51 protein-coding genes and 1 tRNA gene (2 of these 52 only partly in view) are annotated in these 57,671 nt (G+C 64.5%); 21 read left to right on the forward strand and 31 right to left on the reverse strand.

All coding sequences use genetic code 11. The annotated features are described in order from the left end of the window. The 6 genes in view from Lysil_RS00650 to Lysil_RS00675 are tightly spaced (at most 51 nt apart) and all read right to left on the reverse strand, a layout consistent with a single transcriptional unit that may run on beyond the window. Positions 1–1,273, reverse strand: partial view of an O-antigen ligase family protein gene (locus tag Lysil_RS00650; RefSeq protein ID WP_103073667.1) — the 5' portion only. Its footprint begins 41 nt before the window's first position; only the first 1,273 of its 1,314 coding nucleotides appear in the window; its start codon is at positions 1,271–1,273; its stop codon lies beyond the left edge, outside the window. Continuing rightward, positions 1,242–2,366: a glycosyltransferase gene (locus Lysil_RS00655; RefSeq protein ID WP_103073668.1), complete on the reverse strand. Its 1,125-nt coding sequence runs from the start codon at positions 2,364–2,366 to the stop codon at positions 1,242–1,244. Before Lysil_RS00655 ends, Lysil_RS00650 begins: the two co-directional genes overlap by 32 nt. Before the next feature lie 4 nt (positions 2,367–2,370). After that, entirely contained in the window at positions 2,371–2,571 is a 201-nt protein-coding gene (locus Lysil_RS00660) for a zinc-finger domain-containing protein (protein WP_103073669.1), read from the reverse strand. Positions 2,572–2,622: 51 nt separating this feature from the next. Beyond that, a complete protein-coding gene (locus tag Lysil_RS00665; RefSeq protein ID WP_103073670.1) occupies positions 2,623–3,321 on the reverse strand; it encodes a pirin family protein in 699 nt (232 codons plus the stop codon). A 10-nt stretch (positions 3,322–3,331) separates the two neighbouring features. Continuing rightward, complete coding sequence (locus Lysil_RS00670; RefSeq protein WP_103073671.1) at positions 3,332–3,898, reverse strand: YceI family protein; 567 nt, start codon at positions 3,896–3,898, stop codon at positions 3,332–3,334. Positions 3,899–3,924: 26 nt separating this feature from the next. After that, positions 3,925–4,521 (reverse strand): malonic semialdehyde reductase, encoded by a 597-nt coding sequence (locus Lysil_RS00675; protein WP_103073672.1) that lies wholly within the window; start codon positions 4,519–4,521, stop codon positions 3,925–3,927. A gap of 63 nt (positions 4,522–4,584) precedes the next feature. Here Lysil_RS00675 and Lysil_RS00680 point away from each other — a divergent pair, with 63 nt between their 5' ends. Continuing rightward, positions 4,585–5,529 carry a mitochondrial fission ELM1 family protein gene (locus tag Lysil_RS00680; RefSeq protein ID WP_103073673.1) on the forward strand — a complete coding sequence of 315 codons (945 nt, stop codon included), beginning with the start codon at positions 4,585–4,587 and terminating at the stop codon, positions 5,527–5,529. Here Lysil_RS00680 and glnE read toward each other — a convergent pair. The 3 genes from glnE to Lysil_RS00695 form a co-directional block, all read right to left on the reverse strand. Beyond that, entirely contained in the window at positions 5,501–8,290 is a 2,790-nt protein-coding gene (glnE, locus tag Lysil_RS00685; protein ID WP_103073674.1) for a bifunctional [glutamate--ammonia ligase]-adenylyl-L-tyrosine phosphorylase/[glutamate--ammonia-ligase] adenylyltransferase, read from the reverse strand. The two genes, Lysil_RS00680 and glnE, sit on opposite strands and share 29 nt — an antisense overlap. A 413-nt stretch (positions 8,291–8,703) precedes the next feature. Beyond that, on the reverse strand, positions 8,704–9,333 hold the full coding sequence (locus Lysil_RS00690) for an NADPH-dependent F420 reductase (protein ID WP_103073675.1): 630 nt from the start codon (positions 9,331–9,333) through the stop codon (positions 8,704–8,706). 25 nt (positions 9,334–9,358) lie between these two features. Next, positions 9,359–9,961, reverse strand: a complete 603-nt coding sequence (locus Lysil_RS00695; protein ID WP_103073676.1) for an FMN-dependent NADH-azoreductase — start codon at positions 9,959–9,961, stop codon at positions 9,359–9,361. Between the two features lie 126 nt (positions 9,962–10,087). Here Lysil_RS00695 and Lysil_RS00700 point away from each other — a divergent pair, with 126 nt between their 5' ends. Continuing rightward, positions 10,088–11,005: a LysR family transcriptional regulator gene (locus tag Lysil_RS00700; RefSeq protein WP_103073677.1), complete on the forward strand. Its 918-nt coding sequence runs from the start codon at positions 10,088–10,090 to the stop codon at positions 11,003–11,005. 256 nt (positions 11,006–11,261) lie between these two features. Here Lysil_RS00700 and Lysil_RS00705 read toward each other — a convergent pair whose 3' ends face one another. Continuing rightward, positions 11,262–11,894, reverse strand: a complete 633-nt coding sequence (locus tag Lysil_RS00705; protein ID WP_103073678.1) for a class I SAM-dependent methyltransferase — start codon at positions 11,892–11,894, stop codon at positions 11,262–11,264. Between the two features lie 72 nt (positions 11,895–11,966). Continuing rightward, on the reverse strand, positions 11,967–12,719 hold the full coding sequence (locus Lysil_RS00710; protein WP_103073679.1) for an SDR family NAD(P)-dependent oxidoreductase: 753 nt from the start codon (positions 12,717–12,719) through the stop codon (positions 11,967–11,969). Between the two features lie 157 nt (positions 12,720–12,876). On the opposite strand from Lysil_RS00710, the gene Lysil_RS00715 reads away from it, so the two are divergent. Continuing rightward, positions 12,877–13,467, forward strand: a complete 591-nt coding sequence (locus tag Lysil_RS00715; RefSeq protein WP_103073680.1) for a TetR/AcrR family transcriptional regulator — start codon at positions 12,877–12,879, stop codon at positions 13,465–13,467. 76 nt (positions 13,468–13,543) lie between these two features. On the opposite strand, the gene Lysil_RS00720 is transcribed toward Lysil_RS00715, so the two are convergent. The 5 genes from Lysil_RS00720 to dtd form a co-directional block, all read right to left on the reverse strand. Continuing rightward, complete coding sequence (locus Lysil_RS00720; protein ID WP_103073681.1) at positions 13,544–14,035, reverse strand: NmrA family NAD(P)-binding protein; 492 nt, start codon at positions 14,033–14,035, stop codon at positions 13,544–13,546. Between the two features lie 39 nt (positions 14,036–14,074). After that, positions 14,075–14,150 (reverse strand) — tRNA-Ile (locus tag Lysil_RS00725). A 28-nt stretch (positions 14,151–14,178) separates the two neighbouring features. Further along, positions 14,179–15,075 (reverse strand): ribokinase, encoded by an 897-nt coding sequence (locus Lysil_RS00730; RefSeq protein WP_240600249.1) that lies wholly within the window; start codon positions 15,073–15,075, stop codon positions 14,179–14,181. A 117-nt stretch (positions 15,076–15,192) separates the two neighbouring features. Then, positions 15,193–17,043 (reverse strand): RNA polymerase sigma factor RpoD, encoded by a 1,851-nt coding sequence (gene rpoD, locus Lysil_RS00735; protein ID WP_103073683.1) that lies wholly within the window; start codon positions 17,041–17,043, stop codon positions 15,193–15,195. 68 nt (positions 17,044–17,111) lie between these two features. Then, positions 17,112–17,552, reverse strand: coding sequence for a D-aminoacyl-tRNA deacylase (dtd, locus tag Lysil_RS00740; RefSeq protein ID WP_103073684.1), 441 nt, complete (start codon positions 17,550–17,552; stop codon positions 17,112–17,114). Between the two features lie 41 nt (positions 17,553–17,593). Here dtd and Lysil_RS00745 point away from each other — a divergent pair, with 41 nt between their 5' ends. Beyond that, the gene (locus Lysil_RS00745; protein ID WP_103073685.1) at positions 17,594–18,529 is read left to right on the forward strand and encodes a lauroyl acyltransferase; all 936 of its coding nucleotides are present in this window, start codon (positions 17,594–17,596) and stop codon (positions 18,527–18,529) included. Next, positions 18,526–19,299: a glycosyltransferase family 2 protein gene (locus Lysil_RS00750; RefSeq protein WP_103073686.1), complete on the forward strand. Its 774-nt coding sequence runs from the start codon at positions 18,526–18,528 to the stop codon at positions 19,297–19,299. The genes Lysil_RS00745 and Lysil_RS00750 overlap by 4 nt, the downstream gene beginning before the upstream one ends. 227 nt (positions 19,300–19,526) lie before the next feature. On the opposite strand, the gene Lysil_RS00755 is transcribed toward Lysil_RS00750, so the two are convergent. Genes Lysil_RS00755 through def form a run of 4 tightly spaced genes read right to left on the reverse strand, consistent with a single transcriptional unit; the run spans position 19,527 to position 23,977 of the window. Continuing rightward, the gene (locus Lysil_RS00755; protein WP_103073687.1) at positions 19,527–21,194 is read right to left on the reverse strand and encodes an ArnT family glycosyltransferase; all 1,668 of its coding nucleotides are present in this window, start codon (positions 21,192–21,194) and stop codon (positions 19,527–19,529) included. Between the two features lie 41 nt (positions 21,195–21,235). Then, positions 21,236–22,549, reverse strand: coding sequence for a 16S rRNA (cytosine(967)-C(5))-methyltransferase RsmB (gene rsmB / locus Lysil_RS00760; protein ID WP_103074895.1), 1,314 nt, complete (start codon positions 22,547–22,549; stop codon positions 21,236–21,238). Next, entirely contained in the window at positions 22,539–23,453 is a 915-nt protein-coding gene (fmt, locus tag Lysil_RS00765; protein WP_103073688.1) for a methionyl-tRNA formyltransferase, read from the reverse strand. Before fmt ends, rsmB begins: the two co-directional genes overlap by 11 nt. 5 nt (positions 23,454–23,458) lie before the next feature. Then, positions 23,459–23,977, reverse strand: a complete 519-nt coding sequence (def, locus tag Lysil_RS00770) for a peptide deformylase (RefSeq protein ID WP_103073689.1) — start codon at positions 23,975–23,977, stop codon at positions 23,459–23,461. A 216-nt stretch (positions 23,978–24,193) separates the two neighbouring features. Here def and Lysil_RS00775 point away from each other — a divergent pair, with 216 nt between their 5' ends. From Lysil_RS00775 to Lysil_RS00835, 13 genes are all read left to right on the forward strand, one after another. After that, complete coding sequence (locus Lysil_RS00775) at positions 24,194–25,357, forward strand: LysM peptidoglycan-binding domain-containing protein (protein ID WP_103073690.1); 1,164 nt, start codon at positions 24,194–24,196, stop codon at positions 25,355–25,357. A gap of 88 nt (positions 25,358–25,445) precedes the next feature. After that, complete coding sequence (dprA, locus tag Lysil_RS00780) at positions 25,446–26,576, forward strand: DNA-processing protein DprA (RefSeq protein ID WP_103073691.1); 1,131 nt, start codon at positions 25,446–25,448, stop codon at positions 26,574–26,576. 48 nt (positions 26,577–26,624) lie between these two features. After that, a complete protein-coding gene (locus tag Lysil_RS00785) occupies positions 26,625–27,098 on the forward strand; it encodes a DUF494 family protein (protein ID WP_103073692.1) in 474 nt (157 codons plus the stop codon). Further along, entirely contained in the window at positions 27,098–27,592 is a 495-nt protein-coding gene (locus Lysil_RS00790) for a pilin (protein WP_165782329.1), read from the forward strand. The genes Lysil_RS00785 and Lysil_RS00790 overlap by 1 nt, the downstream gene beginning before the upstream one ends. A 48-nt stretch (positions 27,593–27,640) precedes the next feature. Then, entirely contained in the window at positions 27,641–28,606 is a 966-nt protein-coding gene (locus tag Lysil_RS00795) for an RDD family protein (protein WP_103073694.1), read from the forward strand. Between the two features lie 139 nt (positions 28,607–28,745). Next, a complete protein-coding gene (locus Lysil_RS00800) occupies positions 28,746–31,274 on the forward strand; it encodes a DNA topoisomerase I (protein ID WP_103073695.1) in 2,529 nt (842 codons plus the stop codon). A gap of 81 nt (positions 31,275–31,355) precedes the next feature. Beyond that, a complete protein-coding gene (locus Lysil_RS00805) occupies positions 31,356–31,775 on the forward strand; it encodes an organic hydroperoxide resistance protein (protein WP_103074896.1) in 420 nt (139 codons plus the stop codon). Between the two features lie 23 nt (positions 31,776–31,798). Continuing rightward, the gene (gene tsaC / locus Lysil_RS00810) at positions 31,799–32,359 is read left to right on the forward strand and encodes an L-threonylcarbamoyladenylate synthase type 1 TsaC (RefSeq protein WP_103073696.1); all 561 of its coding nucleotides are present in this window, start codon (positions 31,799–31,801) and stop codon (positions 32,357–32,359) included. 125 nt (positions 32,360–32,484) lie between these two features. Further along, on the forward strand, positions 32,485–36,951 hold the full coding sequence (gltB, locus tag Lysil_RS00815) for a glutamate synthase large subunit (RefSeq protein ID WP_103073697.1): 4,467 nt from the start codon (positions 32,485–32,487) through the stop codon (positions 36,949–36,951). Then, entirely contained in the window at positions 36,948–38,399 is a 1,452-nt protein-coding gene (locus Lysil_RS00820) for an FAD-dependent oxidoreductase (protein WP_103073698.1), read from the forward strand. Before gltB ends, Lysil_RS00820 begins: the two co-directional genes overlap by 4 nt. A 57-nt stretch (positions 38,400–38,456) precedes the next feature. After that, the gene (locus Lysil_RS00825; protein WP_103073699.1) at positions 38,457–39,134 is read left to right on the forward strand and encodes a DUF4124 domain-containing protein; all 678 of its coding nucleotides are present in this window, start codon (positions 38,457–38,459) and stop codon (positions 39,132–39,134) included. Continuing rightward, on the forward strand, positions 39,134–39,817 hold the full coding sequence (locus Lysil_RS00830) for a hypothetical protein (protein WP_129588325.1): 684 nt from the start codon (positions 39,134–39,136) through the stop codon (positions 39,815–39,817). The genes Lysil_RS00825 and Lysil_RS00830 overlap by 1 nt, the downstream gene beginning before the upstream one ends. A 57-nt stretch (positions 39,818–39,874) precedes the next feature. After that, positions 39,875–40,690, forward strand: a complete 816-nt coding sequence (locus Lysil_RS00835; protein WP_103073701.1) for an XVIPCD domain-containing protein — start codon at positions 39,875–39,877, stop codon at positions 40,688–40,690. Positions 40,691–40,741: 51 nt separating this feature from the next. Here Lysil_RS00835 and Lysil_RS00840 read toward each other — a convergent pair whose 3' ends face one another. The 3 genes from Lysil_RS00840 to Lysil_RS00850 all read right to left on the reverse strand — a co-directional run bounded on the left by Lysil_RS00840 (position 40,742) and on the right by Lysil_RS00850 (position 44,897). After that, positions 40,742–41,515, reverse strand: a complete 774-nt coding sequence (locus tag Lysil_RS00840) for an SDR family oxidoreductase (protein WP_103073702.1) — start codon at positions 41,513–41,515, stop codon at positions 40,742–40,744. A gap of 17 nt (positions 41,516–41,532) precedes the next feature. Beyond that, a complete protein-coding gene (gene sppA, locus Lysil_RS00845; protein WP_103073703.1) occupies positions 41,533–43,443 on the reverse strand; it encodes a signal peptide peptidase SppA in 1,911 nt (636 codons plus the stop codon). Positions 43,444–43,586: 143 nt separating this feature from the next. Next, complete coding sequence (locus Lysil_RS00850) at positions 43,587–44,897, reverse strand: MATE family efflux transporter (RefSeq protein ID WP_103073704.1); 1,311 nt, start codon at positions 44,895–44,897, stop codon at positions 43,587–43,589. A gap of 103 nt (positions 44,898–45,000) precedes the next feature. Here Lysil_RS00850 and Lysil_RS13610 point away from each other — a divergent pair, with 103 nt between their 5' ends. Continuing rightward, on the forward strand, positions 45,001–46,173 hold the full coding sequence (locus Lysil_RS13610; protein ID WP_103073705.1) for a DUF3667 domain-containing protein: 1,173 nt from the start codon (positions 45,001–45,003) through the stop codon (positions 46,171–46,173). Between the two features lie 8 nt (positions 46,174–46,181). Here the strand turns inward: Lysil_RS13610 and Lysil_RS00860 are convergent, their stop codons facing one another. The 8 genes from Lysil_RS00860 to Lysil_RS00895 all read right to left on the reverse strand — a co-directional run bounded on the left by Lysil_RS00860 (position 46,182) and on the right by Lysil_RS00895 (position 56,191). After that, positions 46,182–46,724 (reverse strand): hypothetical protein, encoded by a 543-nt coding sequence (locus Lysil_RS00860; RefSeq protein ID WP_103073706.1) that lies wholly within the window; start codon positions 46,722–46,724, stop codon positions 46,182–46,184. A gap of 70 nt (positions 46,725–46,794) precedes the next feature. Further along, positions 46,795–48,072: a serine hydrolase domain-containing protein gene (locus Lysil_RS00865; protein ID WP_165782330.1), complete on the reverse strand. Its 1,278-nt coding sequence runs from the start codon at positions 48,070–48,072 to the stop codon at positions 46,795–46,797. Between the two features lie 100 nt (positions 48,073–48,172). Continuing rightward, on the reverse strand, positions 48,173–51,193 hold the full coding sequence (locus Lysil_RS00870) for a TonB-dependent receptor (RefSeq protein ID WP_129588326.1): 3,021 nt from the start codon (positions 51,191–51,193) through the stop codon (positions 48,173–48,175). 228 nt (positions 51,194–51,421) lie between these two features. Then, positions 51,422–52,042 carry a 2-dehydro-3-deoxy-6-phosphogalactonate aldolase gene (locus Lysil_RS00875; RefSeq protein ID WP_240599989.1) on the reverse strand — a complete coding sequence of 207 codons (621 nt, stop codon included), beginning with the start codon at positions 52,040–52,042 and terminating at the stop codon, positions 51,422–51,424. A gap of 11 nt (positions 52,043–52,053) precedes the next feature. Beyond that, positions 52,054–52,956: a 2-dehydro-3-deoxygalactonokinase gene (locus Lysil_RS00880; protein WP_103073709.1), complete on the reverse strand. Its 903-nt coding sequence runs from the start codon at positions 52,954–52,956 to the stop codon at positions 52,054–52,056. Continuing rightward, a complete protein-coding gene (locus tag Lysil_RS00885) occupies positions 52,953–53,687 on the reverse strand; it encodes a FadR/GntR family transcriptional regulator (RefSeq protein WP_103073710.1) in 735 nt (244 codons plus the stop codon). The genes Lysil_RS00880 and Lysil_RS00885 overlap by 4 nt, the downstream gene beginning before the upstream one ends. Continuing rightward, on the reverse strand, positions 53,684–54,595 hold the full coding sequence (locus tag Lysil_RS00890; protein ID WP_103073711.1) for an SMP-30/gluconolactonase/LRE family protein: 912 nt from the start codon (positions 54,593–54,595) through the stop codon (positions 53,684–53,686). Before Lysil_RS00890 ends, Lysil_RS00885 begins: the two co-directional genes overlap by 4 nt. 3 nt (positions 54,596–54,598) lie before the next feature. Beyond that, positions 54,599–56,191 (reverse strand): sodium/sugar symporter, encoded by a 1,593-nt coding sequence (locus Lysil_RS00895; protein ID WP_103073712.1) that lies wholly within the window; start codon positions 56,189–56,191, stop codon positions 54,599–54,601. Positions 56,192–56,326: 135 nt separating this feature from the next. Between Lysil_RS00895 and dgoD the strand changes: the two genes are divergently transcribed. Beyond that, on the forward strand, positions 56,327–57,472 hold the full coding sequence (gene dgoD / locus Lysil_RS00900) for a galactonate dehydratase (RefSeq protein WP_103073713.1): 1,146 nt from the start codon (positions 56,327–56,329) through the stop codon (positions 57,470–57,472). Beyond that, positions 57,469–57,671, forward strand: partial view of an SDR family NAD(P)-dependent oxidoreductase gene (locus Lysil_RS00905; RefSeq protein ID WP_205756837.1) — the 5' portion only. 547 nt of this gene lie beyond the right edge of the window; 203 of the gene's 750 nt are visible here — the first part of the coding sequence; it begins with the start codon at positions 57,469–57,471; the stop codon falls past the right edge of the window. The genes dgoD and Lysil_RS00905 overlap by 4 nt, the downstream gene beginning before the upstream one ends.

Here is a 57,671-nt window from a genome sequence, read left to right on the forward strand (position 1 = left end):
GCGCGGCCAGCAGCAAGGTGATGCCGCCCCAGAACGCGGAATACACCGCGAGATGCGTATTGAGTGGAAACAGGGTGACGACCAGCGCCAACATCGCCGGCCGCGCGCGGGCGCGATCATCGGGCGAGGCGAAGCGCCAGGCGCGCCAGCCCAATGCCGCACCGGCGATCCACAGCAGCAGGCCGATCAGACCGGTTTCGCTGAGGATTTCCAGGATCAACTGGTGCGCGTGCAGCGCCGGGCCATCGCCCCAGGCCGCGCGCACGCCGGGCTGCGGATCGCAGGCCGGGAACGATTCGCGGAAATCGCGGGTGCCGACGCCGTTGATCGGATGCTGGCGGATCATGCACACCGCTGCGCCCCAGATGCGCAGGCGTCCGGCCGAAGCTTCGTCGACATCATTGTGGTCGCCGGCCATCGCCATGCGCGTGCGTTCGATGCGTTCATGCACCTGTGGCACGGTGAAGGTGGCGACGATCAACACCAGGGCGCCGGTCGCGAACACGCCAAGCAGGCGCTTCCATCCCAGCACCGTCCATCCCGACACCAGCAGCACAAGGGCGTAGCTGATCCACGACGCGCGCGATCCCGCCAGCACGATCACCACGCCCACCAGCAATGCGATCGCCAACCAGCCGATCTGTCCCCACAAACGTTTAGCACCATAGAGCGCGAACGGCGACAGGCTGGCGAGGACGATGCCGAGCTTGGGATTGCATGGACCCAGCGGCCCGGTCAGGCGATCGGCACTGGCGACCGGACACATCGGGCGATGCTGGATCGCCTGCTTGATTCCATCCAGCGCCGCGAACCACGGGCTATGCCCGGTCAGCGCCTGGATCAAGGCATCGATGCTCCACAACCCGACGATCACGCCGAGACCGCCGAAGGTGATGCGACGCGAACGCGCCGTGGCGACCGCGATCGCGGCCAGCCACAGGAATGGCAGATAACGCAGGCCGAACAGGCTCTTCTCGATCGCCTGCGCCGGATTGACCGCATCGATGCTGGAGATGAGCTCCGGCAACCAGTAGGCGAAGAACAGCGCGGTGGTGAGCGCCCACGCCGGCGAACTGAGCAGGCGCGAGGTGCCGCGGAACCGCGCCCACGCCAGCAGGCCGATCGTGGTCAGCGCGCCCAGCGACAGGATCGCTTCGGCGATGCCGGTGGCCGGCAGCATCACGACATAGGCCAGCACCCATGCCGGCGCCCAGCGCCAGCCCGTAGGCTCGGCGTGATGTTCAGCGTGATCGTGCGAGTTCGTCGTAGACATCGAGGGTCGCGTCTTGCATGGCCGACAGAGTGTACGGAATCCATTGCGGCGGTGCGGGCGGATGATGGAGAAACACCTGCGCACGTTCGGCCAATGCGGCGCGATCCGCCAATGCCACGCGGCCTTCGGGCTGCAATGCCGCCAGCACTTCGCCGACGCCGCCATGGTCCCAGCCGATCACCGGCACGCCGACGGCCAGCGCCTCGACCACGGTGCGTCCGAACGATTCCGGCTTGCGCGACAGTTGCAGCACCAGATCACTGGCGCGATAAGCCTCGACCATGGCGTGGGTCGGTTCGCTGATGGCGAGTGCATCGAATATGCCGAGCGCCCGCGCTTCGTCTTCCAGTTCGGCGATGTAGCGTGCGCGATCCGGCACCCGCGCACCTGGCATCCACAGTCGCGCATCGATCCCGCCGCTGCGCAGGTCGGCGAGCAGGCGCAGGGCATCGACGTGGCCTTTCAGGCGCGTGCCGCGGCCCGGCAGCAGCAGCAACGGGCCATCGCCAGCCAACGCCGGCCATGCCGCCGCGAGTCGCGCGCGCGCAGCACGATCGACGCCATCGCGGCGCGGATATGCCTGCGGGTCGATGCCGCGCGGAATCACCCGCAAACGCGCCGGATCGGTGCGCGGATAGTGTTGCAGCACATAATCGCGCACGGTCTCCGATACGCAGATCACCCGTTCGCCGCGCGTCATGATCGCGCTGTAACGCGACGGCGAATTCAAGCCATGCACGGTGGTGACGAAACGCGGCGCCGCATCCTTGTCCATTCCGCGCAATGCCAGCCACGCGATCCACGCCGGCAAGCGCGAACGGGCGTGGACGATGTCGACGCGTTCCTCGCGCAACAGTCGTCGCAATGCGCGCGCATGGCGCAACGTCAGCAACGATTTGCGGCCGATATCGAGCGTGACGTGGCGCGCGCCCGCCGCTTCCAGCGCGGGCTGCAGGCGCCCGCCGGCAGACACCACCAGCGCGCGATCACCAGCGCGCACCAATGCCTCGGCGATTTCCAGCGTGGAACGCTCGACGCCGCCGGCATCCAGCGCCGGCAGCAGTTGCAACACGGTCAGCGGCCTTGCGGCCATGCGGTCAATCGACCAGGACGTAGATTTCGCCGCAGTAGGGGCACTCGGCGCGGCCACCTTCGGCTTCGATCGCCAGGTACACGCGCGGATGCGAATTCCACAGGCTCATCGACGGCAGCGGGCACGACAACGGCAGATCGGCGCGGCGAACCTCATGGACACGCGGTTCGCGCGGCACGAAAGCGGATTGGGCGGCGTCGTTCATGGCAGGCATCGCAGCGGAAGATGGACAGTTTACCGCGAGACGCGGCCGCGCCTACATCGGCACGTCGAAGCCCAGGACTTCACAGGCGCCGACTGCCTGCAACGAGGCATCGGCGAGCGGCCCCACCAGACCAATGCCATCGCCCGCCGCGAGTTCATGGCCGGCGATGCGCACCGCACCATCCAGCACCTGCAGCCACAGGCCACGCCCGGCGGCCACCTCCAGCGGCTGCGACGCGCCCTCTTGCAAGCGGATCGCGCGGATGCGCGCGTCCTGGCGGATCGCGATGCCATCGCCGCCGACCAGGTCCTGCCAGCGTCCTTCCCGCAGGGCGGGATCGAAAGCTTCCTGCGCGTAGGCCGGTGCGGCGTTCACCTGATCGGGCTGGATCCACACCTGCAGGAAATGCACCGGCGCATCGGGCGAGGCGTTGAACTCGCTGTGCTCGATGCCGTGGCCGGCGCTCATCCACTGCACGTCGCCCGCGCGGATCACGCCTTGCGTCCCCGTGCTGTCGCGATGCGCCAGCGCACCTTCCAGCACGATGCTGATGATTTCCATGTTGGCGTGGCGATGCGGCGGGAATCCGGCGCCCGCCGCAACGCGATCGTCGTTGATCACGCGCAGCGCGCCGAATCCCATCCACGCCGGATCGTGGTGCTGACCGAACGAGAACGTGTGGCGACTGTCGAGCCAGTCGATCCGGGTGCGCGGACGCTGGTCGGCGCGACGCAACAGGACCGCGCTCATCGGATCAAGCTCACTTGTCGCCGTGCGCCTCGGTGGTGATGCGCAGTTCGATCTCGTCGCTGATCATCGGCACGTACTTGGAAATACCGAAGGCCGAACGCGAAATCGTGGTGCTGGCATCGAAGCCGATCGCCGGCACCTTCATCATTTCCTGGATGCCGACCTTGTTGAGCTTGGCCTTCAGCGTGACCGGCTTGGTGACGCCATGCAGGGTGAGATTGCCCATCACCTTCAGGTGGCCGTCCTTCAACATCACCTTGGTGCTCTTGAAGGTGGCGGTCGGGTACTTCTGGGCATCGAAGAAATCGGCGCTCTTCAGGTGATCGTTGAGTTCGGGCACGAAGCTCTGCACCTGATCGATCGGGATGATCACTTCGACAGAAGCCTTCTCCGGCGATTTTTCGTCATAACGGATGGTGCCGGTGGCGCCGGTGAAATTGGCGGTCGGGTTGGAATAACCGGCATGGTTCCAGCTCGCCAGCACCATGGTGTGGCCGGGATCGATCTTGTAATCGGCGGCGTTGACGGAACCGGCGGCAGCCAGCAGGGACAGCAATGCGATCGGGAGCAGTTTCATGCGGTGATCTCCGGGGGAAAGTGGGTTCATTCGATGCGGCAGGCTTCGTCGAACGACAGCCGTGGCGAGCGCGGGAAGATGGAAGACGGATCGCCCTTGCCGAGGTTGACCAGGAAGTTGGATTTCCATTGCGTGCCGGCGAAGAATTCGGCATCGACCTTGGCGTTGTCGAAGCCCGACATCGGCCCGCAATCCAGCCCGAGCGAGCGCGCCGCCAGCATCAGGTAGGCACCCTGCAGCGAACTGTTGCGCATGGCGGGGATGAAGCGCTTTTCCATCACCGGGCCTTCGAACCACGCGCGGGCATCGACATGCGGGAACAGCAGCGGCAGCTTGTGGTGGAAGTCGAGATCGTAGGCGACGATCACCGTCACCGGCGCGGCGATGGTCTTGTCGCGGTTGCCGGCGTCGAGCGTGGGTGCGAGCCGCGCCTTGGCCTCGGCGCTGCGCACGAAGACGAAACGCGCGGGCGTGCTGTTGGCGGCGGTCGGCCCGAGCTTGAGCAGATCGTAGAGACGATGCAGGGTGTCGTCGTCGACTTCACCGCTGAAACTGTTGTAGGTCCGTGCCTGCACGAACAGCTGGTCGAGGGCGGCGGCATCCAGCGAGTGGAACTGCGACATGGGTCGATCCCGGCGAAACGAGCAGTGTATTGTCTGGGCGATGAATGCGCAGTATTCCCCATCATGACCGTGCTGGCCATGTCCGATGGCCGCGCCGGCAATGTCCGCCAGGCGCAGGCACTGGCCGATGCCCTGAATGGGCAGGAAGCGCCTCATCTGCGCCTCGATCCCGCGACACCCTGGCGCTGGCTGGCACCGCGGCGACTGCCGGCTGCCGGCCATGGCCTGGGAGATGGCTTCGCGGCCCTGCTGCGTAATCCGCCAGCCATCGCGGTCGGTTGCGGGCGGCAGGCGGCGCTGGCGACACGCGTGTTGCGCGATGTCGGGACACGGACGGTGCAGATCCTCGATCCGCGCATCGATCCGCGTCATTGGGATCTGCTGGTGGTGCCGGAACACGATGCCCTGCGCGGACCCAACGTACTGACCTTGCTCGGCAGCCTCAACCCGATCGATGACGCCTGGCTGGCCGAGGTGCGCGCGAACCAGCCGCGCCCGCCGGCATGGGGTGGCGGCGCGTTGACTGCGGTGATGATCGGCGGCCCGACGTCGGCCGTGGCGATGGACACCCCCGATGTTGCGGCATTCGTGCGGGAGTTGGTGGATGAAGCTTCCGCCGCCGGCAACGGACTGGTCATCACCACGTCGGGGCGTACCCCGCGCGATTGGCTGCCGGCTTTGCGCGATGCCGTGGCGCGATCATCGGCAACGCTGTGGAGCGGCGATGGCGATGGCCCCAACCCCCATGCCGCGATGCTGGCGTACGCGGATCGCATCGTCTGTACGCCGGATTCGGTGAACATGCTCTCGGAAGCCTGCGCCACCGGCGCCAGCGTCGAATGGCTGCCGTTCGCGGTACGTGGACGCATCGCGGCATTCCTCGCGGCATTGGCAGCGCGTCGTCGCGCGCGACCACTGGGCGCTGCGATGGTGCTGGACACCACGCCCTTGCGCGAAACCGCGCGCATCGCCGGCGAGGTCAGGCGTCGCTTGCGGGAGCTGCGCTGAAGTCCAAGCCGTGTGCGCGGCAGGCATCGCGGATCGTTGATCGCGCGGCATCAACCACGGCATCGAACTGCACCCGGCGCGGACGACGATCGAGCGTGCATGCCAGCCCCAGCGACGACAACGTGGCGTGCGCATGCAACAAGGCCGCGGCCGGTCCCGACGCGAGTATCCCTGCCCCCGCCAATGCCGCGATCAGATCGACGCTGCGGCGCGGCACGCACAACCGTGGATGCGCATCGGCATGGCGCAGCACCAGCGCCTGCAACAAAAATTCGAGATCGACCAGCCCGCCCTCGCCCTGCTTGAGGTCGAACCAGCGTGCATCGCCGCGATCGAGTTCGCGACGCATGCGTTGGCGCATGGCGATCACATCAGCAGCCAATGTCGTGGCATCGCGTGATTGCTCCAGCACCTCCGCGCGCACGGCGTCGAAGTCGTTCGCCAGTCGCCCTTCGGGATCGGCCATCACGCAACGCGCGCGCACCAGCGCCTGATGCTCCCACGTCCAGGCGCGATGCCGCTGGTAATCCGCATAGGCCGCCAGCGACGTCACCAGCAGGCCGCTGGCGCCATCGGGACGCAGGCGCATGTCGACGTCGTACAGGCGCCCGGCGCGCGTCGGCGTCTGCAACAGCGAGACGATTTTCTGCGCCAGCCGCGCGAACCAACGTGTCGCATCCAGCGGGCGTGCGCCATCGGACTGCGCCGTGTCGTCGCCATCGTGGAGGAACACCAGGTCGAGATCGGAACCGAAGCCGAGTTCCTCGCCACCAACGCTGCCATAGCCAAGCACGGCGAAGCGCGCATCGGCCACGCGACCGTGTGCACGCACCAGATCGGTCCACGCCAGTCGCACCACCGACGCTACCACCGCATCGGCCAGCCACGCCAATTGTTGCGTGCTCGCGCTTGCCGGCTGCTGGCCATCCAGCGCCGCCAGCGCGATGCGAAAGCTCAACGCTTGCCGCGTTTCATTCAACAGCACCAGCGATTGTTCGACATCGCCATCGCCGTGCTCGAGTGCGCGCGCGCAGGCCTCGCCCATGGTCGCGGCATCGGGCAAGTCACCGGCGGCGCGGCGATCGAGCAGCTCATCGAGCAACACTGGATGCGCCGCCACGCGTTCGCCCAACAACGCGCTGCGCGACAGCGCATCGATCAATCGTTCCAACGCCTGCGGTTGTTCGTCGAGCAAGGCCAGGTAATTACTGCGGCGCAGGACGTTCTGTACCAGCGACAACGCACGCGACAGCGCGAGATCGGGTTGCGCCGCGCGCCCGCTGGTCGCCAGCAACGCGGGCATCAAGCGATCGAGTCGCGCACGCGCGACATCCGACATCACCGCAGGCGACAAGCCGCGCACGAACTGGCGCAACTGCTGATCCGCCGATTCGACATCCGCAAATCCCGTTCCGGCCAGCAGCGATGCCTCGCCGCCGTCGGGCAGACTGCGCCAGTAGCCGGACAATCCGTCTTTTTCATCGCTGTCACGGCGGCTGCCGAGCAATGCGGAAAATTCGTTGGCGACGCGCACACGATGTACGTCGAGATCGGCCAGCAAGCCATCCCAATCGGCATGCCCCAATGTGGTGGCGATGCGTTCACGATCCCCTGGTGATTCCGGAAAGGCGTAGGTCTGCGCATCGCGCAACATCTGCAGGCGATTTTCCAGCCGGCGCAGGAAACGATAGTCATCGCGCAGTGCAGCGCCCACGGCTGCGTCCATCTGCCCGGCCGTCACCAAAGCATCCAGCGCGGCCAGCAGTCCGCGTTGCTGCAACGCCGGTTCACGCCCGCCACGGATCAGCTGCAACGCCTGTGCGAGGAATTCGATCTCGCGGATGCCACCGGGGCCGCGCTTGATGTCATCCTGCATCTCGCGGCGCGCGACTTCGGCGGCGATCAACGCCTTCATCTCGCGCAGGCCTTCCAGCGCACCGAAATCGAGATAGCGCCGATACACGAACGGCCGCAACATGCGCAGGAACAGTTCACCCGCATCGATATCCCCCGCTACCGGCCGCGCCTTCTGCCAGGCGTAACGCTCCCAGTCGCGTCCTTCGCGCTGGAAATACTGTTCGAGCGCGGAGAACGACCACGCCATCCGCCCGGCATTGCCGTAGGGGCGCAAGCGCAGATCAACGCGATGGCTGAATCCTTCGGCCGTGACTTCATCCAGCAATTTCGCCAGCTGCTGTCCAAGTCGCGCGAAATATTGCTCGGCATCGAGTGGGCGCGCTCCGTCGCTGGCACCGTCCTCAGGATAGGCGAAGACGATGTCGATGTCGGAGGAGAAATTGAGTTCGCCGCCGCCGAGTTTGCCCAGCGCGAACACCACCAGCCGTTGCACGCCGCCATCCGCTGCGCGCACCACGCCATGACGCTCGGCGAAGTCACGTTCGAGCGCCGTCAATGCGAGCGCAAGACACTGCTCCGCGAGCCGGCTGCTGCCACGCAGTGTTTCCTCGACGCTGTCGAGCCCGAGCACGTCGCGCCATACCAGCCGCGTCGATTCCGCCTGGCGATAACGCCGCAACAACGACGGCCACGCGTCGCGCCGATCCGGTGCGAGTTCGGGTCGCGGGAATGGCCGGGTGCCATCGTCGTGCAACAACGCACGCAGCACGTCGGGTTGCCGCCGCAAGGTTTCGATGGCGAAATCGCTGGAGGTGGCGACTGTGCGCAATCGCGACAATGCCGCATCGTCGGTTGCGGACGGCTTCAGATCGAGTGTGGCGATGGCGGCGGCGGGATCGAACATCGCAACATCATGCCTGAGTGGATTTGGTGGTGGAGGCAGTCACTCGCTAACCGGTCTCTGCCCCGCTTTTCCCAGTTTCAGGGAAATTTTCAGCGAATCCTGGGTCCTGGCCGCAGCCATAGCTGAGCACTGTCCAGGATCTGCAGGCCTATCAGAGCGGGCGCAACCAAAATTTCCCTTCAAATAACAGGGAAGGCATCAGGGAACCAGATCAACTCCACGCGCCTATATTTCACTCAAAGAGCTGGCGCTGCGCCCAATGTTGCTAGCGGACTAACACGAGCGCAAACGGACTCGGTATGCACCATGCGCGCTACTTCCCGAACAAACATCGGTTTAGGTGTGCTCATCCCTAATTCCTCTGATACGGCAACTAATTCGCGGACTCACAATGCTCGCGGCACGAGTTTTTCTTAGCGAACAATCCTGCGGACGAAGTGCAATTCAACAGCGGATAGCGGGCCGCCGAGCTGTTGCATCGCACCGCCGTCGGCGAGAGAGCCGAGGTCGAGCGCGACCAAGCCAGTCGAATCGATAAGTTCGACCACGAGCGCCTTGGCATCGCGATCGTCTCCTGACACGAACAGTACGGTCTTCGGCTTCTGTGGCGAGAAATCCTGTATCCAAGCCATCGGCATATTGCTGATCGACTTCACCAGCCTGGCGCCGGGCGCCATTGCGGCGACAATCTCGCTCGACGTGCGGTTCTCCAACGCAGCAACCGATCTCGCTACGCCGCCAGCGCTGACGTCCGGTTTCTCGCCCATGTGGGCGTTCGTCCCGTCGACGAGTATGCGGCCGCTCCAGTCGATTCCCTTGAGCGCCTCCGGCGCATCCGCCCAATTCGTGGCGAGGATCACCACATCGCATTCCGCAGCTTGCTGCTTGGATCCTGCGCTGGCGGCCGGGCCCAGATCGGCGACGAGCCCCGCCAACGCCTCCGGCCCTCGCGAACTGGACAGGACGACCTCGTGGCCCGCACCGATCAAATGACGGCCGATGGTCGTAGCCATGCGACCAGCGCCGATGAATCCGATTTTCATAGGGATCTCCTTTGGAGATCGAGCTCTAAGCCGCGGCAGCAAGACTGACCGCTTCGCCGAACTGTTCGACTGCGGTCTCTCCCGCGTCGCCGGCGCGCGCGCGGTCGGCCAGGAGGATGTCCAGATCCGTCAATCCGATAAAGCCCAACACCTGGCGGAGATAGCCGCTCGCCTGGTTATAGACTTCAAAGGGCGAGCCGGGTCTAAAGTCACCACCGCTGGCCAGGATGATTGTGGTCTTCTTGCCGGTCAGTTGTCCGACGTTGTCGACTACGGTGACGCCGACTCGGACGATGTGGTCGATGTAGGCCTTCAGCGCCGCCGGGATGGTGAAGTTGTACATCGGTGTGCCGATGATGATGCGATCGGCTGCCTGCAGCTCGGCGACCAAATCGTTGGATATCTTGATGGCGGCAGCGCTCTCCGGCGAATGTTGTTCCGGGGGCGTAAACGCGCCGCCAATCCATGGCAGATCGACAAACGGCAGATTGGTCTTCATCAGATCGCGTTCAATGACTTTGCCGCCGGGGTGTGCGGCCAGCCATTTCTCAACGAACACCGCCGAGAGCTTGCGGGAGGTCGAGTATTCGTGGCGAGGGCTTGCCTGTATCGCAAGAAGTGTCGGCATTTCGATCTGTTCCTTTCAGCGTTGAAGCGTTGCCCCAGTGGGCTTGCGTGAGATGGAAGATAGGGGCCTTGACTCATCTTGAAAACTGACAAAATATCGCTTCTATCCATCTAAGGAATAGATGACGTGCTCGACACCGTCTCAATCAACCAACTTCGCACCTTCGTCGCGGTATGTGAGGAGATGAGCTTCACGGGCGCGGCCCGCCGGCTTCGGCGAGCCCAATCCGCCGTTAGCCACGCGATCTCCGCATTGGAAACCGCGCTAGGCCTAGAACTCTTTCAGCGAGATGCTCGGAAGGCCGAACTCACCGCTGCAGGGCGGAGCCTTCTTCCTGACGCGCGAGCCGTGATTGCGCGTATGGAAGAGATGAAGAACCGAGCGAAGTCGATTTCGGCGGAAGGCGTGCCGAGCCTCTCAATCGCCGTCGATACGTATTTCCCAAGGGCGCGCCTGATCGACTGCCTGCATGCACTCGAACGCGAATCGCCAACGGCCGCCATTAGCCTGCGCATGATCACCATGCAGGGTGGCGAGGCGCTGGTACTGGCAGGCAGCTGCTCGCTCGCGGTTACCGTTTCAGACGTGCCCGAGATCAAGAAAGGCGCGATCGAGAGGCACTGGCTTTGCGAAGTAGGGATGGTCACCGTGTGTGCGCCGACCCATCCGTTAGCGAATATCGAGCAGCCAATCTCCCTCGAACAATTTGGTCAGCATGTGCAATTGGTGGTGACAGACAACCAGCCGGGTGCAGAGAAGACCCAGATGGGCGTAGCAGGAGAGCGCCAGTGGCTCGTCAACGACCTAGGCGCGAAACGTGACCTTCTGATTTCGGGGCTCAGTTGGGGCCACATGCCTGTGAACTTGGTCGCTGAAGACTTGGCTGCCGGTCGTCTGGTCGAGCTTCGTCGCCGAGCATGGCACCTCCGTCCTCTTGTGTTTGTCCTCTCGCGCATGCGCGGCAGCGAGCTTTCGCCGTTTGAAGAGCGTGCCGTGCAGCTTCTGGCGGATCGGGCGGTATCAGACTCTTCGCAATATCCTTGAGATCGGGCATTCAGTCCCGCGCGCGGCCAAATTCGGCTTGAGCGCGTTTGAGTTCAGGGCCATAGGTCAGCGCCCGATCGAGGAGAGCAGCGTTCCGGCAAGCGCATGCATGGCCAGGCGCCCGAGAGGCGCAGCTTGAGATAGCCGTACCGATTGCCGTTGGCCGTTGCTCGTTCATTTGTCAGCAGGGTCCACCCTATCGATGAACCGCTCCAGTTGTTCCGACGGCTCGACATGAAGTTGGCGCCGGTACCTGTCAGGGCTTTACGAACCGATAGGCGAAGCGATCGGTCTCGCCCTTGATCGAGGGATCGAACGCCTTGATCGAGTGCGGATCGTCCTTGTTCGCGAGCATGGTGCTTTCCGCGTCCAGTACGAAGCCGGCCGCCTCCACCTCTTCGCGCACGGATGCCGGCTCAATCCGATGCAGCGACTGGGCGTCGCTCGTGCCCGTTCCGACCGCGGCGGCGTGGTCCACGATGACGTAGAACCCGCCGGGCTTTAGCCGCTCGTAGACGGCTCGATTGAATTCGGCCGCCGTCGCGCCCTTGGCCTGGATCAGCGCGGTGTGGAGATCATGGTAGAACAGGTGCAGCCAAACGACATCTGCCGGTTGCGTCGCCTCCGGCATCGCCACGAGATCCGCCGAAACGGCTTCGACATTCTCTCGACCCGGCTCCTTCGCAAGCGTTCGCATGCGGCCGACCGGATCATTCTTGAAGTGGGCGACTTCGGCCGGCACGAAGCTGTAGACCCGTCCTTCGGGTCCCACGACGTCGGAGAAGAAGCGGGTCCAGTCGCCGTCACCTGGATAAATGTCGATGACGGTGGAACCCGCATCGACTCGTGCGAACCGGATCAATTCGGATAATTTGGATTGGTCGTACATTGGGACCTCCGTTGTGTCAGGGTATTCGACGAGACTGCGGCGTGTGGGGCCCGCCACGGGAGCGCGCCGGGGTCAGACCTGCGCCATGCCTCCATCGACGGCGAGATCCACACCGGTGATGTAAGAACTTTCATCGGAGGCGAGGAACGCGACTGCTGCCGCGATTTCCTCGGGCATGCCCCTGCCGCCCATTGGAATCTGCGTGGTGAACTGTGCGACTGCTTGCTCGGCCTGTTCAGCGGTAAGGCCCGTCGTCGTCGCCAAGGCCGGGGTGTCGATTGCTCCGGGACTCATTGAATTCACGCGGATCTTGCGGTCTTTCAATTCCATAGTCCAGCCGCGCGCGAAGTTGCGTACAGCCGCCTTGCTCGCGGCGTAAGCAGTAAACCCTGGAAGCCCGAGGACGTTTGAGACCGAAGAGTTCAGGATAATTGAACCGCCATCTTTGAAGAGGGGAAGGGCCTTCTGTACCGTAAAGAACATTCCCTTCACGTTCACGTCGAAGGTCTGGTCAAAATGGGCCTCAGTAGCTACCGCGAGCGGTGCGATTGTTCCTGCGCCCGCGTTCGCGAAGAGAACGTCGATGTGACCATGTTCCTCTTTCACGACGGCATAGAGACGGTCCAAGTCTTCCAAGCGCGACACATCGCCCACGACCACCGTAACGTTTCTCCCGATGGCGGCGGCGGCCTCCTCCAGCTCTTTCTCTCGTCGCCCAGTGATCACGACGTGCGCACCCTCTTCCACGAAACGCTTAGCCGTGGCCAAGCCAATCCCGCTGCTTCCGCCCGTGATCACTGCAACCTTACCCTCTAGTTTTTTCACAATCTTTCACCTTTCGTTTGTGGTGCAAGGCAGCGCCGCTGTTCCCTTGGGTACAAAGGCGCAGTATGATTTGGACCACCGATCCAGATCCTGAGCCGCGGCATCTGGACCAGTGGTCCAAATATATGGATCAGTGATCCGATTGTCAAGAGGCCTCATGCGAGCCGACGCCAAAAAAAATTACAGCCGCCTACTTGCAGTCGCGCACGACGTCGTCGCCAAGCATGGTGTCGACGCGTCCATGCGAGATATCGCCCGCCGTGCTGACGTCGGGTTGGCTACGCTGCTGCGTCATTTCCCGACGCGAGAAGCCTTGTTTGAAGCGTTGTTGTGTACGCATCTGGACAAACTGACGCAGAAGGCAAACGAACTCGAAACGTCGAATTCACCTGACGAAGCGCTCGTGTCTTGGTTTCGCGAATGGATGGCATTCACCCAAAGCCATAGAGGCGTCGTCGCCTTGATGGCATCCGCCCACGCGAACGCGGACTCAGCTCTTTATGCTTCATGCGCAGCGGTGCACTCGGCGAGCGCGCGACTACTGCTCCGTGCTCAGGCCGAAGGTACGGCGCGCACCGATATGAATGGGGACGACCTGTTCGGCCTGATGGCGGCGCTCGGCTGGCTCGTCGACCTACCGTCATTCGCGCCACGGGCCGATCATCTCGTTCACATTATCGCTGACGCCATCCTCCCAAATCGGTCGAGCAACGATATCGAGAAGCAACGTGCCGAATCAGAACGGTGAGGACGATGTTGTCGCGAAGCGACTGGTCAAGCTCGGGCGTGTAACCCTGTCCCCGTAAGGCGCGGTCGAGTACGGGCTATCCAAATTGCAAGGACTCTGGTGAAGCGTCATAACGCGTTAATTCACCCCGCCACTCGCTTTTTTGAAGGAACTGCTTCCAGGTCAGGGCGTTAGGGTCGATCTTTCGACTCCACTCCAAATCGCGCTGAGGGGCGTAGTAGCCATACTCGACCGCGTATTCCACCATCCCTACCAGCTCGCGCACGAGATATTCATTGGCGCCGAATGCGGGAAAGTGCCGCAGCAGTTCGTCGCGCGTGTAGGCCGAGGCGTAATGCGCCTTCTGTCCTGTCACGCGAACGAATGTGTCCACCATCTGCCGGGCCGTCAATATCTCTCCAATCACAGACACGGTCATGCCGGTGTATTTCTCCGGATGGTCGAATATCTCCAGCACCGCGGGGCCAGCTGCGGTGAGCGGATCCACGAATGGCATAGGCACCACGTCCGGCGACAAGTAGATGGCGAAGGCAACCGGATTCCATAAAGTCCGATGCAACAAAATCACCCGCTATTGGACTGGGCCGGATGCCATGAAGCCCCTATTTGGTGGGCCCACCAGGACTCGAACCTGGAACCAAAGGATTATGAGTCCTCTGCTCTAACCATTGAGCTATAGGCCCGGACACACCGGATGCATATTGTGCCCGATCAGTCCCGGCGGTCGGCGAGGAACCTTTCCAACTCCACCCGCGTCGGCGTGCCTGATTGCGCGCCCAGCTTGGTGCAAGCTAGCGCCGACGCTGCCGTCGCGTAGCGCATCGCCTGTTCGAACGCTGCACCCTGCGCCAGCAGCGCGGTGAGCGTCCCACAGAACACGTCGCCAGCACCGGTGGTGTCGACCACGTCCACCGCGAACGCCGGTTGTTCGATCAGCGCTTGATCGCGCCGCCACAACCAGGCACCGCATGCACCCAGGGTGACGACGATGCAGGGGATGCCGATCGCCGCACACTGCCCGGACACATCGGCTTGCGTAGTGCTTCCCGCCAACGCCGCCAGTTCGCCTTCGTTGACGATCAGCACGTCGACGCAGTCCAGCAACGCACGCGGCAATGCCTGCGCCGGCGCCGCGTTCAACACCACCTTGACGTTTGCCGCGCGTGCGGCCTGCGCATAGGCCTGCACGCTCGCGATAGGGACTTCCAGCTGCATCAGCACATGGCTGAAGCCCTGCAGCGCCGGCAAGTGTTCCGGCGCCAGATGCAGGTTCGCGCCCGGCGCAACGGTGATCGAATTCTCGCCATCATCGGCGATGCAGATGAAGGCCGAACCGGATGCAGTGCCGGCAACGCGCACGATATGCGCATCGACACCGGCGTCGCGCAGCGGCGCTTCCAGTTGCGCGACGAAGGCATCGTCGCCCAAGGCCAGCAACATCGAGACATGGGCGTCACCAGCGCGCGCGGCGGCCACTGCCTGGTTGGCGCCCTTGCCGCCCGGGAAGAGTTGCAGCTCGCGACCGAGCACGGTTTCCCCGGGCGCCGGCACATGCGCGGCACGCACCACGAAATCGAGATTGGCCGATCCGGCGACCAGTACCTTCATCCCCACTCCCATCTCCCTGTCGCGCGCCTTGATTCAGCGCGAACGTATCACGCAACCATTCGCCCAACAAAAAGCCCCGCTCGCGCGGGGCCTTTCGCAACTGCATGCCTGCAACACTTATTCCATATCAAGGAAGCTGCGCAGCGTTTCCGAACGCGTGGGATGGCGCAGCTTGCGCAACGCCTTGGCCTCGATCTGGCGGATGCGCTCGCGGGTGACGTCGAACTGCTTGCCGACTTCTTCCAGCGTGTGATCCGTGTTCATGTCAATGCCGAAGCGCATGCGTAACACCTTGGCCTCGCGCGGGGTCAGGCCGGCCAGCACGTCGCGCACGGTTTCCACCAGGCTGATGTTGGTGGTCGCCTCGATCGGGGATTCCACGTTGGAATCCTCGATGAAATCGCCGAGGTGGGAATCCTCGTCGTCGCCGATCGGCGTCTCCATCGAGATCGGTTCCTTGGCGATCTTCATGACCTTGCGGATCTTGTCCTCGGGCATGTCCATTTCCTTGGCCAGCTCCTCCGGCGTCGGCTCGCGGCCGTACTGCTGGAGCATCTGGCGGGAAATGCGGTTGAGCTTGTTGATCGTCTCGATCATGTGCACCGGGATGCGGATGGTGCGCGCCTGGTCGGCGATCGAGCGGGTGATCGCCTGGCGGATCCACCACGTCGCGTAGGTCGAGAACTTGAAGCCGCGACGATGTTCGAACTTGTCGACCGCCTTCATCAGGCCGATGTTGCCTTCCTGGATCAGGTCGAGGAATTGCAGGCCGCGGTTGGTGTACTTCTTGGCGATGGATATGACCAGGCGCAGGTTGGCCTCGACCATTTCCTTCTTGGCCTTGCGCGCCTTGGCCTCGCCGATGGCGAGCATGCGGCCGATCTCCTTGAGATCGTGCAGCGTCACCATCATGCGTTGTTCGAGTTCGATCGCCGATTCCTGCTGGGCGATGATCTGCTCGCGCACGTCGCGCAGGCCCGAGCCCCACTTCTGCTTGCGCTTGAGCATCTCGTCCACCCAATCGAGGTTGGTGAGGTTGCCCTCCCAGCCGCGGATGAATTCCTTGCGCGGCATGCCGGCGCGCTTGGTCGACAGCTCGAGGATGCGGCGTTCGCGTTCGCGCATTTCGGCCATCGCCTTGCGCAGGCGCGACACCAGCGACTCCAGCATCGGCAGCGGCAGGCGGAACCCCGCGAACACCTCGGCCATCTCGCCACGCAGCTTCAGCACCGTCTTGTGCGACGGGCCGTGCTTGACGTAGGCCTTTTCGAACTTGCCGTAGAGATCGGCGAGCGCGGTCATGCGCTCCTTGACCAACACCGGATTGGGGCCGGTCGGCGCGGCTTCGGTGGCCTCGCCATCCTCGGCTTCCTCATCCTCGGCGGCTTCCGCCTCGGCCGCCATGGCCAACTCTTCCGCCAGGATCGCTTCGTCGTTGTGGTCGTCGGCGAACCCGGCAATGATTTCCGCCATGCGCTTCTTGCCGCCTTGCACCAGCGCGTAATCGTCGATCAGTTGCTTGTTCGACCACGGGAACGAAGCCAGCGCGCCCAGCATCTGCTGCAGGCCTTCCTCGATGCGCTTGGCGATGGCGATTTCGCCTTCGCGGGTCAGCAGTTCCACCGTGCCCATCTCGCGCATGTACATGCGCACGGGATCGGTGGTGCGACCGGTCTCGGTATCGAGCGCGGACAGCGCGGCGGCGGCTTCCTCGGCAGCGGTGTCGTCGACTTCGCGACCACCACTGGCCTGGCCGGCCAGCAACAGCGTCTCGGCATCCGGTGCAACTTCGTGCACCTCGATGCCCATGCCGTTGATGAGACCGATGATGTCTTCGATCTGCTCGGCATCGACGACGTCGTCCGGCAAGTGGTCGTTGACTTCGGCAAAGGTCAGATAGCCCTGCTCCAGCCCCTTGCTGATCAGTAGCTTGATATCGGATTGCTGGACCTGACGCTCGTTGGCCATGCGGCTCTCACCATAAACGTGAAACGGGAGTGAACCTGCAATTTTACCACGCGGACCGGCCGTTTGGCTCAGATCCGCAGCAGGAAGGTGACCGGGCCGTCGTTGACCAGGCTGACTGTCATATGGGCACGGAAGCGCCCGGTTTCCACCCTTCCGGGCGAAATTCGCCGACATTCGGCCAGCAATCGTTCGAAAATCGGTTCGGCTTCAGCCGGTGGCGCGGCGGAACTGAAGCTCGGGCGCAGGCCTGAATTGGTATCGGCGGCCAGGGTGAACTGGCTGACCAGCAACAAATCTCCGGCGATCTCCTGCAAAGATCGGTTCATCTTTCCGGCATCATCGGCGAACACCCGATAACGAAGCAGCTTTTCCGCCATCCGCACGATCTGGCTTTCGCTGTCGCCAGGCTCGGCAGCGACCAGCGCCAGCAGGCCCGGCCCGATGGTGCCGACGGTTTCCTCCCCCACTTCGACCTTGGCCTGGGTGACGCGCTGGATGAGTGCAAGCATGGGGGAATTGTAGGTGCGCGTTCCCCCGATAGACTTGCCCAGTGAATCCCGACCGCACCGCCAACCTCCTCTACACCGCCGCGTCCGGCCTCGGCCACCTGCCGTGGCCCGTGCTCAACCGCTGCGGCGATGGCCTGGCGCGCCTGCAGCGCTGGAGCGGCGGCCGCGAACTGCGGGTGACACGCCGCAACCTGGAACTGGCGCTGCCGGATCTGGATGCCACGGCGCGCACCACGCTGGAACGCGCGGTCCTGCGCAGCACCGGTCGGCAGATGATGGAAACCCTGCGCCTGTGGACCCATCCGCACGCCGACAACCTGGCGCTGATCGATGGCGAGGATGGTCGCGAACTGTTCGATGCCGCATTGCATTCCGGTCGCGGCCTGATCGTCTCGGCGCCGCATTTCGGCAACTGGGAACTGTTGAACCAGTGGCTGGCCGCGCAGACACCGCTGGCGATCCTCTACAAACCACCGGAATCCGCGGTCGGCGAAGCCTTCCTGCGTCGGGTCCGCGCCGATGAAGCGCCGGGCCGCATCACCCAGGTGCGCGCCGAAGGCACCGCGATCCGCGCGTTGTTCAAGACACTCGCCGCGGGCGGCGTGGTCGGCATCCTGCCCGATCAGCAACCCAAGGCCGGCGACGGCGAATTCGCGCCGTTCTTCGGCGTGCAGGCATTGACGATGACCCTGCTGAACCGGCTGGCGCAGCGCACCGGCGCCACGGTTCTTCACGCGTGGTGCCAACGCAGCGCGGACACGCCACGCTTCCGCGTCTGCATCGAACGCGCCGATCCGGGGATCGCCGACGAAGATCCGAAGATCGGCGTCGCTGCACTCAATCGCGACATCGAACGCATCGCCCGTCGCGACCTCGCGCAGTACCAGTGGACGTACAAGCGCTACACCCTGCGCCCCCCCGGCAGCGGCGAAGTGAATCCCTACGCCGATTTCGAGAAGCACTCGAGGCCGCGATGAACGAGGCCGCAGGCGCAAAACCCCCTGTCACCGGCGTGGTGATCGCGAAGAACGAGGGCGACCGCATCGGTCGCTGCGTGGCCAGCCTCGTGCCGCTGTGCCGCGAAGTGATCGTGATGGATTCGCAGTCCGACGACGATACCGTGGCCGCCGCCGCAGCCGCCGGCGCGCGCGTGGTGCAGCAGCCATGGCTGGGCTTCGCCGCGCAGAAGAACGCGGTGATCGCACTGGCGACGACACCGTGGGTGCTGCTGCTGGATTCCGACGAATGGCTGGCCGCTGGTACCGCCGACGCGATCCGCACAGTGTTCGCCGATGACCACGTCGAACGGGCCGATGTATGGAAGCTGTTGCGGCGCACGCACTATCTCGGCACCGCACTGGATCACGGCGGCTGGGGCAAGGAGAAGGTCGAACGCCTGTTCCGCAACGACCTGCGCTACAAACCGGCCAGCGTGCATGAAGCACTCGACACCGCCGGCAAGCGCGTCGCCACCCTGCAGGCACGGATCGAGCACGACACCGCGCGTAGCGACGACGAATACGCCAGCAAGCTGCAGCGCTACGCCACGCTATGGGCGCAGCAGCGCCACGCGCAGGGACGCCGCGCCAGCGCGATCGACGCGCCGTTGCACGCCGGCACCTATTGGTTGAAGAACTACGTGCTGCGCGGTGGCTTTCTCGACGGCGGCACATCCGCGCGTTATCACGCGCTGCACGCGCGCTACGTGTTCGACAAGTATCGGAAGCTGCGGGGGTTGGCGCGGTAACACGCGCGCTGGCTTAGCGGGTGCGTGTTGTTGCTTTCAAGAGAAGAGCGAAAAACTCGCCACCGGCAGCGCCGTGCGGTTCGTCCGCAGTGACCGACCATACGAGGCATGGATGCCGAGTCGAGCCTCCATGGATGGATTCACGGCGTGTCGGTCACTGCGGATAACCGCTAAAGGCGCACAGCCGGGCGATGCGCTTTCGCGAACGCGCTAAGCCAGCCCGTGCCTCAGTGCGGACACGCCATCGCCGCGCCACCGCGCACCAGATACCACGTGCGCCGATTGGCATGCGGCACGAGCTCCAGCGCGGACTGCGGAATGCACTTCGGCAACGCCGTGTCCTGCACCAGCAGCCAGCGATGCTCGGGATCGGCCTGCAACCAGTGGATCGCATCGGCGGTCTGCACTTGCATGTCGCGGGTGAATCCGAAATTCACCGCGGGACGATCGGCCATCAACAGGTTCTGCTCCTTCCAGCCGAGCATCGCCAACTGCGCATCGGGACCGATGCGTGCGCCGACATCGCGCATCAACCCGCGCGCGGACGATGAATCATTGAGCAGCGGATAACCGAACACGCTGAAGAGTATCCACATCGTGCCCAGCGACACGATCGTCGCGATCTCCAGCCGGCGTCGCCACCACGCCAGCGCCACGATCACGCCTGCACCCATCGCCAGCAGCATCCAGCCGATGCCGGCACCGGATTCGAGACCACGATCCGTGAGGAAGCGCGTGATCGATTTCGAATGGCCAAACGCCATCAACGCGCCACCGGCCACGAAACCGATCGCCATCACCGACATCGCTATTGCCAGCAGGCGACGCGGCCATGCCTTCCTCAGCAATCCCGGCAACAACGGCGCCAGCACCAGTCCCCACATCGGCAGCACCGGCATGATGTAGACGTCGCGCTTGCCGGAGGGAATGCTGAAGAACACCACCATCAGCGCACCCCAGACCAGCGGCAGCAGATAGCGTGCGTCGTGCCGTTGCAGGCGACGCCTCCACGCCGGAATCGCCCACGGCAGCGCCAGCATCGCCGGCAACCACATGCCAACGATCACCACGATGAAGTACCACGCCGGTTGCGCGTGGTCCCACGACTGCGCGTAACGCTTCGCGGTCTGGTGGAACAGGATGTCGTTGAGATAGGCGTCGTACACGGGATCGTGGCGCGCCTGCACCGCGCTCACCATCGGCAGCAGCCACAGCGCCATCGCCGCGACGAAGAACAGCGGCGCGATCCAGAAGCGCCAATCGCGCACATGCAACGCCATGCGTTCACCACGCGACTGCCAGCCACGCACGCTCGCATAGATCGCCGGCGCCAGCATCAGCAACGCCAGCACGCCGACGCCCTTGGTGATCGTGCCGAGTCCGGCCGCAAACCAGCCGATCCACCACCAGCGCCAGTTCGGCCCAAGCAGCAGATGGCGCAGCAATCCGTAATTGGCGAGGGTGATGAAGCCCGTCACCAGCGGATCGATCTGCGCCTTCTTGGCCTGATAAGTGAACTGGAACGCCAGCAACACCGCCCACGCTGCCCACAACCCGATCTTCGGTGTCCACAGGCGCTTGCCAAGATCCTTCACGCAGGCCAGCGTCATCAATGTGGCGAGCAGCGACGGCAACAGGAAGGCGACGCGCCAGTTGCGGAAAATATCGAAGAAGGTCGCCTGCAGCCACATCAGCATCGGCGGCTTGTCGGAATACAACTCGATGCCACGATGCGGGAACAACCAGTCGCCGCTTTCGACCATCTGCTTCGCGGCGAGCGCGAAACGCGGCTCGTCGGCGGGCCACGGATCGCGCAGGCCGATGCCGGCGCCGACGATCAGCAGCGCGGCGATCCAGAACAACCAGGTGTCACGGGATTCGCGGGTCTTGAGCATGACGCGATGATACGGGAAGCGCCATCGCGCCCGCAGCCGGATCAGCGCTTGCGCAGTCGCGCGTAGAAGAAGCCGTCCATGTCGCCTTCGCCGGGCAGGCGTTGGTGGCCGAGGCCGGTATCGCGCCCGAACGTTGCATCCAGCGCGACCAGTTCCGCGTCCGCCGTTCGCGCGAGGAACGCCTCGATCTGCCGGGCGTTTTCCGCCTGCAGGATCGAACAGGTCGCGTAGACCAGCGTGCCGCCCGCTGCCAGCGTCGGCCACAAGGCATCGAGCATGCGCGCCTGCAACGCGACCAGCGCCGCGACGTCTTCGGCGCGACGATGCAGCAGGATGTCGGGCTGGCGGCGCAGGATGCCGGTGGCGCTGCACGGCGCGTCGATCAGGATGGCGTCGAACGGCTGGCCGTTCCACCACTCGTCGATGGCGGTCGCATCGGCCGCGACCCTGGCTGCCTGCAGGCCGAGGCGCTGCAATCCTTCGCGCACGCGCCGCAGGCGTCGTGCATCGACATCCAGCGCGAGCAATCGCAATGTCGGTTCACGTTCCAGCAGATGCGCAGCCTTGCCACCCGGTGCGGCGCAGGCATCGAGCACACACATCCCGGGCTTCAACGTGAAGGCATCAGCGAGTTGCTGTGCGCTGCCGTCCTGCACGGAAACAAGGCCTTCATCGAAGCCGGGCAATGCACTCATCGCGACCGGCGTCTCCAGCAACAGCGCATCGACAGGATGATCCGGCATCCGCGGATCCAGGCCCTGTTCGCGCAAGCGCGCCGCATAAGACTCGCGATCGATCTTCGATCGATTCACCCGCAACCACATCGGCGGCGCGATCCGGCTGGCGCGCAGGATCGCTTCGACATCCTCCGGCCAATCCGCGCGCAAATCCTGCAGCAACCACTGCGGCCAGCCCGCCAGGGCATCGGCGCGCACCAGCGGCTCGCGCGTGGCCCGCCGCAACACCGCATTGACCATGCCGGCCTGATGCACGCGTTTCATCAAGCGCGCAGCATCCACCGTCGCGGCGACCGCTGCGTGCGCTGGCAAGCCCATTGCATCGAGTTGCGCCAGACCGACGTACAGCAGCACGCGCAAATCGTTGTCGCGCTGGCCCAGCGGTCGCGGCAGCCACGCCTGCAATGTGGCGTCGTAATCGGCACGGTTGCGCAGCACCGCCATCACCACGGCTTCGAGCAGGGCGCGATCGCGACTATCTTCGATGCGCGATTGCGCCGCGGACAATTCCGCCTTCAGCGAACGCCCGCCATGCAGGATCGCATCGAGCACGCGCGCAGCATCGGCGCGCACGCCTGCGCCACGGGCGCCGTCCAAGCGTGCGTCGTCAGAACGCATCACGGCGCGCATTGAGATAGTCGCCGGCAGATACCGTGCGGCCGCCTTCGCGTTGCAGCACCAACAGGCGCAACACGCCTGCGCCACAGGCGATATCGATGCCGTCGCGACTGGCGGCGATCACGCTTCCCGCCTCCGCATCGCTGGTAACTGCGACAACCTTCGCCGCGTGGATGCGCACGCGCTCGCCGGCCAGCGTCGCTTCCGCCACCGGCCACGGCTGGAACGCGCGCACCTTGCGCGCCAGCACCTCGGCAGGTTGGTTCCAGTCGAGTCGCGCTTCCGCTTTCTCGATCTTGGCGGCGTGGGTGACGCCTGCTTCGGGTTGCGGATGCGGCAACGGCGGCGATCCGGCTTCCAGCAATTCCAATCCTTGCGCCAGCACGCGCGCGGCGATGTCTGCGAGACGTTCGTACAGTTCGCCGGAAGTTTCGTCCGCAGCGATCGCAGTCGCTTCGGACAGCAACACCGGCCCGGTATCGAGACCCGCTGCCATCTGCATCAGGCACACACCGGTTTCGGCATCGCCGGCTTCGATCGCACGCTGGATCGGCGCAGCGCCACGCCAGCGCGGCAGCAATGAACCATGCAGGTTCCAGCAGCCATGAAACGGAATCTTCAACACTTTTTTCGGCAGGATCAGGCCGTAGGCCGCCGTGACGATCAAATCGGGTTCGAGCGCACGCAGCTGCGCCTGTACCTCGGGATCGCGCAAGGTTTCCGGCTGGCGCACGTCGATGCCGCGCTGCAACGCTTCCTGCTTCACCGGCGATGGCGTCAACGCGCGACCGCGCCCGGCGGGACGATCCGGCTGGGTGTAGACCGCGACCACGTCGGCGCGTTCGCAGGCCGCGCGCAGGCTGGGCACGGCGAATTCCGGCGTGCCGGCAAAGACAATGCGCATGCGCGTCAGGCCGCTGCCTTCTCGCGCGCCGCCTTCGCCAACTTCTTCTTCACCATCTCGCGCTTGAGCGGCGACAGGTAATCGACGAACAGCTTGCCGTCGAGATGATCCATCTCGTGCTGGATGCACACCGCCAGCAGGCCGTCGGCATCGAGTTCGAACGCTTCGCCCTTGCGATCATGCGCGCGCACGCGGATGTTGGCCGCACGCGTCACGTCGGCAAAGATGTTGGGCACCGACAGGCAACCTTCCTGGCACACCTCTTCGCCATCCTTGGCGAGGATCTCCGGGTTGATGAAGACCATCGGCGTGTTCTTCTCCTCGCTGATGTCGATCACCATGAAGCGCTGGTGCACGTCGACCTGGCTGGCCGCCAAGCCAATCCCGGGCGCTTCGTACATGGTCTCGAACATGTCGTCCAGTAGTTGCTGGAACGCCGGTTCGGAGACCGCGGCGGGAGCGATCGCCACTGCCTTGGTGCGCAGGCGCGGGTCGGGGAATTCAAGGATCGTCAGGAGTGCCATGGTTCAAGTCCGGAATGCGCGCGGGGAACGGACACCGCCAGCGCAGGTCGCCAGTGTACCGCGTCCGGCCCGGCTCTCCCCCAACGCCGGCTGGCCGGCCGTTTCCGGGCACCGGCCAATCAAAACGGGGGTTTAAATGTAAGGGTCTTGTGAAACTGTGAACTTTGTGGTGTAAATGGCCGTCCATATTGGGGATTTTCCGGGGAACTTCGGGCCATGGCCTCGATCCTTTCGCGTTTCAACCTGTCGCTGAAAACTCTCGCTGCTACTGCGGCGCTCACCGTCGCCGGCTTCGCCATCGCCGCGAGTCCGGGCATCCGCCCCGATCACCCCGACACCTATGTGGTGAAGAAGGGCGACACCCTGTGGGATATCGCCGGCAAGTTCCTCAGTCGTCCGTGGCTGTGGCCGGAAATCTGGCAGGCCAACCCGCAGGTGAAGAACCCGCACCTGATCTATCCGGGTGACGTCCTCAGCCTTGCCTACATCAATCGCACCGCCGAGGCGCAGCAGCGCAGCGCCGAAGCGCCGATCCCGGGCATCCCGCTGGCCCAGGTCGAGCCGTGGTTGAAGGATCTGCGCGTGGTCGACGAATTCGACGAGCTGCCCTACGTGGTCGGCCTCGAGGAAGATCGCCTGCGCGGCTCGCAGGGCTACGTCGTCTACGCCAAGGGTCTGCCGGCCAGTGCGGTCGGCCAGCGCTTCCTGATCGTGCGTCCGACCGTGCGCTACACCGCCTTCGACCGCCGCGGCTGCTGCGACAGCTATGCCCATGACGAACTCGATTTCCGCGGCAAGCACATCCTCGATTCCGCGCAGTTCTGGACCAACGCGATCACGCCGGGCAAGGGCGAATTCCTCGGTTACGAATTGCAGCGCGTCAATCTCGGCACCGTCACCCGCGGCGAAGTCGGCGGCATCCAGGCCTCCACCGTCCGCCTCGACGAGGCCGGCCGCGAAGTGCGCGAAGGCGATCGCCTGATCCCGGTCGATGCCAGCACCTACGATCCCTACTTCGTCCCGCACCCGCCCAAGGCGCAGTTCGAATACCGCCGCGCCCAGGTGCTGGCCGTGGCCGACCGCTACCGCACCGCCGGCCCGCGCGACGTCATCTCGATCTCGGTCGGCAGCAAGGACGGCGTCGACAACGGCACCGTGTTCTCGCTGTGGCGCGTGGGCAGCCACAAGGTCGACCACGTGAAATACGAGCGCACCGACGACCTGGTCGGCGATTACGGCCGCGTCAAACTGCCCGACGAGTTCTCCGGCCACGCCATGGTGTTCCGCACCTTCGACCACGTCAGCTACGCGCTGGTGATGGATGGCATCAAGCCCACCAAGATCGGTTACGAACTGAAGCATCCCGACGCGCCCTACTGAGGCCCGTTCAGCCACTTCGGATTTTTCCGACACGAGAACGCGACGGCGCCCTAGGGCGCCGTCGTCGCATGCGCGTCACGCTGGCGGCATGGTCAACATCGATATGCCCGAACTGGCGGCACGGCTGGCGTTCCTTTGCGCCGGCGGCCGCCGTGCGCCACGTCGCGAGCTGCTGCAAAAACACCGCAGCGCCAGCGCGGCACTGGCTGCGGGTCCGCAGGCGTGGCGCGCCGCAGGGTTGATCGAGGACGTCTGCATCCGCCTGCGCCGGGGCGCCGATCCCGAGGTCTGGCTGCGCACCGCCGAGTGGCTGCAGCGGCCCGGCAACCAGGTCATCGCCTGGCACGATCCCGACTATCCCGCCGCATTGCGTACCGTCTCCAGCGCGCCACTGTTGCTGTTCGCCAGCGGCGATGCCACGTTGCTGCAGGATCCGGCGGTCGCGATCGTCGGCACCCGTTCTGCCAGCGTCGGCGGCCGCGCGCTGGCGAACCAGTTCGCTCAGCGCCTCGCCAGCGCCGGACTGGCGGTGGTCAGCGGATTGGCCGCGGGCATCGATGGCGCCGCACACGAGGGCGCGCTGGAAGCCGCCGGCAGCACGATCGCGGTCCTCGGCAGCGGCCCGGACCTGTGCTATCCGGCCCAGCATCGCGACCTGCACGCACGTATCGCCGCCAAGGGCTTGCTCGTCAGCGAATATCCGCCCGGCACGCAGCCGCTGCGCGATCATTTCCCGGCACGCAACCGCATCATCGCCGGACTGGCGCTGGGTACCCTGGTGGTCGAGGCCGCCGCCCGCTCCGGCGCACTGATCACCGCGCAATTCGCCGTCGAAGCCGGCCGCGAGGTCTGGGCGATCCCGGGATCGGTCCACAATCCGCAGGCACGCGGCTGCCACCGCTTGATCCGTGATGGTGCCCAACTGGTGGAGAGAGCGGAAGACGTCCTGTTGAGTCTCGCGCCGGCACTGGGTCGGGTGGTGGCACAGCCCGCGCGCCGCCCGGCATCGCGCGCGATCGCAGCGATCCCCTTGCCCGAGGATCTGGATAGCGACCACAAGACCGTGTGGTCCGCCCTGGGCCATGACCCAATCCCTATGGATACGCTGGCGGATCGCACCGCATTGACGCCAGCCCGACTCTCATCCATTCTCCTGTCTATGGAGTTGCAGGGGAGGGTCAAGGTCACGCATGGCCGCTATCTCCGCACTCCCGGGTGAGGCAATGCTTCCGACATCCACGCGCCCGCGGGCGCAGGCCGGGGATCGATGAAAGAGAGCATTCTGGACGTCCTGCTGTATCTCTTCGAACACTGTTTCACCGATGACGCCGTGCCGCCGCAGGATCGCGACACGCTGCAGTCGACGCTGATTTCGGCGGGCTTCAGCCCGGCCGAAGCCAACCGTGCCTTCGATTGGCTGGACGGACTGGCCGAACGCCGGCCAAGTTTCAGCAACCGCGGTCCATCGGGACCAACCCGGGTCTTCACCAATGGCGAGCTGGCCAAGCTCGACATCGAGGCGCGCGGCTTCCTGATCTATCTCGAACAGCATGGCGTGCTCGATGCCGACCAGCGCGAACTGGTGGTGGATCGCGCGATGGCGCTCGACCAGGACGAACTCGACCAGGACGACCTGAAATGGGTGGTGCTGATGGTCCTGTTCAACCAGCCGGGATCGGAAGCCGCCTACGCGTGGATGGAAACGCAAATGTTCGTGGACGATCCCGAACCGCTGCACTGATGTCCATCCCGCCGCCCCTGCCCCCGTCGTTGCCGGCGGCATCGCATCCGCGCACGACGGCGAAGCCGCCCAAAAGCAATGGCTGCCTGATCGCCTTCGCTGTGTGCGCCGCCCTGTGCATCCCGCTGGCCGGCATCCTCGCCGCGATCGCCCTGCCGGCGTATCAGCAATACGTGTTGAAGTCGAAGGTGATGGCGGCAATTAATGCCACGCGTCCAGTCCGGGAAGCGATCGACAATCGGCTCGCGCATACGGGCCAATGCCCGGGCAATGACGATTTCAAGGGCGCGCGCGACGTCGAGCGCATCGAAGTCGGGCAGCTCGCCGACGACGCAACGCGCTGCGTGCTCGCACTCCATCTCGGTGGCACCGGCAAGGACCAGCTCGATGGCAGGACCATCTGGATGGATCGCGCCAAGAATGGCGACGGCAAGTGGCATTGCCGCTCCGACATCGACAACCGTCACCTGCCGTCGGCTTGCCGCGAAGACTGAGCTCGCGCAGACTTCGGCTTCGCGACCGCGCACCAACAGGGGAATCGAATGACCGAGTGGTATTACGCCGACCGCCAGGGCCAGCAACGTGGCCCGGTGCAAACGCAGGAATTGCTGGCGCTGCGCAACGCAGGACAGATCGCCATGGACACACTGGTGTGGCGCAACGGCATGAGCGGCTGGCAGGCGTTTTCGACGGTGGCGAACGACATCGTTCCGCCGCAACCGGAAACCACGCCGCCGATGCAGGGCTCGTCGATGTACGAGATGGCGACGCCCGCGCCTGCACCCGCTGCACCCGCACCTGCCGCCGAAGCCAGCTACTCGATGTACGACGTCGCCAAGCCCGTGGTGCGCGACGATGCGAGCGACCCCTATGCCGCACCACGCACGCAGGTCGGCGACAACGCGGTGGTCGTGCGCGGTGGCCACGTCGTCGATGCCGGGTTCTGGAAACGCACGGCGGCCTACATGATCGACGGCCTCCTGCTCGGCATCGTCGGTTACGCCGTCCAGCTGCCGATCCTGCTCGGCGCAGGCCTCACCTCCGGATCGCTCGGGCGTGGCGGCTTCAGTGCCGGCATGGGCATCGCCCTGACCTTGGCCTACCTCCTCCCAATCGCCATCCAGATGATGTACTACGCTTGGTTCCACGCCTCGGAACACCAGGCGACGCTCGGCAAGCGCGCCATCGGCATCAAGGTCACCAACATGGAGGGTGGCCGCATCAGCTTCGCGCGCGGCATCGGGCGCTACTGGGCCTTCATGCTCAGCAGTTTCACCTTCGGCATCGGCTTCATCATGGCCGCCTTCACCGAGCGCAAGCAGGCCCTCCACGACATGATCGCCTCGACCTATGTGGTGGACAAATGGGCGTACACCGAGCATCCGGAGTGGCAGGACGAAACCCTGGGCACGCTGACCAAAATCGTGCTGGGACTGGGGCTTGCCCTGTTCATGCTGGGCGCCCTCGCGATGTGTGCCGTCATTGGCGCCGCTCTCAGTCATCGCTGAGACAGCTTGACAGCCACCCCCATGGCATGATTCCACTATAAATAGCGGTTGATCCCAACGCCCGGGCCTCCATGTCCCGGGCGTTGGCGTCTCGCCCCTCATTTTTTGCCGGCCGTGCCGGCCCCGGAATCGCATCGTCATGCCCAAGCACCTGCTCGTCGTCGAATCGCCCGCCAAGGCCAAGACGATCAACAAATACCTCGGCAAGGACTACATCGTCCTCGCCAGCTACGGCCATGTCCGCGACCTGGTTCCCAAGGAAGGCGCGGTCGATCCCGCCGATCACTTCCGCATGCGCTACGAGTTGATCGAGAAGAACGAGAAGCATGTCGAGGCGATCGCCAAGGCCGCCAAGGGCGCCGACGACATCCTGCTCGCGACTGACCCGGATCGCGAAGGCGAGGCGATCAGCTGGCACATCGCCAAGATCCTGGAAGAACGCGGCCTGCTGAAGGCGGTCGATCAGGCGCACCGCGTCGTCTTCACCGAAATCACCCCGCGTGCGATCAAGGAAGCCATCGCGCGACCACGCAAGATCGAAATGGATCTGGTGGACGCCCAGCAGGCGCGCCGCGCCCTCGACTATCTGGTCGGCTTCAATCTGTCGCCGGTGCTGTGGCGCAAGGTACAGCGCGGACTGTCGGCCGGTCGCGTGCAGTCGCCGGCGCTGCGGATGATCGTCGAGCGCGAGGAAGAGATCGAGGCGTTCAAGGCACGCGAGTACTGGACCATCGAAGCCGAATGCGCGCATCCGTCGCAGGCATTCACCGCGCGGTTGGCCAAGCTGGATGGCAAGAAGTTCGAGCAGTTCACGATCACCGATGGCGACAGCGCCGAACAGGCGCGCGCGCGCATCGCCGAGGCCGCGCAGGGCCGGCTGCACGTCACCGACGTCGCCAGCAAGGAACGCAAGCGCCGGCCATCGCCGCCATTCACCACTTCGACCTTGCAGCAGGAAGCCGCGCGCAAGCTCGGCTTCACCACCCGCAAGACCATGCAGGTGGCGCAGAAGTTGTATGAAGGCGTGGCCATCGGCGAGGAAGGCACGGTCGGCCTGATCAGCTACATGCGTACCGACTCGGTGAACCTGTCGCAGGACGCGCTGGGCGAAATCCGCGACGTGATCGCGCGCGATTTCGGCACTGCCTCCGTGCCGGATAAGCCGAATGCCTACACCACCAAATCGAAGAACGCGCAGGAAGCGCACGAAGCGGTGCGCCCGACCTCGGCGTTGCGCACGCCGGCGCAGATCGCCCGCTTCCTCAGCGACGACGAACGCAAGCTCTACGACCTGGTGTGGAAGCGCGCGGTCGCCAGCCAGATGATCCCGGCCACGCTCAACACGGTGACGGTGGAGCTCGCCGCCGGCAGCCAGCACGCATTCCGTGCCAGTGGCACCACGGTGGTGGTGTCCGGCTTCCTCGCGGTTTACGAGGAAGGCAAGGACCAGAAGACCGCGGACGATGACGATGAAGGCCGCAAGCTGCCGCTGATGAAGACCGGCGACAAGGTGCCGCTCGATCGCATCCACGCCGACCAGCATTTCACCCAGCCACCGCCGCGCTTCACCGAAGCCTCGCTGGTGAAGACGCTGGAGGAATACGGCATCGGCCGGCCATCGACCTACTCCTCGATCATCCAGACGCTGCAATTCCGCAAGTACGTGGAGATGGAAGGTCGCGCTTTCCATCCCACCGACGTCGGCCGCGCGGTATCGAAATTCCTCAGCGCCCACTTCACCCGTTACGTCGATTACGACTTCACCGCGAAGATGGAAGACGAACTCGACGCCGTCAGCCGCGGCGAGGAGAACTGGGTTCCGCTGATGGAGAAGTTCTGGGGCCCGTTCAAGGAACTGGTGACGGAGAAAACGGAATCGGTCGACCGCACCGATGCCGGTAGCGCCCGTGAACTCGGCATCGATCCCGCCAGCGGCAAACCGATCAGCGCACGCATCGGCCGCTTCGGCCCGATGGTGCAGATCGGCACCGTCGAGGATGAGGAGAAGCCGAAATTCGCATCGCTGCAACCGGGCCAGAGCATCTATTCGATCTCGCTGGAGCAGGCGTTGAAGCTGTTCGACATGCCGCGCACGCTCGGCGAATCGAACGGTGAAACGGTGACGGTCGGCATCGGTCGCTTCGGTCCGTTCGCCAAGCGCGGTTCGGTCTACGCTTCGCTGAAGAAGGAAGACGATCCCTTCGCCATCGATCTCGCCCGCGCGGTGTTCCTGATCGACGAGAAGGAAGAGATCGCGCGCAACCGCATCATCAAGGCATTCGAAGGCAGCGACATCCAGGTGTTGAACGGTCGTTTCGGCCCGTACATCAGCGATGGCGCGATGAACGGCAAGATCCCCAAGGATCGCGAACCGGCGTCATTGACGCTGGAAGAAGTCACCCAGTTGATGGCGGAAACCGGCAAGCCCGCGCGCAAGGGCTGGGGTCGCAAGACCGCGGCGAAGACCACGACGAAGAAGGTCGCGACCAAGAAAGCCACGACCAAGGCACCGGCGAAGAAAGCCGCAACGAAGTCGACTGCGAAGAAAGCGGCAACAAAAAAGACGGCAGCGAAGAAAGTCACAAAGAAAGCCAGTGCAAAGAAAGCCGCAACGAAGAAAGTCGTGGTGAAAAAGACCGTCGCATCGAGCGACGCGCCGCCGTTCTGATCGCCGCATGAATGCATCCATGGCGTTCGTAACGCGATCGGGTGCATCATCGAACCCCGATTCCGCCAACAGGAGTGAATGATGAATACGCTGGACAAAGTCGTCTACACCGCACATGTGCATACCAGTGGCGGCGGCCGCGATGGCGGCGTCTCGCGCAGCGATGACGGCCATCTCGACGTCACCCACACGCCACCCGGCAAGGGCGGCGGCACCAATCCCGAACAACTGTTCGCAGCGGGTTATTCCGCGTGCTTCATCGGCGCGATGAAGGCGGTTGCGGCGCGCCAGCACATCACCTTGCCGGAGGATCTGTCGGTCGATGCCGAAGTCGATCTCGGCCCGGTCGGCCAGGCCTATGGCGTCGCCGTGCGCATGACCATCCATCTGCCCGGCATGGATCCCACCTCCGCGCAACAATTGATCGACGCCGCGCACCAGGTCTGTCCGTATTCCAACGCGACCCGCGGCAACATCCCGGTCACGCTGACGCTCGGCTGATACCCGACGGATCCTGCGCCATCGTGTCGCCGTCGAATGCCGACGCAATCGCCGCAGCGATCCGAACAGGCGGCGTGATCGCCTATCCCACCGAAGGCGTGTGGGGATTGGGCTGTGATCCACGCAACGAGCAGGCGGTGCTGCGCCTGCTCGCGATCAAGCAGCGCCCGCTCGACAAGGGGTTGATCCTGATCGCCGCCGATGAAATGCAACTCTCGCCGTTCGTGTCGATGGCTGCGCTCGACGCAACGCAGCGCGCGCTGGTGCGCGCAAGCTGGCCCGGTGCAGCGACCTGGATCGTGCCGGCTTCGCCCTTCGCGCCGCGCTGGATCACCGGCGCGCATGACGGCATCGCCGTGCGAGTGTCGGCGCATCGCCCGGTGATGGCGTTGTGCAACGCATTCGGCGGCGCGCTTGTCTCCACCAGCGCCAACCTCGCGGGCGATCCCGCACCGCTGCATCGCGCCGAACTTGATCCGCGACTGGTTGCGCAGCTGAATGGCATTTTCGATGGCGAAACCGGCGGCCTGCTGCAGCCGACGCCGATCCGCGACGCGCGCAGCGGAGCCGTCCTGCGCGACTGAAACACGGCAAGCCGTTTCGGCTGAAACCAACGATTGTCGCAGTGCACAAACTATGGTCTAGTCGGGTGATGGAGGCGCTACGCTGAGTCGTCGTCGCCTCGCCACTTCGACACGACGAGCCCAGAATGGACGACCAGCGCGATCCACTGGCTGGTGGTCTCCATGACCCCGCCATCGAACACGACAGTTGCGGTTTCGGCCTGATCGCCGACGTCGCCGGACCGGGTTCACGCGCGATTGTCGATACGGCGCTGGAAGCGTTGTCGCGGATGGAGCATCGTGGTGGCGTTGCCGCCGACGGACTGACCGGTGATGGCTGCGGCGTGCTGCTGCATGGTTGCGACGATTTCGTCCGCGCGCTGGCGCAAGACGCCGGCATAGCGCTCGGGGATGCACCTGTCGCTGCGGGCAACGTTTTCCTGCCACGCGATGACGCAGATGCCGCGCGCTGTCGCGACACCCTGACACGCGAACTGCAGAACGCTGGACTCACCGTCGCCGGCTGGCGCGTCGTTCCCACCGATGATCGCGTCTGCGGCGCATTGGCACGCGCAACGATGCCGCGCATCGAGCAAGTGTTCGTCGTCGATCACGGCGATGATGCTGATGCCTTCGAGCGCAAGTTGTATCTCGCCCGTCGCCGTGCCGAAGAATCGTTGCGCGCGGTCGCCGATTTCCATGTCATCGGACTCTCGGCGAAATTGCTCGGCTACAAGGGCATGGTGTTGCCGGAACATCTGCGCACGCTGTTCCCCGATCTCGCCCACTCCGCGATCAGCGCGCGCGCGGTGGTGTTCCACCAGCGCTTCTCCACCAACACGCAACCGCGCTGGCCGCTGGCGCAGCCATTCCGGCGCCTCGCCCACAACGGCGAGATCAACAGCATCGCCGGCAATCGCGCATGGGCGCAGGCGCGTCGCAGCGTGTGGAAGTCGCCGTTGCTCGACGTCAGCGAATTCGATCGCAGCGTGTCCATCGATGGCTCCGATTCGCAGAGCCTCGACAACGCACTGGAGTGGCTTCAGCTCGGCGGCATGGACCTGCTGCAGGCGATGCGCATCCTGATTCCGCCGGCGCTGCAATCGCTGGAATACAAGGACGCCGACCTTGTCGCGTTCTACGAGTACTATGCGATCAATTCCGAACCGTGGGACGGTCCCGCCGGCATCGTCATGTGCGATGGTCGCCACGCCGCGTGCTCGCTCGATCGCAATGGCCTGCGCCCGGCGCGCTGGACCTTGTCGCGCGATGGCGTGTTCATGATCGCCTCGGAAACCGGCGTGTGGGAGTTGCCGGCAGAGGATGTCGAAGCCAAGGGCAAGCTCGGCCCGGGCGAAATGATCGCGGTCGATCTCGTGCGTGGTCGACTGCTCGATACCCAGGCCATCGACGCGATCAACCGTGCCCGCGCGCCGTACAAGCAATGGTTGCGCCAGGGCATGTCCTACCTGCATACCGAGCTGATCGATCCGGCGCTCACCGATGCACCGTTCGACACCGAGACATTGCTCGGCTTCCAGCGGTTGTTCCAGCTCAGTCTTGAAGAGCAGGAACAGGTGCTGCGCCCGCTCGCCGAAACCGAGCAGGAAGCGATCGGATCGATGGGCGACGACGTGCCGATGGCGGCGATCAGCCAGCGCATCCGGCCGTTGTACGACTGTTTCCGCCAGGCATTCGCGCAGGTCACCAACCCGTCGATCGATCCGTTGCGCGAAGGCAGCGTGATGAGCCTGGCCACGCAGATCGGCCGCGAAGGCAATCTGTTCGAGGACAAGGCCGAGAATGTCAACCACGTCCTGCTGAATTCGCCAGTACTGTCGCAGCGCAAGCTGCACCAGTTGCTGTCGTTGCCGCGCTTCGCCGCATCGCATCGTTACATCGATTTGTATTTCGATGCCAACACATCGCTGGAACAGGCGCTGGTGCGGATTTGCCAGGAAGCCGAGGACGCCGCGCGTTCCGGCATCGAACTGCTGATCCTCAGTGACCGCCGCCCGCTGCGCGATTGCGCCGCGGTCCACGCGCTGCTCGCAACCGGCGCCGTGCACCAGCATCTGGTGCGCACCGACTTGCGTTGCATCAGCAACATCATCGTCGAGACGGGCACAGCGCGCGATCCGCATCATTTCGCCTGCCTGGTCGGCTGCGGCGCGACGGCGGTGTATCCCTATCTCGCCTACCAGACCCTGCACGCACTGGCGCGACGCGGCATCCTCGGCGGCAAGACCAACGGCGAACCGCTGCAGGTCGGACGCAGTTATCGTCGCGGCGTGAAAAAAGGATTGCTGAAAATCCTGTCGAAGATGGGCATCGGCACCATTGCCAGCTATCGCGGTGCTCAGCTGTTCGAAATCGTCGGGCTGGATAAGGATATCGTCGCGCGTTGTTTCGCCGGCATGCCATCGCGGATCGGCGGCGCCGGTTACGCGCGACTCGAAGCCGATGCGCGCGCGCTGGCGGAACAAGGCTGGAACCTCAACGCGTTGCCGGAAGCCGGCGGCCTGTTGCGTTACGTGCATGGCGGCGAGTACCACCAGTACAACCCGGACGTGGTGCAGTCGTTGCAACACGCGGTGCTGACCGGCGATCGCGACGACTGGAAACAGTATTCGAACCTGGTCGACCAGCGCCCGCCTGCGGCATTGCGCGACCTGTTGCGTGCGCGCCCACTCGGCCCGCCAGTGCCACTGGATGAGGTTGAACCGGCCGCGGCGATCATCCGTCGCTTCGACAGCGCCGGCATGAGCCTCGGCGCGTTGTCGCCGGAAGCGCACGAAGCATTGGCGATCGCGATGAATCGTCTCGGCGCACGCAGCAATTCCGGCGAAGGTGGCGAAGATCCCGCGCGCTACCACGACGAACGCCGCAGCAAGATCAAGCAGATCGCCTCCGGTCGTTTCGGCGTCACGCCGGAATACCTGATCAACGCCGAGGTGCTGCAGATCAAGCTCGCGCAGGGCGCCAAGCCCGGCGAAGGCGGCCAGCTGCCGGGCAGCAAGGTCAATCCGCTGATCGCGCGACTGCGTTACGCCAAACCCGGCATCGGCTTGATCTCGCCACCGCCGCACCACGACATCTATTCGATCGAGGATCTCGCGCAACTGATCTTCGATCTGCGCCAGATCAATCCGCGCGCATTGATTTCGGTCAAGCTGGTCAGCCATGCCGGCGTCGGCACGATCGCTGCGGGCGTGGTCAAGGCCGGCGCCGATCTCATCACCATTTCCGGTCACGATGGCGGCACCGGCGCCAGTCCGATCGGATCGATCCGCTACGCCGGCGTGCCGTGGGAACTCGGCCTGTCGGAAGCACGCCAGGCGCTGCAGGGCAATGACCTGCGCGACAAGGTGTTGCTTCAGACCGATGGCGGCCTGAAGACAGGGCTCGACGTGATCAAGGCGGCATTGCTCGGCGCCGACAGTTTCGGCTTCGGCACCGCGCCGATGATCGCGCTGGGCTGCAAATACCTGCGCATCTGCCACCTCAACAATTGCGCCACCGGCGTCGCGACGCAGGATGCGCGACTGCGCGAACAACACTTCAAGGGCTTGCCGGAACGCGCGGAAACGTTCTTCCGCAATGTCGCCGAGGACGTGCGCGAACATCTCGCCGCGCTCGGTGCGCGTTCGCTCGGCGAGCTCGTCGGCCGCAGCGATCTGCTGGAACAGCATCTGCGCCACACCCGCGACGACGTCGACATCGATCTGTCGGCGTTGTTGCGCAGCGATCCCGACCTGCCCGCCAGTTATTGCGGTTCACCGGCATTGCAGGCGCCACCGAACGGCCTCGCGGCGACGCTCGAACGCGAACTCGCGGACGTCATCGCGCGCGGAACCGGCGGCGAAACGAGCCATGCCATCCACAACACCGATCGCAGCATCGGCACGCGATTGTCGGGAGTGATTGCACAGCATCACGGCAACACCGGGATGAGCGACCACCCCATCACCCTGCATCTGCATGGCAATGCCGGGCAGAGCCTCGGTGCATTCAACGCCGGCGGATTGAACATCGAACTCAGCGGCGACGCCAACGATTACGTCGGCAAGGGCATGGCGGGAGGACGCATCGTGTTGCATCCGGCAGCGGGCAGCCGGTTCGCCAGCGAAGTCACGCCGATTCTCGGCAACACCTGTTTGTACGGTGCCACCGGCGGCGAACTCTACGCAGCGGGTCGCGCCGGCGAGCGTTTCGCCGTGCGCAATTCCGGCGCCACCGCGGTGGTTGAAGGCGCAGGCGACCATTGCTGCGAATACATGACCGGCGGCACCGTGGTGGTACTGGGCGATGTCGGATTGAATTTCGGCGCCGGCTTCACCGGCGGGATTGCCTACGTGCTCGATCGCGAGCGCGATTTCGTCGACCGCTACAACCACGAGCTGATCGATATCCAGCGCATCACCTCGGAACACTTCGACATCTACCGCCAGCACCTGCGCGAACTGATCGAAACGCATGCGCGACTGACCGGCAGCGCATGGAGCGCGCATATCCTCGATCACTTCCGCGATCACATCGGCAAGTTCTGGCTGGCCAAGCCCAAGGCCGCGGACATCGACGCACTGGCCGACGAACTGAGGCGCGCGGCATGAGCAAGAAGCTGCCGTTCCAGTTCCTCGATGCACCGCGACAGATGCCCGACAAGCAGCCGCTGCAACTGCGCCTGCAAGGCGACTGGAGCGAGTTGTACGGGCAATTCAATTCGCCATCGGTGAAACAACAGGCGGGGCGTTGCCTCGACTGCGGCAATCCGTATTGCCAGAACGCCTGCCCGGTGCACAACCACATCCCGCGCTGGCTGCGGCTGGTGGAGGAAGGCCGCATCATCGAAGCGGTCGAGCTGTGCCACGAAACCAATCCGTTGCCTGAAATCTGCGGTCGCGTCTGCCCGCAGGATCGCCTGTGCGAAGGCGCGTGCACGCTCGAAGACGGCTTCGGCGCGGTGACGATTGGCTCGGTCGAGAAATACATCGTCGAGGCGGCGCTGGCGCAAGGTTGGCGCCCCGACCTGTCGCGCGTGCAGGACACCGGCAAGCGCGTCGCGATCATCGGTGCAGGTCCCGCCGGTCTCGCCTGCGCCGATCGCCTCGTGCGCCAGGGCATCGCCGCGACCGTGTTCGACCGTTACGAACAGATCGGCGGCCTGCTGCAATTCGGCATCCCCACCTTCAAGCTGGAAAAATCCGTGGTCGCGCAACGCCGCGAATTGCTCGAAGGCATGGGCGTGCGTTTCAAACTTGGCGTCGAAGTCGGTCGCGACATCACGCTGGAAACGTTGCTGGAAGAATTCGACGCGGTCTTCCTCGGCCTTGGCGCTTATCGTTATACCGATGGCGGACTGACGGGACAGGATTTGCGCGGGGTGATGCCGGCGCTGCCGTTCCTGGTGCAGAACGGGCGTCGCGTTGCCGATGACACTGCATCGCATCCGATCGCAGGCTGGGAATACGGATTGGAACTGCCCGATCTTGCCGGCAAGCGCGTGGTCGTACTCGGTGGCGGCGATACCGGCATGGACTGCGTGCGTTCTGCGGTGCGGCTGGGCGCGGCCAGCGTGACCTGCGTGTATCGCCGCGATGAAGCCAGCATGCCCGGCTCCGCGCGTGAAGTCGCGAATGCCCGCGAGGAACAGGTGGAATTCCTGTTCAATCGCCAGCCGCTGGCGATCGAAGCGAACGGCGATGGCGTGGTCGCGGCAGTTCGCGTGGTGACCACCGAACTTGGCGCAGCGGATGCGCGTGGACGTCGGGCGGCAGTGAACGTCGCCGGCAGCGAAACGACGATCGCCGCCGACGTGGTGATCATCGCCTTCGGCTTCGCGCCGGAATTGCCGGAATGGCTGGCCGAGGCCGGCGTGCAGGCACAGTCGAACGGGCGACTGGTGGTGGCCGGCGCGGAACGCCGCGAGTGGCAGACCAGCCATCCGCGATTATTCGCCGGTGGCGACTGCGTGCGCGGCCCCGATCTGGTGGTGACCGCGGTGCAGGAAGGTCGCGATGCCGCGGCGAGCATTGCGGCGATGCTGGCTGGCACGCAGTAGACTCGGCACACGCACTCAACGCTTGTTGACGCCTGCCGAGGCGCGCAAGATGGCGTCATGCGCGCGCTGCCCGCTATTGCCCTGTTGTTGCTGAGTGCATGTGCCTGCGCGCAGGCCGCGCAGAACGATGTCACCGTCTATCGCTGCACCGATGCCCGCGGACAGATCGAACTGCGCGACACGCCCTGCCTGCCCAGCCAGCACCAGCAGGAACGCCAGATGTTGCGTCCGAAGGATCCACCGCGCAGCACGGCGACACCACTGGCGACACCCGCGCCGCGCGATACCGTACGCGAAGTCCATTACGTGTTGCGTCAACCACGGCCGCTGTACGAATGCAGCGCGCCCGATGGCAGCAGCTACACCAGCGAAAGCGCCGAAGGCAACGCGCGCTGGCAACCGGCATGGATCGCCGCACCACCGTGGGGCCTTGTACCGCCGATCGTGCCGCTCTCCGGCGGTGCAAGCGTGAGTTACCACGACCGCCACACCAGCATTCAAGTCGGGGGCGGGCGACAGATCAGGCCGGTGCATCCGGGCATCGCGTATGGCGGCGGCATGTGGGTGCACGACAGTTGTGCGCCAATGCCACAGGAACGCGCCTGCGCTGCGTTGACGCAACAGCGCGACGATCTGCGTCGTGGCAACGTATTGCGGCAGCCGAGCGAACAGGCGCGGCTGGATGCACAGGAATCCTCCGTCAACGCGAGGTTGCGCGACGAATGCGGCGGCTGATGAAAACATCGGCGAGCGCCATCGCCATCTGCGTGTCGCTGATCGTCGCGGCAACTGCAATCGCTGGCCAGCCCGCTGCGAAACGCAAGGCGAAGACTGTCGCGAATGATCCCAACAGCACCGTGATCTATCGCTGCACCGCCGCCGACGGCATGCTCAGCATCCAGAGCGTGCCCTGCCCGCACGGACAGCATCAGGAACGCAGCGTGATCGCGCGACCGATCGATCCGGTCACGCCGCTGCCAACGTCGATCGCGACGACAAGCGATCCGGCCGCGTCGACTGCCGCTGCAGCACCGACGCAACCCGCTGCGGCTGCGCCATCTCCTGCAGTCGACGACACACCGTTGCCGCCGCCACCGCTGTATCGCTGCCACACGCCTTCCGGCGGCAGCTACGTCAACGACACCGACTCGCCGCCGGAACGTTGTCGCGAAGTGCCGCTGGTGAACATCAGCGGTTCACAGAACGTGCCTGAACACGATGGCCGCATGCAGTGCGAAATGGAGCACGACCGCTGCGAACGCATTGCCGACCAGGAACTGTGCGCGACCTGGCAGCAACGGCTGCGCGAGGCCAAGGCGATGCTGGAACTTGGCAACCCGGATCTGGTCGAACGAGCCACGACCCAGCGTGACCAGTCACAACGGGTGGTCGACCGCGCCTGTTTGACCCAGCACTGAAACTTTGATAGAAATCACAGATTGAACTTGCCCAACGGCACACAACTCGCCATCCGAATGCCTGAACCCGTGGTCGAACTGGAGCGGCTGACCATCCCCGAATTCAGTCTCGGGATCGTCCGCGAACCCGGCAGCGAACGCCTTAGCGCCCAGGTCTCGGCCCCGGCGCTGCCGCGCGCCAGCGACCTGCCGCTGACCGTGGTCGCGCGCCAACATCTCGGCGACCTGATGGCGAAGGCGAACCGCCAGCTCGACACGCCGTTGCAGCAGATCACCGATGGCCAGGCGCCATCCCGTCGCAGCGGCGCCGTCGCGGCGATGCAGACGCAATTCCTGATCGACCAGTACCTGCATTACCTCGGTTGGGCGAAGACGCATCCCGCCGGCGAACTCGATAGCGACGGACTGCGTTGTCGCTGGGGTCGCGAGCAGACCAATGCGCTGGTCGCGGAACTGGAAGAGCGCCTGAAGCAGCTCGGGGTGCATGGCGATCGCCCGATGCGCGCCAATGGCCAGGCCGAGCAGCGCAGTCACATCGATCTGGCACAGGCTCTGGTCGCGCGCATTCCCGCTGCCGCGATCGCGCGCATGCCGGCCGGCGTGTGCGCGGAAGACGTCGCGTTCGCGCTGGCGGATGCCGGACGCAAGGAAGGTTTCGTGCCGGGCAAGTCGGTGTCGGTGGTGTCGTCGAGCGACGGCGGCCGGGTGTTCGCGGTGCAAGGCGATCTCGCCGATCCGGCGAGCATGCGCGTCAGCGTGGCGATCGAGCAGATCCGTCCCGGCACGGCAGAGGAACTGCGCGAGTCGTTGGCGGAAACGATGGCGACGGCCGTCGATGCGATGTCGCGATCGGCATCGCAACCGACGCGTTGAAGCAGATCCCCCACTACGTTCGGGATGACAGCGGCAGCATGCGTGTACGGCTCAGAACCCGTAGCGCAGGAAACCGCCGTCCACCGCGATGCATTCGCCGGTGATGTAACTTGCCGCCGGCAGGCACAGGAACGCCACTGCCGCCGCGACTTCCTCGGCATCGCCGACACGACCCATCGGCGTGCGTTGCAACACGTCGTCGAGATATTCGGGATCGGACAATTTCGCCGACGTGCGCCGCGTGCGGATGTACCACGGCGCCACCGAATTCACCCGGATGCCGTCTTCCGCCCATTCCACCGCGAGATTGCGCGTCATCTGGTGCAGCGCCGCCTTGCTCATGCCGTAGGGCGCGCCGCTGCGCACATGCGTCAGTCCGGACACGCTGCCGACATTGATGATGCTCGACGCCGCATGCTGCACCAGCAACGGCTGCGCCAGTCGCGACAGCTCGAACGCGGCGAACAGGTTGGTCTCGAAAATCTGCCGCCATTCGTCCTCGCCGTATTCAACGGCGGGCCGGCTGCGATTGGTGCCGGCGTTGTTGACGAGGATGTGCAGGCCGCCCTGGTCCTCGACCCAATCCATCAACGCGCCGCGATCCTCTTCATCGCTGACATCGCAGTTGAAGGCGAACACGCCGCGATCGGGGAACTCCTCCTGCAACTCCGCGACGACTTGCTCGAGCGCGTCGCTGTCGCGCGCGGCCAGCATCACCTCCGCGCCGAACCCGAGCAATTCACGCGCGATGGCCAAGCCAATACCGGCGCTGCCGCCGGTGACCAGCGCGGTCTGTCCATCCAGTCGCCAGCGCGGATTGTGCATGTCGTTTCCCCTGGGCGTTACAACGAATCGAAACCGCAGTAGCAGTGCGCCATCGCCTGCACCGGCGAACGCACGCGGATGAATTGTTCGCGCAGATCGTTCAACTGGCGTTCGACGCGCGCATCGGCGCTGCCCGCGGCCAGTCCGCGCAGCAGCGGTGAACGCGCCAGCACGCCTTCGGCGATCCGCGATTCGACATTGCCCGCCAACAACTGGTCGAGCGTGCCGCCGCTGCGTTCGATGTAGCGAATACGCACCTGATCCTTGGCGATCCTGGCGCGGCTGGCGGCAAAATCGATCGCCGCTTGCAAGCCGCCGAAGTCATCGACCAGGCCACGTTCCTTGGCCTGCGCGCCGCTCCACACGCGACCGCGCGCGATCGCGTCGATCTGCTGCACCGGCTGCTTGCGCGCCAGCGCGACCTTGCCGGTGAAATCGCGATAACCCTTCTCGATCACCGACTGGATGATGGTGGCGACGCCCGCGTCCATCGGCCGGGTGATGTCCATCGCCCCGGCCAGCGGCGTGGTGCCGACGCCATCGGTGTGCACGCCGATCTTGCCGAGTGCGCGTGATGCATTCGGGATCAATCCGAAGATGCCGATCGATCCGGTGATCGTCGACGGATCGGCGTAGATGCGATCGGCGTTCATGCTGATCCAGTAGCCACCTGACGCGGCGACATCGCCCATCGACACCACCACCGGCTTGCCGGCATCCTTCAACGCCTGCACTTCGCGACGGATCTGTTCCGAGGCGAAGACTTCACCGCCGGGCGAATCCACCCGCAGCACCACCGCCTTCACCATGTCGTCCTTGCGTGCGTCGCGCAGCAGTTCCGCCGTCGATTCGCCGCCGACGCTGCCACCGGCCTGTTTGCCCGGCACGATCTCGCCTTCGGCCACCACGATCGCCACCTGCTGGTTGCCGTCGCCCTTCGGCAAGCCGGTACGCAGGTTGCGCAGGTATTGCCCGTAACCGATCTGGCGGAAACCGCCGTCGGCATCGTCATCGGCCACGCCCTGCTTCACCAGCATGTCCTCGACCTGCGCGCGCGTCTTCAGGCCATCGACCAGCTTCTGGTCGAGCGCGACTTTGGCGAGATCACCCTGCGTCGTGGCGACGTTTTGCGCGATGCCATCGACACCGGCCTTGACCGCATCCGGTGTCAGCTTGCGCGCGGTGGCGATGTCGCCGATGTAGCGCTGCCACAGATCATTCATCCAGAACATATCGGCCTCCTTGGCTTCCGGCGATGCGCTGTCGCGCACGAACGGTTCCGCCGCCGACTTGTATTCGCCGACCTTGAACAACTTGAAGTCGATGCCGAGCTTGTCCTGCAGGCCTTCGCGCATGTACGGGCGATAGCTCGACAAGCCTTCCAGCAGCAGGCCGTGGCCATCGGGATCGAGATAGACCTGGTTGGCTTGCGCCGCGATCAGGTACTGGCCCTGCGTCATCCCTTCGGAGAACGCCATCACCTGCTTGCCGCTCGCCTTCAGGCGCTGCAACGCCGCGGTGATCTCGTGGGTGCTGGCCATGCCGGAGGGATACAGTTTGTCGACATCGAGGAAGACGCGCTCGATCGACGTGTCCTTCGTCGCCACATCGATCACCGCGATCAGGTCGCGCAGGCGCACCACCTTGCGGCTCGGATCCTGTTCGCTGCTGTTGGCGATCAGGCGCGTCAACACGTCGCGCCCGTCTTCCTCCATCACCTTGCCTTCCGGCGCCAGCACCAGCGTGGTCCGCGCCTGCACCGGCGTGATCGCCGAACGCCCGCTCATCGACAACACACCGATGACGAAGAACAGCAAGGCGAAGAACACGATGTTGAGGACGAAGCGCCGGGTGAAATTGGCGACGTCCCAGACGCCCTTGAAAAAGGTGTAAACGGGATTGGGGCGGCGCGCTACGGGCTGGTTCATCGAAGGACAGTCAGGGGTGGATGCGGACAGCCTAGCAGGGTGAGGGCAACCGCTTGCAAACCACTGGTTTGCGGTTGCCCGAGCGCCCGAAGGCTGCGCCTGAGGGCCGGACAAACAACCTGAACATCCGATATCGCAAACGTTCAGGCCAGGCGTCGACTGCTGCGCCAGGCCCGCCGGCCGAGCAGGATCGCTGCGACGGTCAGGCCCGCGATCAGCCCCGCCCACATGCCTTGCGGACCGTAGCCAAGGCCGAGCCCGAGGCCAGCCCCGACCGGCATGCCGACACCCCAATAGGCGAACGCGGCCAGCAGCATCGGCATGCGCGTGTCCTGCATGCCGCGCAGCGCGCCGGCCGAAATCACCTGCACGCCATCGGGATACTGGAACGCCACCGCGAACAGCAGCAGTTGCGCCGCCAGTGCCGCGACCGCTGCGTCCTGCGTGTAGGCGCCGACGATGACGTGGCGACCGAACACCATCACCAACGCGCTTACGGTCTGGGTGATCAGCAGCAGCGCATAACTCGCGCGCAAGGCACGCCTCAGCGCCGCGCCGTCGGCACGACCGCGGGCATGGCCGACACGCACGGTGGTGGCTTCGGCGAGACCGAGCGGGATCATGAAGCACAGGCTGGCGACGTTGATGGCGATCTGGTGCGCCGCCGCCGGTATCGCACCGAGGCGACCGATCAGCAACGAAGTGACGATGAAGAGACTGCCTTCCATCGCCACGGTGACGCCGATCGGCAATCCGGTCGCGAGCAGGCGCCGCAACTCGATCCAGTTCGGCGCTTCCAGATGCGCGAACAACGCAAATCGCTTGAAGCGCGGCGACCACCACAGGTAACCGGCGAACGCCAGCGCCTGCATCCACATCATCACCGCCGAGGCGATGCCGAGCCCGGCGGCGCCGCGCGGCGCGAATCCGAATCGACCGAACGCCATCGCGTAACCGAGCGGCGCCAGCACCAGCAAGCCGCCGAAGCCGAGCAACATGGTCGGCAAGGTCCAGTGCAAGCCGTCGCTGAGATAGCGCATGCACAGATAGAAGGTGAACGCCGGAATGCCCCAGCGGATCGCCAGCAGGAAGGCCTGCGCATGTGGCCGCACTTCCGGCGCGATGCCCATCGACGGCAACAGTCCCGCAGCGAGTGACAGGAAGCCGAACATCAGCACACCCAGCACCAGCGCCAGCCACAACGACTGGCGGAACAATGGGCCAATCTCGTCATGGCGACGCGCGCCATCGAGTTCCGACACCCGCGGCGGCAACGACATCAGCGTGCCCATCGGCACCAGCATCGGCAGCCAGAACAGCGCGTTGCCGACGGAGACGCCGGCAAGCGTATCGGTGCCGTAGTGGCCGGCGACGGCGGAATCGACGAAGCCGATCAACCCGGATGACAGGTGGCCGAGCGTGAGCGGCGCCGCCAGCAAGGCGCTGGTACGCATCTCCTGTGCGAAGGATGTCGGTCGAAGTGTCACGGGATGGAGCGCAGGGATGGCCGGTACACGGCGCGGCCCGGTATCTTAGCGCCACGCCCGGAGAGTCCCGATGACCAAACCGCTGGATCCGATCGAACCGATCACCGCGACCATGTCGCACGACGGCCCGCATCCCGACAATTGCGAGAACTGCAAGACCACGCTGCAGGGATCGTATTGCCATGTCTGCGGCCAGCACGGCCACAACCCGCTGAAGAGTTTCCGCCACGCCCTCGAGGACGTGTTCGAGTCGTTCTGGCACGTCGACGGGCGCATCTTCCGCACCCTGCGCGACCTGCTGTTGCCCTGGCGCGTCATCAACAATTATCTGGCCGGCCAGCGCGTGCGCTACATCCCGCCGCTGCGCATCTTCGTCATCCTCAGCCTGGTGACGTTCTTCGTCGCGCACTTCGCCATCCACTCGGAAACTGGCGCGGTGCGCTTCAACGGCCAAGACACCGACAGCATCGCCGCCGCGACTACGGTGGAAGACGTGCAACGGCTGCGCGACAAGGCGCTGGCCGGCATCGACAAGGGCGCCGCCGACAAGGACAACCCGGCTTTCGTTGCCGGGGTGATGGCAGCCGCGCGCGATGCCGTGCAGGCGCAGGCCAACGCGCGCATCCATGACCTTGAAGATGCCAAGGCGAAAGGATTGCCGGTGCCGCCGCCCACGACGATCGTGGTGGACGTGCCGGAGAGCCACAGCGACAACAGTGGCGACTGGAATGTCACCACCAAACCGGTGCAGGTCTCATGGCTGCCGGGATTCGCCAACAACGCACTCAACGCTGCCGTGCAGCGCGGTGCCAAAAACGCCAAGCGCTTCGCGCGTGATCGCAGCGCACTGTTCCAGGCCTGGGTCGGCTCGATCCCGACCGCCCTGTTCTTCATGGTCCCGGTGTTCGCGCTGCTGTTGCGCATCCTCTACCTGTTCACGCCGTGGACCTACCTCGAACACCTGGTGGTCGCGCTCTACAGCCATGCCTTCCTGTTGCTCGGCAGCCTGCTGTGCTTTCTGCTCTCGTTGACCCTCCGCGCCGTGCTGACCGCCGGCGCCGTCAACACCATGATCACGCTGGTGATCCTGGCGATGATGACGATCCTGCTGTGGACGCAAAAGCGCGTGTACCAGCAGGGCTGGATGCTGACCCTGGTGAAGTACTTCACCATCGGCTCGATCTACTGGTTCCTGCTCGGCTTCGGCGCGCTGTTCGCGTTGCTGCTGGTGTTCCTGAAATGAGATAGCGCTCAGCGCTGCGATGCGCTCGCCAACCAGGCTGGCAGGTTGGCGGGTGACGCCGCGATCAATTCCTTGCGCAGGGCATCGCGCTGCTCCGGTGGCGTGCGCCAGGCGATGCGCCCGAGCGCCTGCAATTCGTCGGCATTCATTTCGTGGAGGATGCCCAACAGCGGCGCACGTTCGTCTTCGGGCACGTAGGAAAACAGCGGCGACAACTGCGGCCACAGCGCACCTGCATCCGGACCCAGCAACCAGCCGCGCTGTTCGGAATGATCAAGTTGCGCGAACTCGCCGCGAAACCGCGTCTGCTCGGCCGCCGGCAGCGCGGCAAAAGCCGTCGCCGCATCACGGATGCGCTGGCGCTGTGCTTCCGGCAACTGCAACCACGCCGACTGCCGCTCGTGTTGTTGGCGCAGCGTGGCGATTTCGCCGAGCCGTTGCGCGCCGTCATCGCCCGTTTCGGCGCTCGTGGTTGTCGTCGCCCGATCGCAGCCGGCCACCAGCGCGACCAGCACCAGGGCGACACTCCAGCGCCCGCATTCACCGCGCATCCATCCTTCTCCGCTTCAACCGTGGCAAGGCGCGATTGTGCCATCCGCAAGATGAAGCGCGGTGCGCGCATCACTCCAGTGCCTGATAGACCAGTGTCGAGAACACCGGATGGATGTCGGTCGCATTGGGGAGTTGCTGGATCATCAACACCAGCACCAGATGCGATTCCGGATCGACGCGATAAGACGTGCCATACGCACCACCCCAGCCGAATGCACCGACACCGTCCATGCCGTTGGCGCCGTAGCGATCGGTGGTCTCGAATCCATAGCCGTAGCCCATTCCGTCATTCGAATAGATCGTGCTGACCTGGTTCGTCGTCATCAGCCGCACGCTGCGCGGCGACAGGATGCGTACGCCACCAAGGGTGCCTCCGCGACGGATCATTTCCAGGAAGCGCGCGTAATCATGTGCGGTCGAAAGCAGGCCGGCGCCGCCGGAGAAACTGCGACGCGGCCCGTCGATGTACGCCCCCTGCCCCATGCTGCCATCGGGCGCGCGCACGGCACGTCCATCCTTGCTGGCGTAGACCGTCGCCAATCGCGTCCGTTGCGCCGGATCGAGATAGAACTGCGTGTCCTTCATCCCCAACGGAGCGGTGATGCGCGAACGGATGAACGCATCCAGCGGCATGCCCGACACGCGTTCCACCACGCAACCGAGGATGTCGGTGTTGTAGCCATAGATCCATTTTTCGCCCGGTTGCGCATCGAAGGGCAAGGTCGCCAGCCGTTCCACCGTGGTGCAGATGCCTTCGTCCTTGTCGGCGAGGTACCAGCCATGGCCGGCCGCCGTGCCGAAACCCTTGGACTTGTAGATCTCGGCGAGCGGCTTGTCGGTTCCGTAGGAAATTCCGGCGGTATGCGTCAGCAAGTCGCGCAGGGTGATCGCGCGCTTCGCCGGCACCGGTGCGGCATCGCCTGCGGCAATAACAGTGGTGTGGGCGAATGCAGGAATGGTGCGACTGACCGCGTCGTTCAGGGTGAGCTTGCCTTCCTCGGCGAGCATGAGAATGGCCGTGCTGGTGATGGCCTTGGTTTGCGAGGCGATCCGGAACACGGTATCGACGCGCATCGGCCGTCCGGCTTCCTTGTCGCTCCAACCGACGGCGCGCTGGTATACGGGCTTGCCATCCTGCAGCACGAGCGCCACTGCACCGGCGAGGCGGCCATCATCGACATAGCGTTGCAGCGCGGCATCGATGCGTATGGCACGCTGTTTGGAGAACGCATGGCGGGAAACGCCATCGACTGCATGCGTGTTGGCGTCACGCGCATGCACGGGCGCGGCGACAAGCAACGCGACCAGCATCGACGCGACAGTCCAGCGCCTGGATTTATTGCGCATCCAATCTCTCCGATTCATTCGCCGCATGGCACGATTGTGCCAAATGAAAGACCCGACCGGATTGCTCCGGCCGGGTCGCGTTCACCCATCGATCAAACGATCAACGGAATTCGTAGCGGAACACCAGGTACGTGGAGCGCGGTGCCTGGTACTGCTTCGGGGTGTACCAGTTGTTCAGCTGCGTCACCGTGCCGTTGATGTTGTCGCTGTAACCGTTGTCACGGTCGGTGAGGATGCGCGAGTTGGTGATGTTCTGCACGCTCAGGTCGATGCTGAACTTGTTGTGCGGGCCGATGTTGCGGTCGTAGCCGAGGCTGCCATCCAGCTGCCACAGCCACGGCAGGCGACCGCTGGTGCCGGCGGGGGTGATCTTGCCGGGACTGTTGACATCGCAGAAATGGCCATAGCCCCCCCACACGTACGAATTGCTGTTCGGATCGGGATCGAGGCCGTAGCAGCTGATCGGCTCGCCCGATTGCACGTTCAGCACCGCGCCCACGCGCAGGCCGTTCCTGAAGTAGTACACACCCGAAGCGGTGATCTTGTGGCGCACGTCATCCAGCAGATTGCCGCGCGAACCCCAGGTCACGTCGGGGATGTAGTACTGATCGTTCTGTCCAATGTAGCCTGCGGCATAGCCACCGTCTTTTTGCAGCGACAGGTAACCGTTGTCGTTGCCGAACGAGCGCGTCCACGTGTAGCTCAGGCCGAGATACCACGGCTGCTCCGTGGTGCGCGCATGGTTGAGGTCCATGGTGATGTGGAAGTACTTGTGCGTGGGCTTGGGCAGGCCGAACGCCGACGCCGGAATCGTCATCGATTCCAGGCCACCATCACCGCGGAAGTCGCGGAGCACCTTGACGTCCTCACCCGGATTCAGCACGAAGCAGTTGCCCGCATCCACGTAATTCGGATAGCCATGCGAATTCGCCCAGTTCACGTCGATGCCGTTCGACCAACAGGTGGTGTTGATCACGCGCTTGAGTTGCGAATAGCCGAAATCAACCTGCCCCGTCCAGCTGCCACCGAGGCGCTTCTGCGCGTACAGCTGCAACTCGTATACGGATGGCGCCTTGAGGTTGGTGGTGGCGACTTCGTAGTTCTTTGGCGGGACGCCGTTCGAACCAGGATAGGTATAGTCCGGGCCGAGCTGGGTCAGGCCGGTCGGCGCCTTGGTGGCCGGATCCACGCCGGTATAGGTGTACCACTTCGATTCTGAGAGGTTCGCGCTGGCAACGCCATAGGCAAAATCCGCCGGCATCGACAGCGAGTAGCGACCGATATTGCCGCCGATCTTGAAGCTGGAATCGCCCTTCACGTCCCAAGCCACGCCAAGGCGCGGCGACAGCGTCGGGAACGAGAACAGCGGCCCGTTGCGCGCATCATGGTTCTCGAAGCGATCGAAGCGCAGGCCGCCGTACACCACCACCTTGTCGCTGACGCTCCAGTAATCCTCGAGGTAGGCGCCCTCGTTGATCGAATACATCTGGCCGAACTGGTGGTTGAAATCCCACTGCACGTAGTTGCCGGCGGGGACCGTCGCGCCATTGGGTGCGGTGAATGAAGCGGCAGTGTTCTTGTAAGTGTAGATGCCGGCGAATGGCGAATGCCAGTCTTGTTGCACGAAGTGCGTGTAGTGTTCGGCGCCGAAGCGGATCTTGTGATTGCCAAAATGCCAGGTCAGGTCGGCCTTGTAGCCACGTCGCCAGAAATCCGTGGGCAGGTAGTTGACCTGGCGGTCCTGGACGCCGATGTTCGTCAGCGTCGACTGGCCGGTGAGTGTCTGGACATAGGGAATGTCGTCGGAACCGTAGCCGCGATCCTGGACCCGGCCGAGGAACCCTCCCATCAGGCGCAGCTCGAGATCGCTGGTGATGTTCCAGTGATAGTTGGCGATCAGCGCGCGTTCCTGCGTTGGCGCCGGCTGCGACACCGAATTGAGCGCACCGACATTGGTCGTGTAGTTGCCGTTGAGCTTGTAGCTCCAGCTGGCGCTGCCGGTGCGCTTGTTCGACGCGATCAGGTTGAGGGTCTGGTCGCTGGTGATATTCCATGTCAGGTTGAGCAGGATGCTCTTGTTCTTGTTCTTCGATTCCGTATAGCGACTCTGGCTGTAGCTGTAGCTCAGGTAGGACGGCGTGTCGCCGAACAGGCCGAAGGCGAACAGCTTGTCCTTCACAATTGCACCGGAGGCCCACAGGTAGTGCGTCGCGGCGGCATCGCTGCGGTTGTGGCTGGCATAACTGACGTAGTTGCCATTGCCGTCCTTGAAGTCAACCGGTTGCGGTCTCAGCGTGCTGGAGGTCGGCGGCGTGTAATACAGCGAATAGCCGGCCTTGAAGTCGTTGCTGCCCTGGCGGATCGTCTGCGACATCACGCCGCCGGTCGCGTTGGTCCACGATGCGCCGAAGCTGCCGGCGAGCACCTCGGTGCTGCCGATCGCTTCGCGCGGCAACTGGCTGAGGGCACCGAGCGAGGTTTTGTCGTTGGTGATATCGAATTCGTTGAGGTAGTAGCGATTTTCAGCCGGCGTCGCGCCGGCGAGCTGCACGAGGCCGGTACCGTGGCGGTCATAGCGCACGTTCGAGCGCAACAGGGCGATGCTTTCCGGTCCAGCGCCCGCCGGCAACGGCAGGTCATTGACGAGTTCGCGACTGTAGATGCTCGACATTTCCGGCGTGGTGACATCGATCGTGATGGTGCTGGTCGCGGCCTTGCCGGTCACGATCACCTTGCCGAGGGTGTTCTTGTCATCGGCGGCGGCGGTCGTCGTTGCAGTGGTGCCTGCAGCACCAACGGCGGTATCGCTGTTGGGCTTGACGACGATATCGCGCGCGGCAACGACCTGCCCGTCCTGCGTCACCGTCACCACGTAATGGCCAGGGTTGAGGCCCGATGCGCGATAGCGGCCTTGTGCATCGGGCTGCACCTCGCGGCGGTATCCGGTGTCCGGGCTGGCGACCACCACACTTGTCTTGCTGCCTGCCGGCACCGAGCCGTACAAGCCGCCGGTGATCGATTGTGCGGCGGCCTCGTGTCCCGCCGACAGCGCGAGCACCATGCCGATGGCGAGCAGTGATTTGCGTAGACCCCGATTGCGTGTCGCATCTGAAGCTTTCATGTTTCTTCCCTGCCTGATGAAGATGAAAGGACGCGGAGTCATCACCGCCCGACTACCCGCATTGCCCGTACCGGATGAAAAGTAATATAAATCATACAAACACTAACCAAAAAGTAACGCAACATTCAAGTGCCTGAAACATGGATATGCGAATGAATTCGCAAGATTTGCATGTCGCTCGCATTCATATCTTCGAATAACGAAAGATCGAGCGACGCGTTCTTTCGATTAGCGCTGTTGCCAGGCCTCGACGAACGCAGCTGCGCGAATGCGAATGTCCGCGAGCGCACGACCCGGCGCGTAGATCGACGAACCGATACCGAATCCCGCAGCACCCGCACGGCGATATCCGGCCATCGTCTCCGGCTCGATGCCGCCGACCGGGAACACCGGAACATCGCGCGGCAACACGGCCTTCATCGCTTTCAACACGTTCGGGGCCGCAGCCTCGGCGGGAAACAGTTTCAACGCATCGGCGCCGGCGGCGATCGCGCGAAATGCTTCGCTCGGCGTCAGGAAGGCCGGCAATGCAATCAGGCCCGCGCGCTTGGCGGCGGCGATCACATCGACATCGCAATTCGGCGCGACCACCAGCTGGCCACCAGCGTCGGCCACACGACCGACATCGGCCACGGTGAGCACGGTGCCGGCGCCGACCAGTGCGCGCGTACCCACCGCTGCGCGCATGCGCGTGATGCTGTCGAGCGGCGATGGTGAATTGAGCGGTACTTCCAGGCACAGGATGCCGGCATCGCACAAGGTTCCGGCCACCGCGGCGGCTTCATCCGGCTGCACGCCGCGCAGGATCGCGACCAGCGGCAACCGTTCCAGGATTTCGTTCCACGTCATCATGCCTGTGCTCACATCGCCCACGGAATTGCTGTCGCCAACTGCCACAGGCCCGCGGCGGATGCCTGCGCGCCATCCATCACTTCGACGTCATCGATGCCGGCGAGCGCCAGTGCCGCAAGATAGTTCCGCGCCAGCTGCGGCGTGGCGATCACTGTCACGCGGCCTGCGCTGCCATCGCGCAACGCCGCCTGCACTTCGGCGCCAACCAGCAGTCCCGACAGGTACGCCGACAACGCGGTCGGCGCGATCCGTCCGAACAGGCCTTCACTGCGTGCTGAAAACAGCAGCTTCGACAATGCCGGCTCGTCCAGTGCGCGCTGGACGCCGGCAGCGAACGCAGCATCGTCATGGGCATCGCCTTCGATCAGGCGCCCGAGGATCGAATGCGTTTTCAGCAGCGCATACAACTCGCCGGTCATGTAGGTGGCGAAATCGACGATGCGTCCGCCTTTGACGCGCACCCATTTGCTGTGCGTGCCCGGCGTAACCACCAGCTGCGCTCCACCATCGCGCATGGTTACTCCGAAAATCTGCGTCTCCTCGCCGCGCATCACGTCGAGGCAACCGTCGCCGCGTTCCACCTGCACGCCGGGCAGGATGCGGATCTCGCCGAGCGCGCTCGCCACCGCCAGCGATTGCAGCGCGATCGCCGCGGCATCGGCCGGACACGCGACGTACGGGGCCTCGCGCCAACCTTGCCTGCTGCCGATCATGCCGCTCAGCAGGATGCGTGCGCGGCCGCTGTCCAGCCAGTCGCCCAATAACGTCGCCAGTTCGGCTTCGAATCCACCATCCGTCACCGCGAGCACGCCGCGTGCCGCCTCGCGTGTCTCCAGCACCGCGCCGCCCGCATCGAAACGGAACAGGCGCAAGTTGCTCGTGCCCCAATCGCCGCCGATCAGCGTGGTCATGCTTTCCTGCGCCGACGCTGCGCGCCAGGCACGGGCTGCGCTTCGATCAATTCCATGACTTCGAGCAACAACGCGTGCATGCCCTTCTGCGCGCGTTCGCCATCACCCGCCACGATCGCGGCATAGACGCGGCGATGATCGGCCACGTTCGCCAGCGCAACGCCCTTGGCGCGGTTGGTCAGCGGGATCGAAAAACGCAGCGCGGTCGCGACCAGATCACGCAACTGCGCATACAAGCGATTGCCGCTCGCCAGCAACACCGCGACATGGAACGCGATATCGGACTCGAGCGCGTCGTCCTCGCCACGTTCGGCCGCGCGCATGCGCACGAGCGAGCGCTCGATGGCTTGCAATGCCTCCGGATCGGCACGGTGCGCGGCCAGCATCGCCGCGCGCGGTTCGATCGCCAGCCGCATCTGGGTGAATTCGGCCAGCACTTCCAGCGAGAACTTGCGTTCCAGCATCCAGCGCAACACATCGGGATCGAGCAGGTTCCATTGCCCCTCGGGTTCGACCACGGTGCCACGGCGCGGTCGCGCGCTCAGCAATCCCTTCGCGGTGAGCATCTTCACCGCTTCGCGCAACACGCTGCGGCTCGCTTCCAGCTCGATGCACAGTTGCGCCTCGGTCGGAAATGGCCGCTCCGGTCCGTACACGCCGGTGACGATCGCGATGCCAAGCGTCTCGACCAGGCGCCGCGTCAGATTGTTGCTGGAAACTTTGCGAGTCATGAATCCATCTTTGCGTGGATCGGGTTGAAGTCGGCGCGCACCCGGCATTCTGCCAGACCGGTTGTTGTCGCCTGATAGATGAACAAATGGCCGGCGTCGGGTTGTCGCGCCAGTGCCGCGGCATCCAGTCCGGCGCGCGCAGAGGTCACGCACAGCAGATCGAGCGACGCGCCCGCGAACGCCACGCAAGTCGGTTGCGATGCCGGCACTTCGATGGTTGCACGGATACGTCCATCGGGTGCGTAACAAGCCACTTGGCCAGCACCCCATTGCGCGCTCCACACGCAGCCTTGCGCATCGACGCAGGCACCATCGGGTTCCGCGCTCTCGGGCAGGCGGGCGAATTCGCGGCGCGCCGAGATCGCGCCGGTGTCGCCATCGAAGTCATACGCATACATCGTGCGGCGCGCCGAATCGGCGAAGTACATGCGCCCGCCATCGGGACTCCAGCACAGGCCGTTGGCAATGTCGATCTCTCGTTCACGCACGTGCACGCCGCCATCGCGATCCATGCAATACAGGCTGGCGCTGAACGCGCCTGCACGCGCGGCATCCTCGACCATCGTCCCGACCCAGAAGCGGCCTTGGCGATCGACGCGGCCATCGTTGCAGCGACGCCCGCTGCCTGGCGTTTCCAATCGGTGCAACCAGGTGATCGCGCCCGAATGCGGATCGAACATGGCGACGCCGCTGGCGAATGCGCACAACAAGCGCGACTGCCCCTCGATGAAGGCGAAACTGCACAGGCGCTCGGGCGTGGCGAACACGCTGTGCACGCGGCTGTCGAGATGCCAGCGATGCAACATGCTGTTGCTGATGTCGGTCCACCACAGGCAGCCGTCGTCGGGATTCCACTGCACGCCTTCGCCGAGCAGGTTGCCGACCGGAACGACGTCAATCAGCTTCACGCATCACCACCAGACGGCATACAGCGCGGCGAGGATGAGGATGACACCGATCGCGGCGACGTTGAAACCGCGCGAGGTGTGGTAATCGACATTGCGCACGTCGATGCGGTTGCTGGCCTTCGCTTCCGGACGCAACAGCGGCACCACGACCGCCGCGACCAGCGCGAGCAGGAACACCACGCCGACCCGATCCATGAACGGCAGCGTCGGCCACGTCAGTTTGAACAGCAACGACAACAGCGCCGAACCGATTGCCGCCGTCAACGCGCCGGCTTCGCTGGCGCGTTTCCAGAACAGGCCGAGCAGGAAGATCACGCAGATGCCGGGGGTGAAGAAGCCGGTGAATTCCTGGATGTACTGGAAGGCCTGGTCGAAATGGCCGAGCAGCGGCTTGGCCGTGAGCACCGCCAACAACACGGCAATGACCGCAGCAATTCGGCCGACACGCACCAGTTGCTTCTCGCTTGGCGGTGTCGCGCCCGGCTGTTTCTTGCTGGCATCGCGACGCCAACCGGCGTAGAGATCGAGGGTGAAGATGGTCGAGACGCTGTTGATCTTCGATGCCAGCGAGGCGACGATCGCCGCGATCAACGCCGCGAACACCAGCCCGAGGAAACCGCTCGGCAACAGGCGCATCACCGCCGGATAGGCCTGGTCCGGCTTGGCGAGATCGGGCGCCAGCAGCACTGCAGCGAGGCCCGGCAACACCACGATCACCGGCATCAGCAATTTGAGATAAGCAGCGAAGGTGACGCCGCGCTGCGCTTCCTTCAGCGATTTCGCCGCGAGTGCGCGCTGGATGATGTATTGGTTGAAACCCCAATACGACAGATTCATCACCCACAAACCACCGACCAGCACCGACAGGCCGGGCAGATCCATGTAATACGGATTGTCGCGCGACAGGATCATGTGGAAATGTTCCGGCGCGCGCGCGAGCAAGGTGGAGAACCCAGCAGCAATGCCGTGGCCATCGCCGATGCGGCCGAGCGCGATCACATCGATCGCCAAACCGCCCGCCACCAACAGCGTGACTTGCACAATGTCGGTGAGCGCGACCGCCTTGAGCCCGCCATACAGTTGATAGAACAGCGCGAACGCCGCCAGCGCGATCAACGCGTAGGTCTGGTCGATGCCCGCGACTGCATGCACCGCGATCGAACCGAGCCAGAGGATCGACGTCAGGTTGACGAAGACGTAAACGCCGAGCCAGAACACCGCCATCAACTTGCAGATGCGCGGGCCATATCTCAATTCGAGGAACTGCGGCATGGTGTGGATGCCGTTCTTGAGGAAGATCGGCAGGAAATACTTGCCGACGATCACCAGGGTGAGCGCGGCCATCCATTCGTAGGAGGCGATCGCCAGGCCGATCACATAGCCCGACCCCGACATGCCGATGATCTGCTCCGCCGAGATGTTGGCGGCGATCAACGACGCGCCGATCGCCCACCATGGCAGGGTTTTGCCGGCCAGGAAGTAATCGTTGCTGTTCTTGGTGTGGCCCGCACGCTCGCGCGAGACCCATTGCGCCAGCGCGAAGATCGCCAATACATAGGCAATGAGGACGGCGATATCGATCGACGCAAGCATCATGGGCGTTTCCTTCTCGTCTGATTGGCTGCCCGGATGGCAGGCCCGGCAAGGAGACGGTCCGCGATAGGCGAAAATCGTTTTATATGATAAATATGCGCCTGTAAAGTTGCGCCGCCGCGAACAACAAAGGCCACCATGAGCAAAATTGCACGCATCGAGACCTTCCGCACACCGCCACGCTGGCTGCTGGTGCGTGTCGAAACCGAATCCGGCGCGGTCGGTTGGGGCGAGGCCAGCCTGGAAGGGCACGCCGAAGCCGTCGAAGGCGCGTTCGCTGCGCTGCGCGATCGTTTCATCGGCGCCGACAGCGCGCGCATCGAGGACATCTGGCAAACGGCGTACCGCCTCGGCTTCTATCGCGGCGGCCCGGTGTTGATGTCCGCGTTGTCCGGTCTCGACCAGGCGCTGTGGGACATCAAGGGCCGCACATTGGGCGTGCCGGTGTGGCAATTGCTCGGAGGTCGCGTGCGCGATCGCATCCCGGTGTACGCGTGGATCGGTGGTGATCGCCCGGCCGACGTCGTGGAAGCCGGACGCGAGCGACTCAAGCAAGGCTTCAAAGCGGTAAAGATGAACGCCACCGAGGATCTCGACTGGCTTGCGAGTCCAAGCGCGTTCGACAGCGTGCTCGAACGCGTCGCCGCCGTGCGCGATCTCGGACTGGATGTCGCACTCGATTTCCACGGTCGCGTGCACAAGCCGTCGGCGCGCCAGCTCGCGCGCGCACTGGAACCACTGCGTCCGTTGTTCATCGAGGAACCGTTGCTCAGCGAACATCCGGAAGCGATCCGCCAGTTCGCGCAATCGACGCCACTGCCGGTCGCGCTCGGCGAACGCCTGTACAGCCGCTGGGATTTCAAGCCGTTTTTCGAAGCCGCGGCGGTCGACATCATCCAGCCCGACCTCAGCCACGCCGGCGGCATTTCCGAATGCCGGCGTATCGCCGCGCTGGCGGAAGCGTATGACGTCGCGCTGGCGCCGCACTGCCCGCTCGGCCCGATCGCGCTCGCCGCGTGCATGCAGGTCGACATTGCGACGCCGAATTTCGCGATCCAGGAAATGTCGCTGGGCATCCACTACAACACCAATGGCCACGACCTGCTGAGCTACCTGAAGAATCCGCAGGTGTTCGCGATCAACGACGGCATGGTCGAGGCATTGGACGGCCCCGGACTGGGCATCGAAATCGACGAGGCACGCGTGCGCGAAGCCGCGCGTGACGGCCACGCCTGGCGCAATCCGGTATGGCGCGGCAACGACGGGAGCATTCGCGAATGGTGACCAATACATCTCGGCGCTTCGAACAGCGCAGCGTCATCGTCACTGGCGCCTGCGGTGGCATCGGCCTCGCCACGGCGCGTCGTTTCGCCAGCGAAGGTGCACGCGTGGCCTTGGTCGATCACGGCGTCGACATGCGCGCCGCGGTCGCCGCCTGCAGCGCTGCAGGCGCCAGCGATGTCATCGCGATCGATTGCGATGT

This window comes from Solilutibacter silvestris (assembly GCF_002895945.1).
Taxonomy (GTDB): Bacteria; Pseudomonadota; Gammaproteobacteria; order Xanthomonadales; family Xanthomonadaceae; genus Solilutibacter; species Solilutibacter silvestris.

What these genes read in the sequence shown, in the direction of transcription:
- Lysil_RS00655 (WP_103073668.1), bottom strand. Translation starts at nt 2,366, where the DNA reads ATGGCCGCAAGGCCGCTGACCGTGTTGCAACTGCTGCCGGCGCTGGAT.
- Lysil_RS00660 (WP_103073669.1), bottom strand. Translation starts at nt 2,571, where the DNA reads ATGAACGACGCCGCCCAATCCGCTTTCGTGCCGCGCGAACCGCGTGTC.
- Lysil_RS00665 (WP_103073670.1), bottom strand. Translation starts at nt 3,321, where the DNA reads ATGAGCGCGGTCCTGTTGCGTCGCGCCGACCAGCGTCCGCGCACCCGG.
- Lysil_RS00670 (WP_103073671.1), bottom strand. Translation starts at nt 3,898, where the DNA reads ATGAAACTGCTCCCGATCGCATTGCTGTCCCTGCTGGCTGCCGCCGGT.
- Lysil_RS00675 (WP_103073672.1), bottom strand. Translation starts at nt 4,521, where the DNA reads ATGTCGCAGTTCCACTCGCTGGATGCCGCCGCCCTCGACCAGCTGTTC.
- Lysil_RS00680 (WP_103073673.1), top strand. Translation starts at nt 4,585, where the DNA reads ATGACCGTGCTGGCCATGTCCGATGGCCGCGCCGGCAATGTCCGCCAG.
- glnE (WP_103073674.1), bottom strand. Translation starts at nt 8,290, where the DNA reads ATGTTCGATCCCGCCGCCGCCATCGCCACACTCGATCTGAAGCCGTCC.
- Lysil_RS00690 (WP_103073675.1), bottom strand. Translation starts at nt 9,333, where the DNA reads ATGAAAATCGGATTCATCGGCGCTGGTCGCATGGCTACGACCATCGGC.
- Lysil_RS00695 (WP_103073676.1), bottom strand. Translation starts at nt 9,961, where the DNA reads ATGCCGACACTTCTTGCGATACAGGCAAGCCCTCGCCACGAATACTCG.
- Lysil_RS00705 (WP_103073678.1), bottom strand. Translation starts at nt 11,894, where the DNA reads ATGTACGACCAATCCAAATTATCCGAATTGATCCGGTTCGCACGAGTC.
- Lysil_RS00715 (WP_103073680.1), top strand. Translation starts at nt 12,877, where the DNA reads ATGCGAGCCGACGCCAAAAAAAATTACAGCCGCCTACTTGCAGTCGCG.
- Lysil_RS00730 (WP_240600249.1), bottom strand. Translation starts at nt 15,075, where the DNA reads ATGAAGGTACTGGTCGCCGGATCGGCCAATCTCGATTTCGTGGTGCGT.
- rpoD (WP_103073683.1), bottom strand. Translation starts at nt 17,043, where the DNA reads ATGGCCAACGAGCGTCAGGTCCAGCAATCCGATATCAAGCTACTGATC.
- dtd (WP_103073684.1), bottom strand. Translation starts at nt 17,552, where the DNA reads ATGCTTGCACTCATCCAGCGCGTCACCCAGGCCAAGGTCGAAGTGGGG.
- Lysil_RS00750 (WP_103073686.1), top strand. Translation starts at nt 18,526, where the DNA reads ATGAACGAGGCCGCAGGCGCAAAACCCCCTGTCACCGGCGTGGTGATC.
- Lysil_RS00755 (WP_103073687.1), bottom strand. Translation starts at nt 21,194, where the DNA reads ATGCTCAAGACCCGCGAATCCCGTGACACCTGGTTGTTCTGGATCGCC.
- rsmB (WP_103074895.1), bottom strand. Translation starts at nt 22,549, where the DNA reads ATGCGTTCTGACGACGCACGCTTGGACGGCGCCCGTGGCGCAGGCGTG.
- fmt (WP_103073688.1), bottom strand. Translation starts at nt 23,453, where the DNA reads ATGCGCATTGTCTTTGCCGGCACGCCGGAATTCGCCGTGCCCAGCCTG.
- def (WP_103073689.1), bottom strand. Translation starts at nt 23,977, where the DNA reads ATGGCACTCCTGACGATCCTTGAATTCCCCGACCCGCGCCTGCGCACC.
- Lysil_RS00775 (WP_103073690.1), top strand. Translation starts at nt 24,194, where the DNA reads ATGGCCTCGATCCTTTCGCGTTTCAACCTGTCGCTGAAAACTCTCGCT.
- dprA (WP_103073691.1), top strand. Translation starts at nt 25,446, where the DNA reads ATGGTCAACATCGATATGCCCGAACTGGCGGCACGGCTGGCGTTCCTT.
- Lysil_RS00785 (WP_103073692.1), top strand. Translation starts at nt 26,625, where the DNA reads ATGAAAGAGAGCATTCTGGACGTCCTGCTGTATCTCTTCGAACACTGT.
- Lysil_RS00790 (WP_165782329.1), top strand. Translation starts at nt 27,098, where the DNA reads ATGTCCATCCCGCCGCCCCTGCCCCCGTCGTTGCCGGCGGCATCGCAT.
- Lysil_RS00795 (WP_103073694.1), top strand. Translation starts at nt 27,641, where the DNA reads ATGACCGAGTGGTATTACGCCGACCGCCAGGGCCAGCAACGTGGCCCG.
- Lysil_RS00800 (WP_103073695.1), top strand. Translation starts at nt 28,746, where the DNA reads ATGCCCAAGCACCTGCTCGTCGTCGAATCGCCCGCCAAGGCCAAGACG.
- Lysil_RS00805 (WP_103074896.1), top strand. Translation starts at nt 31,356, where the DNA reads ATGAATACGCTGGACAAAGTCGTCTACACCGCACATGTGCATACCAGT.
- gltB (WP_103073697.1), top strand. Translation starts at nt 32,485, where the DNA reads ATGGACGACCAGCGCGATCCACTGGCTGGTGGTCTCCATGACCCCGCC.
- Lysil_RS00820 (WP_103073698.1), top strand. Translation starts at nt 36,948, where the DNA reads ATGAGCAAGAAGCTGCCGTTCCAGTTCCTCGATGCACCGCGACAGATG.
- Lysil_RS00825 (WP_103073699.1), top strand. Translation starts at nt 38,457, where the DNA reads ATGCGCGCGCTGCCCGCTATTGCCCTGTTGTTGCTGAGTGCATGTGCC.
- Lysil_RS00830 (WP_129588325.1), top strand. Translation starts at nt 39,134, where the DNA reads ATGAAAACATCGGCGAGCGCCATCGCCATCTGCGTGTCGCTGATCGTC.
- Lysil_RS00835 (WP_103073701.1), top strand. Translation starts at nt 39,875, where the DNA reads ATGCCTGAACCCGTGGTCGAACTGGAGCGGCTGACCATCCCCGAATTC.
- Lysil_RS00840 (WP_103073702.1), bottom strand. Translation starts at nt 41,515, where the DNA reads ATGCACAATCCGCGCTGGCGACTGGATGGACAGACCGCGCTGGTCACC.
- sppA (WP_103073703.1), bottom strand. Translation starts at nt 43,443, where the DNA reads ATGAACCAGCCCGTAGCGCGCCGCCCCAATCCCGTTTACACCTTTTTC.
- Lysil_RS00850 (WP_103073704.1), bottom strand. Translation starts at nt 44,897, where the DNA reads ATGCGTACCAGCGCCTTGCTGGCGGCGCCGCTCACGCTCGGCCACCTG.
- Lysil_RS13610 (WP_103073705.1), top strand. Translation starts at nt 45,001, where the DNA reads ATGACCAAACCGCTGGATCCGATCGAACCGATCACCGCGACCATGTCG.
- Lysil_RS00860 (WP_103073706.1), bottom strand. Translation starts at nt 46,724, where the DNA reads ATGCGCGGTGAATGCGGGCGCTGGAGTGTCGCCCTGGTGCTGGTCGCG.
- Lysil_RS00865 (WP_165782330.1), bottom strand. Translation starts at nt 48,072, where the DNA reads ATGCGCAATAAATCCAGGCGCTGGACTGTCGCGTCGATGCTGGTCGCG.
- Lysil_RS00870 (WP_129588326.1), bottom strand. Translation starts at nt 51,193, where the DNA reads ATGAAAGCTTCAGATGCGACACGCAATCGGGGTCTACGCAAATCACTG.
- Lysil_RS00875 (WP_240599989.1), bottom strand. Translation starts at nt 52,042, where the DNA reads ATGACGTGGAACGAAATCCTGGAACGGTTGCCGCTGGTCGCGATCCTG.
- Lysil_RS00880 (WP_103073709.1), bottom strand. Translation starts at nt 52,956, where the DNA reads ATGACCACGCTGATCGGCGGCGATTGGGGCACGAGCAACTTGCGCCTG.
- Lysil_RS00885 (WP_103073710.1), bottom strand. Translation starts at nt 53,687, where the DNA reads ATGACTCGCAAAGTTTCCAGCAACAATCTGACGCGGCGCCTGGTCGAG.
- Lysil_RS00895 (WP_103073712.1), bottom strand. Translation starts at nt 56,191, where the DNA reads ATGATGCTTGCGTCGATCGATATCGCCGTCCTCATTGCCTATGTATTG.
- dgoD (WP_103073713.1), top strand. Translation starts at nt 56,327, where the DNA reads ATGAGCAAAATTGCACGCATCGAGACCTTCCGCACACCGCCACGCTGG.